At 67.0% G+C, this 56,412-nt stretch carries 54 protein-coding genes, 6 tRNA genes, 2 pseudogenes and 1 riboswitch (2 of these 63 running past the window's edge); of the genes and pseudogenes, 34 read left to right on the plus strand and 28 right to left on the minus strand.

Going from position 1 to position 56,412, the window contains the following annotated elements:
* Positions 1-284 carry the 5' portion of a peptide-methionine (R)-S-oxide reductase MsrB gene (gene msrB, locus RM25_RS04610; RefSeq protein WP_013161142.1) on the minus strand. It extends 169 nt beyond the left edge of the window, so the window shows 284 of its 453 coding nt (coding positions 1-284); its start codon is at positions 282-284; its stop codon lies beyond the left edge, outside the window.
* 147 nt (positions 285-431) lie between these two features.
* Between msrB and RM25_RS04615 the strand changes: the two genes are divergently transcribed.
* Entirely contained in the window at positions 432-1,307 is an 876-nt protein-coding gene (locus RM25_RS04615) for a PPK2 family polyphosphate kinase (RefSeq protein ID WP_044636119.1), read from the plus strand.
* Here RM25_RS04615 and RM25_RS04620 read toward each other — a convergent pair.
* From RM25_RS04620 to RM25_RS04630, 3 genes are all read right to left on the minus strand, one after another.
* Positions 1,304-2,305 carry an IS481-like element ISPfr17 family transposase gene (locus tag RM25_RS04620; RefSeq protein ID WP_044636699.1) on the minus strand — a complete coding sequence of 334 codons (1,002 nt, stop codon included), beginning with the start codon at positions 2,303-2,305 and terminating at the stop codon, positions 1,304-1,306. The two genes, RM25_RS04615 and RM25_RS04620, sit on opposite strands and share 4 nt — an antisense overlap.
* A 226-nt stretch (positions 2,306-2,531) precedes the next feature.
* On the minus strand, positions 2,532-3,374 hold the full coding sequence (locus RM25_RS04625; protein ID WP_044636120.1) for a sirohydrochlorin chelatase: 843 nt from the start codon (positions 3,372-3,374) through the stop codon (positions 2,532-2,534).
* A gap of 660 nt (positions 3,375-4,034) precedes the next feature.
* Positions 4,035-4,106 (minus strand) — tRNA-Val (locus tag RM25_RS04630).
* Positions 4,107-4,509: 403 nt separating this feature from the next.
* Here RM25_RS04630 and RM25_RS04635 point away from each other — a divergent pair.
* The 19 genes from RM25_RS04635 to RM25_RS04725 all read left to right on the plus strand — a co-directional run bounded on the left by RM25_RS04635 (position 4,510) and on the right by RM25_RS04725 (position 20,668).
* Positions 4,510-4,582: transfer RNA gene (locus tag RM25_RS04635), tRNA-Gly, on the plus strand.
* 61 nt (positions 4,583-4,643) lie between these two features.
* A tRNA-Cys gene (locus tag RM25_RS04640) sits at positions 4,644-4,714 on the plus strand.
* Position 4,715: 1 nt separating this feature from the next.
* Positions 4,716-4,787 (plus strand) — tRNA-Val (locus RM25_RS04645).
* A 314-nt stretch (positions 4,788-5,101) separates the two neighbouring features.
* A complete protein-coding gene (gene thrS, locus RM25_RS04650; RefSeq protein WP_044636121.1) occupies positions 5,102-7,144 on the plus strand; it encodes a threonine--tRNA ligase in 2,043 nt (680 codons plus the stop codon).
* Complete coding sequence (locus RM25_RS04655; protein WP_013161137.1) at positions 7,137-7,742, plus strand: HIT family protein; 606 nt, start codon at positions 7,137-7,139, stop codon at positions 7,740-7,742. Before thrS ends, RM25_RS04655 begins: the two co-directional genes overlap by 8 nt.
* Positions 7,735-8,364, plus strand: coding sequence for a phosphatidylinositol phosphate synthase (gene pgsA, locus RM25_RS04660; RefSeq protein WP_044636122.1), 630 nt, complete (start codon positions 7,735-7,737; stop codon positions 8,362-8,364). Before RM25_RS04655 ends, pgsA begins: the two co-directional genes overlap by 8 nt.
* Entirely contained in the window at positions 8,361-9,239 is an 879-nt protein-coding gene (locus RM25_RS04665; protein WP_060759080.1) for an LpxL/LpxP family acyltransferase, read from the plus strand. The genes pgsA and RM25_RS04665 overlap by 4 nt, the downstream gene beginning before the upstream one ends.
* Entirely contained in the window at positions 9,236-10,381 is a 1,146-nt protein-coding gene (locus tag RM25_RS04670) for a glycosyltransferase family 4 protein (RefSeq protein WP_044636124.1), read from the plus strand. The genes RM25_RS04665 and RM25_RS04670 overlap by 4 nt, the downstream gene beginning before the upstream one ends.
* Positions 10,382-10,477: 96 nt before the next feature.
* Positions 10,478-11,098 carry a cardiolipin synthase ClsA gene (clsA, locus tag RM25_RS04675; protein WP_044636125.1) on the plus strand — a complete coding sequence of 207 codons (621 nt, stop codon included), beginning with the start codon at positions 10,478-10,480 and terminating at the stop codon, positions 11,096-11,098.
* A gap of 50 nt (positions 11,099-11,148) precedes the next feature.
* A complete protein-coding gene (locus RM25_RS13200) occupies positions 11,149-11,946 on the plus strand; it encodes a DUF881 domain-containing protein (RefSeq protein WP_048734873.1) in 798 nt (265 codons plus the stop codon).
* A gap of 27 nt (positions 11,947-11,973) precedes the next feature.
* Entirely contained in the window at positions 11,974-12,306 is a 333-nt protein-coding gene (locus tag RM25_RS04685) for a small basic family protein (RefSeq protein WP_013161131.1), read from the plus strand.
* A complete protein-coding gene (locus tag RM25_RS04690) occupies positions 12,299-13,033 on the plus strand; it encodes a DUF881 domain-containing protein (RefSeq protein WP_013161130.1) in 735 nt (244 codons plus the stop codon). The genes RM25_RS04685 and RM25_RS04690 overlap by 8 nt, the downstream gene beginning before the upstream one ends.
* 111 nt (positions 13,034-13,144) lie before the next feature.
* Complete coding sequence (gene gcvH, locus RM25_RS04695) at positions 13,145-13,528, plus strand: glycine cleavage system protein GcvH (RefSeq protein WP_013161129.1); 384 nt, start codon at positions 13,145-13,147, stop codon at positions 13,526-13,528.
* Between the two features lie 165 nt (positions 13,529-13,693).
* A complete protein-coding gene (locus tag RM25_RS04700; RefSeq protein ID WP_013161128.1) occupies positions 13,694-14,182 on the plus strand; it encodes a double zinc ribbon and FHA domain-containing protein in 489 nt (162 codons plus the stop codon).
* Complete coding sequence (ftsR, locus tag RM25_RS04705) at positions 14,182-14,916, plus strand: transcriptional regulator FtsR (RefSeq protein ID WP_013161127.1); 735 nt, start codon at positions 14,182-14,184, stop codon at positions 14,914-14,916. The genes RM25_RS04700 and ftsR overlap by 1 nt, the downstream gene beginning before the upstream one ends.
* Position 14,917: 1 nt before the next feature.
* Complete coding sequence (locus RM25_RS04710) at positions 14,918-15,379, plus strand: bifunctional nuclease family protein (protein WP_013161126.1); 462 nt, start codon at positions 14,918-14,920, stop codon at positions 15,377-15,379.
* Between the two features lie 180 nt (positions 15,380-15,559).
* Positions 15,560-16,135: a MerR family transcriptional regulator gene (locus tag RM25_RS04715; protein WP_013161125.1), complete on the plus strand. Its 576-nt coding sequence runs from the start codon at positions 15,560-15,562 to the stop codon at positions 16,133-16,135.
* A 151-nt stretch (positions 16,136-16,286) separates the two neighbouring features.
* The gene (gene gcvP / locus RM25_RS04720) at positions 16,287-19,202 is read left to right on the plus strand and encodes an aminomethyl-transferring glycine dehydrogenase (RefSeq protein WP_013161124.1); all 2,916 of its coding nucleotides are present in this window, start codon (positions 16,287-16,289) and stop codon (positions 19,200-19,202) included.
* Between the two features lie 26 nt (positions 19,203-19,228).
* A complete protein-coding gene (locus RM25_RS04725; protein WP_157763631.1) occupies positions 19,229-20,668 on the plus strand; it encodes a YihY/virulence factor BrkB family protein in 1,440 nt (479 codons plus the stop codon).
* Here the strand turns inward: RM25_RS04725 and RM25_RS04730 are convergent.
* From RM25_RS04730 to cbiB, 9 genes are all read right to left on the minus strand, one after another.
* Positions 20,641-22,848 (minus strand): YhgE/Pip family protein, encoded by a 2,208-nt coding sequence (locus RM25_RS04730; protein WP_013161121.1) that lies wholly within the window; start codon positions 22,846-22,848, stop codon positions 20,641-20,643. The genes RM25_RS04725 and RM25_RS04730 overlap by 28 nt on opposite strands.
* Before the next feature lie 4 nt (positions 22,849-22,852).
* Positions 22,853-23,665, minus strand: coding sequence for an ATP-binding cassette domain-containing protein (locus tag RM25_RS04735; RefSeq protein ID WP_013161120.1), 813 nt, complete (start codon positions 23,663-23,665; stop codon positions 22,853-22,855).
* Positions 23,662-24,276, minus strand: coding sequence for a TetR/AcrR family transcriptional regulator (locus RM25_RS04740; RefSeq protein WP_013161119.1), 615 nt, complete (start codon positions 24,274-24,276; stop codon positions 23,662-23,664). The genes RM25_RS04735 and RM25_RS04740 overlap by 4 nt, the downstream gene beginning before the upstream one ends.
* A gap of 93 nt (positions 24,277-24,369) precedes the next feature.
* Positions 24,370-25,149, minus strand: a complete 780-nt coding sequence (locus tag RM25_RS04745; protein WP_036941189.1) for an adenosylcobinamide-GDP ribazoletransferase — start codon at positions 25,147-25,149, stop codon at positions 24,370-24,372.
* 1 nt (position 25,150) lies between these two features.
* Positions 25,151-25,822 (minus strand): bifunctional adenosylcobinamide kinase/adenosylcobinamide-phosphate guanylyltransferase, encoded by a 672-nt coding sequence (gene cobU, locus RM25_RS04750; RefSeq protein WP_013161117.1) that lies wholly within the window; start codon positions 25,820-25,822, stop codon positions 25,151-25,153.
* Complete coding sequence (locus RM25_RS04755; protein ID WP_044636128.1) at positions 25,819-28,404, minus strand: bifunctional hydrogenobyrinic acid a,c-diamide synthase/histidinol phosphate aminotransferase CobBC; 2,586 nt, start codon at positions 28,402-28,404, stop codon at positions 25,819-25,821. The genes cobU and RM25_RS04755 overlap by 4 nt, the downstream gene beginning before the upstream one ends.
* A complete protein-coding gene (gene cobO, locus RM25_RS04760; RefSeq protein ID WP_013161115.1) occupies positions 28,398-29,000 on the minus strand; it encodes a cob(I)yrinic acid a,c-diamide adenosyltransferase in 603 nt (200 codons plus the stop codon). Before cobO ends, RM25_RS04755 begins: the two co-directional genes overlap by 7 nt.
* Positions 28,997-30,460: a cobyric acid synthase gene (locus RM25_RS04765; protein WP_430270608.1), complete on the minus strand. Its 1,464-nt coding sequence runs from the start codon at positions 30,458-30,460 to the stop codon at positions 28,997-28,999. The genes cobO and RM25_RS04765 overlap by 4 nt, the downstream gene beginning before the upstream one ends.
* Positions 30,439-31,512, minus strand: coding sequence for an adenosylcobinamide-phosphate synthase CbiB (cbiB, locus tag RM25_RS04770; RefSeq protein WP_052809112.1), 1,074 nt, complete (start codon positions 31,510-31,512; stop codon positions 30,439-30,441). Before cbiB ends, RM25_RS04765 begins: the two co-directional genes overlap by 22 nt.
* Here cbiB and RM25_RS04775 point away from each other — a divergent pair.
* On the plus strand, positions 31,474-32,052 hold the full coding sequence (locus RM25_RS04775; protein WP_044636702.1) for a histidine phosphatase family protein: 579 nt from the start codon (positions 31,474-31,476) through the stop codon (positions 32,050-32,052). The genes cbiB and RM25_RS04775 overlap by 39 nt on opposite strands.
* Positions 32,053-32,168: 116 nt before the next feature.
* A riboswitch (cobalamin riboswitch) is annotated at positions 32,169-32,225 on the minus strand.
* A gap of 85 nt (positions 32,226-32,310) precedes the next feature.
* On the opposite strand, the gene RM25_RS04780 is transcribed toward RM25_RS04775, so the two are convergent.
* Entirely contained in the window at positions 32,311-33,558 is a 1,248-nt protein-coding gene (locus RM25_RS04780) for an alpha,alpha-trehalose-phosphate synthase (UDP-forming) (protein WP_044636129.1), read from the minus strand.
* A 61-nt stretch (positions 33,559-33,619) separates the two neighbouring features.
* On the opposite strand from RM25_RS04780, the gene RM25_RS04785 reads away from it, so the two are divergent.
* On the plus strand, positions 33,620-34,945 hold the full coding sequence (locus RM25_RS04785) for an ISL3-like element ISPfr2 family transposase (protein ID WP_026138135.1): 1,326 nt from the start codon (positions 33,620-33,622) through the stop codon (positions 34,943-34,945).
* 6 nt (positions 34,946-34,951) lie between these two features.
* Here RM25_RS04785 and RM25_RS04790 read toward each other — a convergent pair.
* Positions 34,952-35,239 (minus strand): annotated as a pseudogene (locus tag RM25_RS04790) (trehalose-6-phosphate synthase); the annotation flags it as partial.
* A 161-nt stretch (positions 35,240-35,400) separates the two neighbouring features.
* On the opposite strand from RM25_RS04790, the gene otsB reads away from it, so the two are divergent.
* Complete coding sequence (gene otsB / locus RM25_RS04795) at positions 35,401-36,258, plus strand: trehalose-phosphatase (RefSeq protein ID WP_044636131.1); 858 nt, start codon at positions 35,401-35,403, stop codon at positions 36,256-36,258.
* 75 nt (positions 36,259-36,333) lie between these two features.
* Positions 36,334-36,407 (plus strand) — tRNA-Ile (locus RM25_RS04800).
* 164 nt (positions 36,408-36,571) lie between these two features.
* Here the strand turns inward: RM25_RS04800 and RM25_RS13205 are convergent.
* Positions 36,572-36,757 (minus strand): TM2 domain-containing protein, encoded by a 186-nt coding sequence (locus RM25_RS13205; RefSeq protein WP_044636132.1) that lies wholly within the window; start codon positions 36,755-36,757, stop codon positions 36,572-36,574.
* Between RM25_RS13205 and RM25_RS13210 the strand changes: the two genes are divergently transcribed.
* The gene (locus RM25_RS13210; RefSeq protein ID WP_158487049.1) at positions 36,719-36,916 is read left to right on the plus strand and encodes a hypothetical protein; all 198 of its coding nucleotides are present in this window, start codon (positions 36,719-36,721) and stop codon (positions 36,914-36,916) included. The genes RM25_RS13205 and RM25_RS13210 overlap by 39 nt on opposite strands.
* Positions 36,917-37,310: 394 nt before the next feature.
* Here RM25_RS13210 and RM25_RS04810 read toward each other — a convergent pair whose 3' ends face one another.
* The 6 genes and pseudogenes from RM25_RS04810 to RM25_RS04835 all read right to left on the minus strand — a co-directional run bounded on the left by RM25_RS04810 (position 37,311) and on the right by RM25_RS04835 (position 42,604).
* Positions 37,311-38,267 carry an ADP-ribosylglycohydrolase family protein gene (locus RM25_RS04810; RefSeq protein ID WP_013161107.1) on the minus strand — a complete coding sequence of 319 codons (957 nt, stop codon included), beginning with the start codon at positions 38,265-38,267 and terminating at the stop codon, positions 37,311-37,313.
* A gap of 104 nt (positions 38,268-38,371) precedes the next feature.
* Positions 38,372-39,244 (minus strand): hypothetical protein, encoded by an 873-nt coding sequence (locus RM25_RS13215; RefSeq protein ID WP_257009056.1) that lies wholly within the window; start codon positions 39,242-39,244, stop codon positions 38,372-38,374.
* Between the two features lie 55 nt (positions 39,245-39,299).
* Positions 39,300-40,630 (minus strand): annotated as a pseudogene (locus tag RM25_RS04820) (ISL3-like element ISPfr3 family transposase).
* A 57-nt stretch (positions 40,631-40,687) separates the two neighbouring features.
* A complete protein-coding gene (locus tag RM25_RS04825; RefSeq protein WP_044636134.1) occupies positions 40,688-41,269 on the minus strand; it encodes a hypothetical protein in 582 nt (193 codons plus the stop codon).
* A gap of 269 nt (positions 41,270-41,538) precedes the next feature.
* Positions 41,539-41,835, minus strand: a complete 297-nt coding sequence (locus RM25_RS04830) for a VOC family protein (protein WP_044636703.1) — start codon at positions 41,833-41,835, stop codon at positions 41,539-41,541.
* Between the two features lie 73 nt (positions 41,836-41,908).
* Positions 41,909-42,604, minus strand: coding sequence for a TenA family protein (locus RM25_RS04835; protein ID WP_051733997.1), 696 nt, complete (start codon positions 42,602-42,604; stop codon positions 41,909-41,911).
* Positions 42,605-42,773: 169 nt separating this feature from the next.
* Here RM25_RS04835 and dnaG point away from each other — a divergent pair, with 169 nt between their 5' ends.
* The 4 genes from dnaG to RM25_RS04855 all read left to right on the plus strand — a co-directional run bounded on the left by dnaG (position 42,774) and on the right by RM25_RS04855 (position 46,374).
* The gene (gene dnaG / locus RM25_RS04840) at positions 42,774-44,642 is read left to right on the plus strand and encodes a DNA primase (RefSeq protein WP_044636135.1); all 1,869 of its coding nucleotides are present in this window, start codon (positions 42,774-42,776) and stop codon (positions 44,640-44,642) included.
* A 108-nt stretch (positions 44,643-44,750) separates the two neighbouring features.
* Positions 44,751-45,569 (plus strand): sigma factor-like helix-turn-helix DNA-binding protein, encoded by an 819-nt coding sequence (locus RM25_RS11830; protein ID WP_013161102.1) that lies wholly within the window; start codon positions 44,751-44,753, stop codon positions 45,567-45,569.
* A 97-nt stretch (positions 45,570-45,666) separates the two neighbouring features.
* Entirely contained in the window at positions 45,667-46,215 is a 549-nt protein-coding gene (locus tag RM25_RS11835; protein ID WP_013161101.1) for a hypothetical protein, read from the plus strand.
* 83 nt (positions 46,216-46,298) lie between these two features.
* A tRNA-Asn gene (locus RM25_RS04855) sits at positions 46,299-46,374 on the plus strand.
* Between the two features lie 171 nt (positions 46,375-46,545).
* Here the strand turns inward: RM25_RS04855 and RM25_RS04860 are convergent.
* The gene (locus RM25_RS04860; RefSeq protein ID WP_013161100.1) at positions 46,546-47,760 is read right to left on the minus strand and encodes a pyrophosphate--fructose-6-phosphate 1-phosphotransferase; all 1,215 of its coding nucleotides are present in this window, start codon (positions 47,758-47,760) and stop codon (positions 46,546-46,548) included.
* Positions 47,761-47,983: 223 nt separating this feature from the next.
* Between RM25_RS04860 and RM25_RS11840 the strand changes: the two genes are divergently transcribed.
* Positions 47,984-48,406 carry a hypothetical protein gene (locus tag RM25_RS11840; protein ID WP_013161099.1) on the plus strand — a complete coding sequence of 141 codons (423 nt, stop codon included), beginning with the start codon at positions 47,984-47,986 and terminating at the stop codon, positions 48,404-48,406.
* Between the two features lie 68 nt (positions 48,407-48,474).
* Positions 48,475-49,092 carry an L-threonylcarbamoyladenylate synthase gene (locus RM25_RS04870; protein ID WP_013161098.1) on the plus strand — a complete coding sequence of 206 codons (618 nt, stop codon included), beginning with the start codon at positions 48,475-48,477 and terminating at the stop codon, positions 49,090-49,092.
* Between the two features lie 49 nt (positions 49,093-49,141).
* Here the strand turns inward: RM25_RS04870 and RM25_RS04875 are convergent, their stop codons facing one another.
* Entirely contained in the window at positions 49,142-49,759 is a 618-nt protein-coding gene (locus RM25_RS04875; RefSeq protein ID WP_036941163.1) for a rhomboid family intramembrane serine protease, read from the minus strand.
* Between the two features lie 447 nt (positions 49,760-50,206).
* On the opposite strand from RM25_RS04875, the gene RM25_RS04880 reads away from it, so the two are divergent.
* A complete protein-coding gene (locus tag RM25_RS04880; protein ID WP_013161096.1) occupies positions 50,207-51,007 on the plus strand; it encodes a PIG-L deacetylase family protein in 801 nt (266 codons plus the stop codon).
* Between the two features lie 138 nt (positions 51,008-51,145).
* Here the strand turns inward: RM25_RS04880 and RM25_RS04885 are convergent, their stop codons facing one another.
* The 4 genes from RM25_RS04885 to RM25_RS04900 form a co-directional block, all read right to left on the minus strand.
* Positions 51,146-52,183: a proteasome assembly chaperone family protein gene (locus tag RM25_RS04885; protein WP_013161095.1), complete on the minus strand. Its 1,038-nt coding sequence runs from the start codon at positions 52,181-52,183 to the stop codon at positions 51,146-51,148.
* 165 nt (positions 52,184-52,348) lie between these two features.
* Complete coding sequence (locus tag RM25_RS04890; RefSeq protein ID WP_013161094.1) at positions 52,349-53,140, minus strand: ABC transporter ATP-binding protein; 792 nt, start codon at positions 53,138-53,140, stop codon at positions 52,349-52,351.
* 1 nt (position 53,141) lies between these two features.
* Positions 53,142-54,095: an ABC transporter permease gene (locus RM25_RS04895; protein WP_036941159.1), complete on the minus strand. Its 954-nt coding sequence runs from the start codon at positions 54,093-54,095 to the stop codon at positions 53,142-53,144.
* 6 nt (positions 54,096-54,101) lie between these two features.
* Positions 54,102-55,082: an ABC transporter substrate-binding protein gene (locus RM25_RS04900; protein WP_013161092.1), complete on the minus strand. Its 981-nt coding sequence runs from the start codon at positions 55,080-55,082 to the stop codon at positions 54,102-54,104.
* A 188-nt stretch (positions 55,083-55,270) separates the two neighbouring features.
* Between RM25_RS04900 and RM25_RS04905 the strand changes: the two genes are divergently transcribed.
* Positions 55,271-55,894, plus strand: coding sequence for a histidine phosphatase family protein (locus RM25_RS04905; RefSeq protein WP_013161091.1), 624 nt, complete (start codon positions 55,271-55,273; stop codon positions 55,892-55,894).
* A 21-nt stretch (positions 55,895-55,915) separates the two neighbouring features.
* A protein-coding gene (locus RM25_RS04910; protein WP_013161090.1) for a glutamine--tRNA ligase/YqeY domain fusion protein crosses the window boundary here: on the plus strand, positions 55,916-56,412 show its beginning. 1,216 nt of this gene lie beyond the right edge of the window; the window shows 497 of its 1,713 coding nt (coding positions 1-497); its start codon is at positions 55,916-55,918; its stop codon lies beyond the right edge, outside the window.

Here is a 56,412-nt window from a genome sequence, read left to right on the forward strand (position 1 = left end):
TAGCGCACCCGGTCGGCGGCCAGCGGCGAAAAGAATGCGGGCCAGCCACAGTGGGCGTCGAATTTCGTGTCACTGCGGAACAGTTCGGCGCCGCACGCACGGCAGCGATATATGCCCGCGGTAGTGGTATCGGTGTATTCACCGACGTGGGGTGGTTCCGTGCCGGCGCGGCGCAGCACGTGGAATTCCTGGGGGGTCAGCTTCTCCCGCCACTGTGCATCGGTCCATTCCCCGGGGTCCGAGATGGGATCCGGGCCTGATGTCGCGTCACGGTGTGCGTCCATGGATGCCTCCTGTTTCCGGGTACACGCTAGCTCGGCACCCGGGATCACCCGGGGCGACGGATTTGAATCCGCCGCAGGCGCAATCGTTGGTGGTGAAAACTGTTCGGACGGCGTCGCCGTGGTCGCCCGGTGAACGATACTTCCCCCATGAGCGCAGTAAATGACACAGTCCTCGATGACCATCCCGGCTCGGTGCGTGCCCTCCTGAGGTGTCCGCGGGGTGCGGTCGACGTGACGAGCTTCGATGCAGCGGCCACGCCCGGCTATCCCGGCAAGGGAAGGGCGGATTCGCTGGAGCAGCTCGACGCATTGCGTCCGACCCTCGACGATCTCGAGGAACGCTTCTATGCGAACAGCATCCACACCAGGGGGCCATCGGTGCTCCTGGTGCTGCAGGGGATGGATGGTGCCGGCAAGGGTGGCACGGTGCGCCATGTGATCGGCATGGTCGACCCACAGGGGGTGCACCTGCACGCCTTCAAGACGCCCACCAAGGAGGAGCTCGCCCACGACTTCCTGTGGCGCGTGCGCAAGGAGGTGCCGGGTGCGGGCCAGATCGGCATCTTCGACCGCTCGCACTACGAGGATGTGCTCATCGGACGCGTGAACAAGTTGGCCGCCCCCGACGAGATCGAGAAGCGCTATGGGCGGATCAATGAGTTCGAGGCCGAGCTGGCCTCCCATGGCACCCGGGTGATCAAGTGCTTCCTCAACGTTTCCAAGGATGCCCAGAAGAAGCGCTTCCTGGCACGGGTCAATGACCCGGAGAAGTACTACAAGTTCAACCCGGCCGACCTTGAGAACCGTTCCCACTGGGACGAGTACATGCAGGCCTATGACCTTGCGCTGAGCCGGTGCAACGAGGACTATGCGCCCTGGTACGTCATTCCGTGCGACCACAAGTGGTACCGCAACTGGGCGATCACCCGCCTGTTGATCGAGGAGATCGAGGCGATGGGCCTCACGTGGCCGCCCGCCGACTTCGATGTGGAGCAGGCCCGCCGTCAGGTGGAGGCGCTCTAGGTGTACTTCCCCGTGACGTTGTGAACGCGGGCTGAGGGAGTCTGGCCGCCGATCCCGGTGTGGGGTCTGTGGTGATTGTAGTGATGGAGCCAGGTCTCGTAGGCTGCGGCGCGCTCGGCTTCGCTGGCGTAGGGCTTCGCGTAGGCCCACTCGACGGCGAGGGTTCGGTTGAACCGCTCGACCTTGCCGTTGGTCTGCGGCCGGTATGGCCGGGTCCACTTGTGCTTCACCTCGTCGCCGAGCGCGTCAGCGAAGGCGCCTGACCGGTAGCAGGAACCGTTGTCGGTCATCACCGCGGTGACTGTGACGCCCAGGCCTGCGAAGAACGCGTTCGCGCGGGTCCAGAACCCCGCTGCGGTCTCTTTGCGCTCGTCGTCAAGGATCTCTGAGTACGCGATCCGGGAGTGGTCGTCCACGGCGTGGTGCAGATACCGGTAGCCGCGAGAGCCGGCTGCCCCGGCACGGGCTGCCTTGTCGCGGGCCACTCCCGCGTGACGGTCCTGCATGGATCCGCGACCGTGGGCACGCCACCCGCCGCCGTCGGGGATCCGGCCTTGTTTCTTGATATCTACGTGCACGAGCTCGCCCGGCGCGGCGACCTCGTACCGTGTCGGCTTCGGGCGGCGAACCGGCAGCCCGGTGGCCTGGTCGATGTTGATCAGCTTCGGCATCTTGTATCGGGCGAGCACCCGACCGACCGTGGAACGGTGCAACCGCAGGTGATACGCGATCCGGTGCGGACCCCACCGGCGAGTGAACCGCAACGCGACGATCCGATGCTCCGTCTTACGCGGAAGCCGGTTCGGTGACGAGGTGGGCCTCGAACTACGGTCGATCAACGGCAGCCCTGCCCGGTACCTGTCGGCCCACCGCTTCACCGTCGCGGGCGAGCACTGGAACCGTTCCGCCGCCCGCCGCAACGACCAGCCCTGTTCCACGACGAGAACAGCAAGACGACGACGCCCTTCCGGTGTCAAGGGTGCGTTAGCGTGAGTCACGAAGACCTCCGTGGTCAGGAGAGTGAGTGTGGTAACCCACATCCTGCCCGGAGGTCTTCGCTACCTCACCCGTTCACAACCTCCCGGGGAAGTACATCTAGGGGCCGTCGCGCCCTTGGCATGCCGCAACCGGAAGGCATGCGATCGGATGTCATGGGAAAGGGGCCGGGAGAATTCTCCCGGCCCCTTTCCGTCCAGACTGTGTGCCCTGAGGAGGATGCGGTGACTAGATGGCGACGAGCTTGGGTGTGGCCACCTCGGCGGGGGCGCCATGGTCCGATTCCTCGGACTGCCCGGTCGTCGAGTCGTCCTCATCGCTGAGTGCGGGATCATCCAGCATGGCCATTGCGGCGAAGGCATAACGGGCCATCACCAGGTCGATGATGTGGTCATCGGCCCCCAGGGGTGCGCTGACGGCGACGGCCCCTGCCTCGAGCGCCTCCTCGGCGACGGCCAGGTAGTTGTCATCGGCCGTCAGGAAGAAGGAGCCCACGGCGATCGCGCGACGCCCCTGATCCCGCAGGCTCATCATGGCTGCCGCCACGGAATTGCCCGAGCCATCGGCGCAGGCCGTGGTGATCGGCAGCTTGTGGTGCGAGGCCCATTGGCGCGCCCTGCGTGCCAGCAGCGCGGCGCCGCGCACGTCGCCGGTGTCGGGAGTGGCGAAGACCAGGGCATTGAGCTCCACGGCGTGCGATGCCGACAGGGCATTGCGCAGGCGAAGGTCGAGGATATTCAGCAACTCGGTGGAGGGGCCCACCGGATGTGCCAACGACGCAGCAATGTCCGGGTGCGCCTTGTGGACCGCCTCGAGCATCTTCTGCGCGGCCGGCGCGGGATCCACGGCCCGGGTCAGTGCCATCGGCACGAAGACGACTTCCTTACGGCCCCTCGAGGCGAGCGTGGAAACCACCTGCGGCCCGCTGGGGGGACAGTGGTCAAGGAATGCGAGATGAACCGAAAGCTCCGGTCGCTGCAGTTGCATCTGCTTGCGCAGATCGTGGAAGACCTCCACGACGCGGGGGTTTGTTGCGCCCTCGGCCAGCAGGATCAACACCGGTGCAGTCATGTGCGTGCCCTTCTCTAGCGACTTACAGGGCGGCGCCATTGCCGTAAAACAAGACCACCATCTGCCTGTTGGGGGGCTCCGCGCAAGTCGGGTGTCCAGTATGTGACACCAAAAATCACGACGGAAGGTCCTGGGAGGCGCCTCCCACGGGCTTCAGTATGCAGTCGGGACGCGAAAATGTCTCGTGAGATGGCGTGGGCGTTACACAAACGTTACAAATCGATGATGTGCCCAGTCCTGCCAGATGGACACCCCCAGGGAAGGGCAGGTGACAAGGGGATCGACCGGTTCGGGTAGCCGGGTTCCGGTGGCCGGGCGTCGGTGGCCGGGCGCGAGCAGCCGGGCATCGCTCGCACCGTGACCGGGTGCGTGGCGGCGGTTCGGAGTGGTCTCACGCGGTGCCCTCCGCAGGCAGGGCTGGAAGGGCGCGCGGAGCACGCAGGGCCGGCGGGAGGTGGTCACGTCGGGTCGGTGGGGGCATGCCCACAAGAAGGGACGCCCCGCTGGCAAGGATGGGATCCGGGCGCTGCGAGGTGCGCGAACGCACGGGTGGGCGCGCAGAGGCCCACGTGGAGGGCTGAGCGTGTGCAGAACGGGATGCGCCGAGCGCGCGTACAGGAATGAGGGGGGAGACGACACCCCGGACAGGAGCCGATCGGGTGGGCGATACTGGGTTCGAACCAGTGACCTCTTCGGTGTGAACGAAGCGCGCTACCACTGCGCCAATCGCCCGCGGCGTCGACAAGGCTAGCGCACCGGTGCCCGCTGCCACAATTTGGCGTCTTTGGCCCCCGTGTCGGGCGTCCGCAGCCCCGGCGTCGGGCATCGGGAGCGCCCGGGAACAGTGCCCGGAGGCAGGGATCGCGCGGGCGTGCGGGCGCGGGCCGCGGCCGGGAACCCATGGGGTGGCGCCCGGTATCGACCCATGGCCCGATGTGGGCGTTGCAGGTCGGTGATCGGGTGGGTCATGTCATCGCGGATTCGATCATTCACGGCCCCGTGCGCAACTGTCGGCGTGGGGCCGGCAGGACGGATTTGAGCGGGCCGTACGGCGGGTGGGAGCCCTGATTTGTCCCACTCGCCCCGGTCCACTATGGTTGTCAACGCGCTTCATCGGGTTCGCCCCGGAAAGCATGCGGACGTGGCTCAGTTGGTAGAGCATCACCTTGCCAAGGTGAGGGTCGCGGGTTCGAATCCCGTCGTCCGCTCGGAGAGGCTGGAGCCCCATCCAATGGCCATGAACCTTCGTGGTGAGGCAGCTCTTCACATGGTGGAGTGGCCGAGAGGCGAGGCAGCGGACTGCAAATCCGTATACACGGGTTCAAATCCCGTCTCCACCTCGGGCGGCTGGCGCAGCGGTAGCGCGCTTCCCTGACACGGAAGAGGTCACTGGTTCAAACCCAGTGTCGCCCACAAGGCGGAAAGGGCCGGTCGGCAGGTGAAAATCCTGCTGGCCGGCCCTTTCCATGTCCCCGGCCTTTTCCATGTCCGCCCCTGCCCGAGCCCCGACGTGCCGGTGCAGTGGGGCGGTCCCGGGAAGGTACCCGGTACGGATCCTCCTGGTGCGCCGAGGCGCTGTCCGGGCCGAATAGCCACGCCGCGCCCTGCGTCGCGGAAAGGCTTGCGTGGTACGCGGGCAGATGGGCACCAGCTGCCCGCATCGTGCACAATGGGGCAGTCAGACATTCACGCGCGGCCAGGTTTGCCGCCCGAAAGGAAGCAACATCGTGTCTTCAACGATCACCATTGTCCACAACGCTGAGCCGGAGACGAAGGTGATCGAGGACACCACCACCGGCCTGGACCTGTTCGGCGACGACAAGAGCATCGTCGCCATGCACCTGAATGGCGAGACGGTCGATCTCGCCACCCAGCTTTCGGCCGGCGATGTCGTCGAGCCGGTGTCCATGACCAGTGACGAGGGCCTGTCGATCGTGCGCCATTCGGCTGCACATGTCACCGCCCAGGCGCTCCAGGACATCTTCCCCCAGGCGCGACTGGGCATCGGGCCGCCGATCACCGATGGCTTCTACTACGACTTCCAGACCGAGCCGCTCAGCGCCGATGACCTCAAGCAGGTCGAGAAGAAGATGCAGGCGATCATCAAGCAGCGCCAGCGTTTCGTGCGCCGGGTCGTCAGCGAGGAGGAGGCCCTGCGCGAGGAGGCCAACGAGCCCTACAAGCTCGAGCTGATCGCCGACAAGGGCCATCCCAGTGATGACGACAATTCCTCGGTCGAGGTGGGCGGCAATGAGCTGACCATGTACGACAATGTGACGCGCAATGGGACCGTCGCGTGGCGTGACCTGTGCCGTGGGCCCCACGTGCCCAACACCGGCTACATCAAGGCCGTGGCGCTCACCAAGACCAGTGCGGCCTATTGGCGCGGCGACCAGCACAATGCCCAGCTGCAGCGCGTCTACGGCACCGCCTGGGCCACCCGCGATGACCTCAAGGCCTACCAGACCCGGATGGCCGAGGCCGCCAAGCGTGATCACCGGAAGCTGGGGCAGGAGCTGGACCTGTTCAGCTTCCCGGAGGAGATCGGTCCCGGCCTGGTCGTCTTCCACCCCAAGGGTGGCATCCTGCGCCACGAGATCGAGAGCTACATCACCAAGCGACACATCGATGCCGGCTTCGACCTGGTGGACACCCCGATCATCTCCAAGGGAGACCTGTTCCACACCTCGGGCCACCTCCCGTACTACGCCGACACGATGTTCCCGCCCATGACGGTGGACGAGGAGGTCGACGCCGAGGGCAATGTGCGCCACCAGGGTCAGGAGTACTACCTGAAGGCCATGAACTGCCCCATGCACAACCTGATCTTCCGGAGCCGGGGCCGTTCCTACCGCGAGCTTCCCCTGCGCTTCTACGAGCTCGGACGCGACTTCCGCTACGAGAAGTCCGGCGTGGTTCAGGGCCTGACGCGCATGCGCGGCTTCACCCAGGACGACTCGCACACCTATTGCACCCCTGAGCAGGCCGGTGACGAGATCAAGATGCTGCTCGGTTTCTTCCTGAGCATCCTGCGTGACTTCGGCCTCAAGGAGTTCTACCTGGAGCTGTCGACCCGTGACGCCTCCTCGTCGAAGTTCATCGGCTCGGACGAGGACTGGGAGGCAGCCACCGAGATCCTGCGCGTGGCGGCCGAGTCGACGGGCCTGGAACTCGTGGCCGACCCCGGTGGTGCGGCCTTTTACGGCCCGAAGGTCTCGGTGCAGGCCAAGGATGCGTTGGGACGTACCTGGCAGATGTCGACCGTGCAGTACGACTTCAACCAGCCGGCCCGGTTCGGCCTGGAATACACCGCGGCCGATGGCAGCCATCAGCAGCCGGTGATGATCCACTGCGCCAAGCTGGGCAGTGTCGAACGCTTCATCGGCGTGCTCACCGAGCACTATGCCGGGGCGTTCCCCGCGTGGTTGTCGCCCGTTCAGGTCGTCGGCATCCCCGTGGCAGGCGAGTTCAACGGATATCTCGACACCATCGCGACCCGGCTCAGGGAGAAGGGTGTGCGCGTCGAGGTGGACGAGTCCGACGACCGGATGCAGAAGAAGATCCGCAACGCCACCCGCCAGAAGGCCCCCTTCATGCTCATCGCCGGCGAGAAGGACCGTGAGGCGCAGGCGGTCAGCTTCCGGTTCCGCGACGGCAGCCAGCTCAACGGCGTGCCGATTGACGATGCCATCGACCGGATCGTCGAGCACATCACCAGCCGCGACAACGCCGACCCCACCTCACCTGACGGGGTGTCGGCCGGTGAGTGACACCAAGGAGTCGTCACAAGACCCGTCCATTGAGTTCGTCGAGCATCTGGCGGGGGTACCCGATTCGTTGCAGCGGCTGTGGACGCCGTACCGGATGGCGTACATCGAGGGGGAGAACAAGCCGGCTGATTCGCTGGCCGGCGACGAGTGCCCCTTCTGCCGTGCACCATTGCGTGACGACGAGACCTCGCTCATCGTGCGTCGCGGACAGACCGCCTATGCCGTGTTGAACCTGTACCCGTACAACCCGGGCCACCTGCTCGTCTGCCCGTACCGGCACATCAGCGGCTACGTCGAGACCACCGATGCCGAATGTGACGAGATCGCCACGCTCACCAAGCAGGCCATCGCGGTGGTGAAGAAGGTCTCATCGCCGGCCGGCTTCAACATCGGCATGAACCAGGGCACGGTGGCCGGGGCGGGAATTGCCGCCCACCTGCACCAGCACGTCGTCCCCCGCTGGCAGGGGGACGCGAACTTCCTGCCGATCATTGCCCGCACCAAGGCAGTGCCCCAGCTGTTGTCGCAGACGCGCACCCTGTTCGCGGACGCCTGGGTGGACCTCTACGGGCCCACGGGGGAGGAACGGCATGCTTGAGCACCTGCGCGCCCACTGGACAAAGGTGATGTCGCCACCGGCGAAGCTGCTGCTGCGGCTCCATGTCACTCCTGACATGATCACCTGGACGGGCACCATCGGGGTCGTGATCGTCTCCGTGCTGTTCTTCCCCCAGGGGTGGCTGTGGCAGGGCGCGATCCTGCTCGGCTTCCTGGTGGTGTCGGACAGCCTCGACGGGATCATGGCCCGCACCAGCGGCCGGTCCAGCGATTGGGGTGCCTTCCTCGACAGCTGCCTTGACCGGATCGCCGATGGCGCGGTCTTCGGGGGCATCGCCCTGTACTACGTCGGCAAGGACGCGAACACCGTGTGGGCGACCCTGGCGATCGCGGCGCTCATCTTCGGACAGGTGACCAGCTACACCAAGGCGCGGGGTGAGTCCCTGGGCTACACCGTCAATGGCGGCCTGGCGGGTCGCGCCGATCGGCTGCTGGTCGGGTTGATCGGCGTGCTGTTCACCGGCCTGGGCGTGACGATGGCCCTTCCGATCTGCCTGGTCATCCTCGCCGTGGCCGGAGCCATCACGGTGGGCCAGCGCATGGTGCTGGTGCACAAGGCCACCACTGCACGCGCCAGGGCCACAGCGGACGAGGCGCAGTGAGCCGTCACCACCGGCATTCGAATCTGTTGCCGATGATGCGGATCGGCTCCCACCTCCCGGCGTGGTTCTGGCGTCCGGTGGGACGGCTGGTCGTGGCCTTCCTGACCACCTTCCCGCCCCGGCACATGCGTCAATGGCAGCTCAACTACGCCGTGATGACCGGTCACCGTCCAAGCTGGAACACGACGCGACGCGCCTTCGGGCGGTGGGTCGAGAACATGATGTGCTCGCTCCAGCTCGATCACTGGAGCGAGAAGAAGATCCGCTCCCGGGTGATCCTGGAGAACCCCGAGGGTTGGGCTGGCGTGCACCGGGCATTCCAGGAGGGTGGCCTGGTCGCGGCCCTACCCCACATGGGCTCATGGGACCTTGTCGGCGCCTTCGCCTGCCTGGACGGACTGCCGGTCAGCTCGGTCGCCGAGGCGCTGCCCGATGGACAGTTCGAGTACTTCCGATCATTGCGGGAGCGACTGGGCTTCCGCATCTTCTCCGTGCGCTATCGGGGCGTCTACAACAAGTTGGCCGACGACCTGAACGAGGGTCGGGTGATCTGCCTGGTCGCCGACCGCGACTTCAGCCGCCGGGGACTGCCGGTGCACTGGGACACCCCCGACGGCCCACGCGACCAGACGATGCCCCCCGGCCCTGCATTGTTGGCCCAACAGGGACACCGTCCGCTCGTCGGCGTGGTCACGTGGTTCGGTCCGCGCCATCGGCTGCATGTCCTGGTCACCGACCTCATCCACGTCGGATCCGGGGAACAGGAGCTGGTGAGGGCCTCCCAGCAACTTGCTGACTTCTTCTCTCGCCAGATCTCGGACCATCCGCTTGACTGGCTTATGCTGCAACGATTCTTCAGGGGAGTGACCGCATGAGAGTCGGACTGGTATGTCCTTATTCGTTCGCCCGGCCCGGTGGCGTGCAGAACCACGTGCTGGGGCTCGGTGGCTGGCTCAAGGAGCAGGGCCACGATGTGTCGATCATCGCCCCCGGGCAGGCCAGACGCAGCCTGTTGGCCGAGACGGGGCTGGTGCCCAGCGAGTTCGTCAGCGCCGGGAGGGCGGTGCCGGTAACCTTCAATGGCTCCGTCGCCCGCATCAACTTCGGCGTGGGCCCGGCGCTGAAGGTGAAGAAGTGGCTCGATCAGGGCAACTTTGATGTCGTGCACCTGCACGAGCCGATCGCCCCCACCATCTGCCTGCTGGCCCTCTACCTGACCGACCGCCCCGTGACGGCCACCTTCCACACCGCCACCCCGGAGCTCACGGCGATCCGCTTCGCGAACCGGGTGCTGCCGCGCATGGTGAGCCGCATTGATGCGGCGATCGCCGTGTCCAGCGAGGCCGCCGACGTGGCCCACCACTACTCGGGGGTCAATCCGGTGGTGATCGGCAATGGAATCCACCTCGCCGACTATCCCCTGGTGCGCGCGACTTCCCGGTGGCGTGGCGGCGAGCATCCCCTCATCACCTTCCTGGGACGCTACGACGAACCCCGCAAGGGATTCGAGGTGCTCACTGCGGCACTGCCGCTGGTCCGCGCCACCTATCCGGACCTCGAGGTCGTGGTGATCGGCAGCGGCACGGCGCGTTCCGTCGAGGGCGTGCGCTTCTTGGGGGGGTTGGACGACGAGGAACGCAATGCCTGGCTCGGCCGCTCCGACATCTACATCGCCCCCCAGACCGGCCGTGAGAGTTTCGGCATCGTGCTGCTGGAGGCGATGGCCTGTGGTGCCCCGGTGGTGGCTGCCAACCTGAGGGCCTTCCTGGACGTGCTGACCGACGATGAGGGCCTGGTGGGCCACACCTTCCGGGTCGGCAATTCCGCCAGTGCCTCGCGGGCCATGCTGCGGAGCCTGTCCGAGCCACGTGACCTGCGCCTTGAGCGTGGACGCGCCCTGGCCGCCAACTACGACTGGTCAGTGATCGGACCGCAGGTGGTTGCCATGTACACGGTGGCCGGCCAGAACTATGCAACCTCACGGGGGATCAAGAATCGCGAGCTGAAGGGACACTGAGGCGGCGGGACCGTCCGGACGATGCCCTAGGCTTGGCGCGTGTCGGATTCACATGTCGCCAAGGGCGGAGCGCCCGCTGCAGAGCCCGGCCGCACAGTGCCGGATACGGTCTACGACACCGATGCGGTCTTCACGATCCCCAATGTGCTGAGCTTCCTGAGGTTGATCGGCGTCCCCTTCTTCTTGGTGCTGATCCTGACCCACCACGATGTCTCGGCGGTCGTCCTGCTGGCCGCCGCCAGCGCGACGGACTGGCTCGACGGCCAGCTGGCCCGCCGCCTGCGTCAGGTGAGTCGGTTGGGCCAGATGCTCGATCCCGCCGCCGACCGCCTCTATATCGCCGCCACACTGGTCGGATTGGCCGTGCGCGGCATCATCCCGGTGTGGCTGCTGGTGATCCTGCTGGCACGTGACGTCATGATGGTCTTCCTCGTCCCCCTGCTGCGCACACGTGGCTACACTTCCCTGCCGGTGAACTTCGTCGGCAAGGCGGCAACCTTCTGCCTGCTCTACGCGCTTCCACTCGTGCTTCTGGGGGCCGGACCCTGGTTCTTCTCGCCGGTGGCGCGGGTCATCGGCTGGGCCTTCGCCCTGTGGGGGGCCTTCCTCTACTGGTGGGCCGGCATCCTCTACGTGGAGCAGACCCGCCTGCTGTTGGTGAGTCGACCCTCCCTCACCACCGCGCATGCCCGCAGCTCGTCGGGCGAACGGCCGTGAGGAGTTCCCACCGCCCCACCGGCCACCGTCCGGGGCGCGTCGATGCGTCCATGGACCTCATCGATCAGATCACCTCCACGGCCCTCAACCCCGAGTATGCGCGCGACGCGCAGCGTCGGGCCGCAGCCGGCGGTACGGGGCGGACGACCAGTGCAAGGGTCTCGCGGGGCGCCGGCCACGTGGTGACGATCCTCATCTGCGCGTTCGTCGGTGTCGTGCTGGCCGCCGCCGGCATCACCACCGCCAACGCGGCCCACGAGGCCTCCCACGAGAGGCAGGCGCTGATCGACGCCATCGGCGCAGCCGAATCGCGCAATGCGGACCAGCGGGGCCAGCTCACGCAGATCCGCGATGACGTCGCGGGGCTGCAGCGTCGGGCCCTGGCCGACCAGCCCGAGATGCTGGACCGACTGAATGCGTTGCAGCTCGCCGTGGGCGACACCAATGTGCGCGGCCCGGGCATGACCATCTCCCTGACCGACGGACCGGCAGACGACGAGGATGCGCAGGTGGTGGACGAGGACCTGCGGATCATCGTGAACGGCTTGTGGCAGTCGGGGGCGGAGGCGGTGAGCATCAACGGGCACCGGATCACCGCCCGGACCGCCATCCACGACGCCGGCTCGGCCATCACCGTGGACTACCGTTCGGTGAGCTCGCCCTACACGATCGAGGCGATCGGTGATTCCCACGCCATGACCGGTGCCTTCGCGTCGACGCCGGCCAGTTCCTGGCTGGCCTATCTGAGGGACAACCACCAGATCCGCTACACCACGAACATCTCCTCGACCCTCCAGCTGGAGGGTGATCCCGAGGGATCTGCCGACCAACTCCAGCGTCGTCCCTGACCATCCACCCCTGACGGAAGGACCTGAATGCTCGCGATCATCGGCCTGGTGATCGGCATCATCGTGGGACTGTTCATCACCCCCAATGTGCCGGTCGGCCTCCAGCCCTATCTGCCCATCATGATCGTTGCCGCCCTTGACGCCCTGTTCGGGGGAGTCCTGGCCTGGCTCAAGGGAACGTTCAGTGACCGTGTCTTCGTCGTGTCTTTCGTCTCCAATGTGGCCGTGGCCGCCCTGCTGGTGTGGGTCGGTGACCTGATCGGCGTCGGCTCCCAGCTGTCCACCGCCGTGATCGTGGTGCTGGGCATCCGCATCTTCACCAATGTGGCCGGAATCCGCCGCGAGGTGCTCCATGCCTAGTCATGCGGTGCGGGAGACGCGGGCGAACAAGTTGCGCCGGTTCCTGCGGCCCACCGTTGCCCAGGGCGTGCTCGGTATCGCGTTCTGCCTCGTGGCCGCCGTCGGCGTGGTGCAGATCCGCTCCACTGCCACCGTCGATCCCTATTCGTCCATGCGACGTGCGGACCTCGTGCAGATGCTGGCCGGCCTCAACGCCGAGTCGGGACGACTCGACGAGCAAATCAACCAGCTCAAGGGCACCCGCGATGACCTGCGCAGCGGCGTGGACTCCTCGAATGTGGCCGCCGACCAGGCGTCCCAACGGCTCAGCCAGTTGGAGCTACTGGCCGGCACGGTGCCCGCCCAGGGACCCGGAATCCGGATCACCATCAGTGCCCCGGCGGGGAAGGTCACCGCGAACGCGATGCTCGACAACATCGAGGAGTTGCGTGATGCGGGGGCAGAGGCCATCGAGATCAATGACAGCCTGCGGGTGGTCGCCTCCACCTGGTTCGCCGATGGTGACAATGTCCTCATCGCGAACGGCCAGCAGCTGAGCCTGCCCCTGACGGTCGACGTCATCGGGGAACCCCATGAACTGGCCGAGGCCTCGCGGTTCCGTGGCGGGCTGGTGAGCCAGATGGAGTCGCAGAAGGTGGGGGGCTCGGTGAAGATCGACACCCCCGCACAGGTCGAGATCGACTCCACGGCGACCGTCACGACGCCCCGTTGGGCCAAGCCCGCCTGAGCCCGGTCCGGTAGGGGTGAAAGCCGCCCGGCGGTGGCACAGCGTGCCGACCGAATGAGAGACTGAGGAAAACTGGGGGAAAGCACCCAGCCGAGTGGAAAGGTAGCCGTCATGGAATTCCCGTCCCAGCTGCAGTACAGCAGCGAGCACGAGTGGGTCCGCCAGGGGGATGGCGCAACGGTGCGCGTCGGCATCACCGAGTTCGCCACCGAGTCGATGGGTGACGTCGTGTATGCCTCACTGCCCACGGTGGGTAGTCCCGTCACGGCGGGTGATTCATGTGGGGAATTGGAGTCGACGAAGTCGGTTTCCGATATCTATTCCCCGGTCACGGGCCTGGTCAGCGCGGTCAACGATGCCGTGGCCAGTGCCCCCGAGGTGATCAATGCCTCCCCCTATGACGAGGGCTGGCTCTTCGAGGTCGAGCTGGGTGAGGACTCCGGCCTCGACAAGCTGATGGACGCAGACGCCTACGCGGCCGTCGCTGGAGAGTGACGAGCCCTTCCGGGGTGGTCACTAAAGTGGATGTACTGCCCGGGTCCCACTTCCGGTGGGGCCCGGTCGGCGCACGGGGCGGCCGGCCAATGGATGTCGGTCAAACACGACGGCGGTCGGTCCCGGTAGGGTCCGTGAAATGAGCCTGAGGAAAGAGTTCGCATCATGATGATTTGCGGTAAGTGCGGGCATGAGAACCCCGACGGGAGCAATTTCTGCTCACAGTGCGGTTCGCGACTCGGTAGCCCCTCGGATGCCACCTCGGTGATTCCCATCGTCGAGGAGGACGTTCCACACGCGGAGATCTCCGCCGAGGACACGGCTGCGGTCAGCGCATTGCCCGAGGGAAATGCCCTCCTCATCGTGACGCGTGGCCCCGATGTGGGTGCCCGCTATCTTCTGGACCAGCCGCAGACAACGGCAGGACGCAGCCCGGACTGCGACATCTTTCTGGACGACATCACCGTGTCGCGTCACCATGCCAAGTTCACGATGCAGGACGGGCAGATGACGATCACCGACCTGGGGAGCCTCAATGGCACCTATGTGAATCGCACCCTGGTCGATGGTTCCGCAGTCCTGAGGCCGGGGGAAGAAGTTCAGATCGGCAAGTTCCGGATGGTCTTCTTCGTAAGTGAGCACGGACTGCACTGATGGCCCAGGCGCCGCTGCGCAGCATCGGTCAGGTGCTCAACATCCTCAAGGCGGAGTTTCCGGATGTCACGATCTCGAAGATCCGCTTTCTTGAGGGTGAGGGGCTCGTCTCACCGGAGCGCGCCCCCTCCGGCTACCGGAAATACTCAGAGTCCGACATCGAGCGGCTGCGCTACATCCTCAGGGTGCAGCGTGACCAATATCTCCCGCTGAAGGTCATCCGCGAGAACCTTGAGCTGATGGATGCCGGCAAGGAGCCCCCGAAGGCGAACGACCCGCGTCCGGCAGCCAGCGCCGGCGAGTCGGCTCCCGACCCGCAACCCGCGGCAACCCATACGGTGCAGGCCGCTCCCGGCGACCAGATGGTCGGCCAGCGCGGCTCACATCCCATCAAGCTGACGCGTCGCGAACTCATCAAGGCCTCCGGCGTGCCCGAGGCCATGCTGATCGAGCTGGAACGTCAACGGATGGTCGTCACACGTCGCAATTCGATCTACTACGGGCGTGAGGCCCTGGTGTTGTGCGTCGTTGCCCGCAAGTTGCAGGCCTACGGCATGGACACACGGCACCTGCGGGCCATCAAGCAGGTTGCCGAGCGCGAGGCCGGCATGATCGAGCAGGGGGCGCAGCCCTTTCTGCGCAATGATCCCGAGGCCGGGCACACGATCAACGAGCTCGCGCAGCTCGTCCTGGCCGCCCATACCGCCCTCATGCACGTCGTCCTGGAGCGTTGACATGGCAGAAGTTGAAGTCGTCGGAATCCGAGTGCTCGAGGACAACGACCAACCGGTCATGGTGCTGCGGGTGGTTGGTTCCACCCGCTACCTGCCGGTGTGGGTTGACACGGTGTCGGCTGCGGCACTGATGTCGGTGGTGGGCGGTGAACTGGAGGGGCCCGCCCTGACCTTTGACCTGTTCTCGAAGCTGCTCTCACGGTTGGGCGACCCGGCGCTGTCCGGGCGCATCACGGGCTGGGATGACGGCGTGTACAGCGCCGAGCTGGTCGTGGACGGCGAACCGATCGCGGCCCGGGTGTCCGACATCGCGGCCCTGGCATTCGTCAGGGGGTTCACGATCACCTGCCCCGATGAGCTGGTGGCTCAACTGGGCGTTGAGGCTTTCGAGGAGGACAAGGACGTCGTCGAGGAATTCAAGAGCTTCCTGGACCACGTCGATCCGGACGATTTTGAGAAGTGAAATCCCTAGTCACACCGCAATTGGTGGTGGTGACTGGCCCACCGGCCGCGGCCGGGGACACGCACGGTCCACAGTGCGCCTCGACGCCACGCGGCCGATGTCGTTGCATCCGATGGGGCTGGGAGCTTACCGTCTGAGATGCACCGCGAAGGTGTCCCAGGTCTGACGAAAGAGGCGATCGTGACCAACCCAGTCCCCGAGGGTACGTCGGCGCGGGACAGTGCCCAATCGGCTCTTTTCGAGGGTGATTTCGGGCGGATCCCCGAGGACGCAGGCTTTCGCGGTCCGGTTGCATGCTCGGTCACCGGCATCAGCTATCGCCAACTCGACTACTGGGCACGCACGGGCCTGGTCGTGCCCGGCATCCGTGCGGCCGGCGGATCGGGAACCCAACGCCTGTATTCATTCCACGACATCCTCCTGCTGAAGGTCGTCAAGAGCCTGCTTGATGCGGGCATCTCGCTGCAACAGATCCGTCAGGCGATCAACCACCTGCGCGAACGCGGGGACAACGACATGTCGGGCATCACGCTGATGAGCGACGGGGTCTCGGTCTACGAGTGCACGTCGGAGGACGAGGTCTACGACCTGCTGCGCGGGGGACAGGGCATGTTCGCCATCGCCTTGGACGGCGTGGTGCGGGATATCGAGGGGACCCTCATCGAATTGCCCAGCGAGCACGTCAACGATGAGGCGCCCCTGGCCCGGGGCGATGACGAGTTGTCGCTGGCGCGGCGCCGTCGTCGCACCAGCTGAGCCAGCAGATCCCGACGAGCCGGTCCCAACCAAGTGGCGCAACGCCGGCCCGGTTCGGGATGGCGCGGCCCTGTCAACGATGGTGCCGTGATCGCCCACGGCGTGTTCCCGCGGCCCTGTCCCGTATGGTCCATCGCCTAGACTTCATGCCATGCAATGGGGCGCACAAACACAGACCGATGCCGCAGGCGACGACCTGACGGCCCGTTTCGAATCCCGACACATCGGGCCGACGCGCAATGATGCGCTCTCGATGCTGGAGTCGTTGGGGTTGCACAGCCTTGACCAGCTCAGCGATCGGGCCATGCCGGCGCAGATCCGCATGACCGACTCCCTGCAACTGCCACCGGCTCGCAGCGAGCAGGCCACGACCGCGCGCCTGTCAGAGTTGGCGGCGCTGAACAATCCTCGGCGGGCCATGATCGGCATGGGCTACTACGGCACGGTGACCCCCTCGGTGATCCGTCGCCATGTGGTCGAGAATGCCGGTTGGTACACGGCCTACACGCCCTATCAGCCCGAGATCAGCCAGGGCCGCCTCGAGGCACTGCTGAACTTCCAGACGATGGTTGCCGACCTCACCGGGCTTCCCCTGGCCGGGGCGTCGTTGCTGGATGAGGCAACGGCCGTGGCAGAGGCCGCCGCGCTCGCCCATCGCGCGCAGCGGGGCAAGGGGGACACCCTGGTGGTCGATGCCGGATTGCTGCCCCAGAGCCTGGCAGTCGTGCAGACCCGGATGGGGGCCCTCGACATCAAGATCGTCGAGACCGACGACCTGGCCACCAGCCCGGCGCTCGATGAGGCCTTCGCGGTCATCGTGCAGACCCCCACCACCGATGGGCGCATGCAATCCACCGGGGAACTGACCGAATTGGCCGATGCCGCCCATGCCAAGGGCGTCATGGTGATCGCTGCCGCAGACCTGCTGGCACTCACCATGGCAGTGCCCCCGGGACAGTGGGGCGCCGATGTGGTGGTCGGCACCACGCAACGGTTCGGGGTTCCGCTGTACTACGGCGGTCCACATGCCGGCTACATCTCCGTACGCAAGGGCCTCGAGCGGCAGCTGCCGGGACGCCTGGTCGGGGTCTCACGGGATGCCGATGGCGTGGTGGCCTACCGCCTGGCACTGCAGACCCGTGAGCAGCACATTCGTCGTGAGCGGGCCACCAGCAACATCTGCACCGCCCAGGTACTCCTGGCGGTGGTGGCCGCCATGTACGCGGTGTACCACGGACCCTCCGGGTTGCGCAGGATCGCCCACGACATCCACCAGCGCACCCGCCTGTTGGCCGGGGCACTGTCGGCAGGTGGCGTGAAGGCACGCCATGAGTCCTTCTTCGACACCCTGACCGTCGCCGCGCCGGGCAAGGCCGCCGATGTGGTCGCCAGGGCCCGCGAGCTCGGCGTGCACCTGCGCCTGGTCGACGCCAACACGGTCGGCATCAGCGTGGGGGAGGATGCCACCGATGAGGACCTCAACCATGTGGTGGCGGCCTTCGGCATCAACCCGGACACGCAGGCGGATCCCTGGGGTGGGTTCGGGGCGACGTTGCGCACCGATTCCTACCTGGGCCACCGTGTGTTCAACAGCTATCACTCCGAGACGCAGCTGATGCGCTACCTGCGCACCCTGGAGGACCGCGACTTTGCGCTGGACCGGGGCATGATCCCGCTTGGTTCGTGCACGATGAAGTTGAATCCGGCCACGGCCATGGAGCCCATCAGCTATCCCGGCTTCGCAAACCTGCATCCGTTCGCACCGGCCGAGGACGCACGCGGCTACCGCATCCTGATCGACGAGCTGTCCGATTGGTTGGTGCAGGTGAGCGGTTATGCGGCCTGCAGCCTCCAGCCGAACTCCGGGGCCTCCGGCGAGTTCACCGGATTGCTGGCCATCCGCGCCTATCACGAGTCACGCGCCGACCACGACCGCAAGGTCTGCCTGATCCCCTCATCGGCGCATGGCACCAATGCCGCCTCGGCGGCGATGGCCGGGCTGAAGGTCGTGACCGTCCACTCGGCCCACGATGGCCAGGTGGACCTGGCGGACCTGGCGACGAAGATCGCCGAGAACCCCGGCAGGATCGCCGCGATCATGGTCACCTACCCGAGCACCCACGGTGTCTTCGAGGACACCATCACGCGCCTGTGCGAGATGGTGCATGAGGCTGGCGGGCAGGTCTACATTGACGGGGCCAACATGAATGCGCTGGTGGGTCTGGCCCGGCCCGGCCGCTTCGGCGGTGACGTGACCCACCTCAACCTGCACAAGACCTTCGCGATCCCGCACGGTGGTGGCGGTCCGGGCGTCGGTCCGATCGTGGTGGCCGACCACTTGGTCGAGTTCCTGCCGAACCACCCGGTCGTCCCGATGCCCGACGCGCGCATCGGTGCCGGCGGAACGGTGTCAGCCGCCCCCTGGGGTTCGGCGGGCGTGCTCGCCATCAGCTATGCCTACATCGCGATGATGGGGCCCGACGGGCTCACCAAGGCCACCCAGATGGCGTTGCTCAATGCCAACTACATCGCCGACCGACTGTCGGACTACTATCCGGTGCTCTACACCGGCGCCAACGACCTGGTCGCCCACGAGTGCATCCTCGATCTGCGGGAATTGTCCGCCTCGACGGGCGTCAGCGTCGACGATGTGGCCAAGAGGCTGATCGACTACGGGTTCCATGCGCCCACGATGAGCTTCCCCGTGCCGGGGACCCTCATGGTCGAGCCCACCGAGAGCGAGGACCTGGGCGAGTTGGACCGCTTCTGCGATGCCATGATCGCCATTCGCGCCGAGATGGACAAGGTCGCCTCGGGTGCCTGGCCGGTGGACGACAATCCCTTGGTGAACGCTCCGCATCCCGTGAGCAGGATCGGCGCCGACGAGTGGTCACATCCCTATCCGCGCAGCGTCGCGGCCTTCCCGGCGGGACATCACACGGGACCCATCGAGGGGGAGGGTTCGGACAAGTACTGGCCGGCGGTGGCGCGCATCGACAACGCCTTCGGTGACCGGCACCTGTTGTGCGTTGCCCCCACCGACGAGCTGCTGGCCCAGCAACAGTAGGAGGGACGTGGGCTACCGTGGTCAGGGTGCGCACAGTGACCACGGTGGCCGACGATGGGCCCGCAACCCGTGACCGCGGCGGCAATCTGGCGACCGCGGTCAGCAGACGTGTCACGAAGGTCCTGCAGTGGGCTGCCCACACGCCGTGGGCGGCCCACCTGTGGAGGGCCAATGATCGCTACAACAATCGCCTGGGGAACCAGTTCGCGGGGGGCATCACCTATTTCAGTGTCCTCGCCTCCGTCCCGGTGCTCATGTTCGCCTTCAGTGGCCTGGGCCTCACCCTGACGGTCATCCGTCCCGCCCTGCTCGATGATGTCAAGGGCATCGTGGTGGCCAACCTGTATCCCGGCCCGATGCGCGACACCGTGCTGCAATACCTGGAGCAGTACCTCTACCACTGGCAGACGGTCGGACTGATCGCCATCGTCGTGGCGTTGTGGGCGGGCGCCGGGTGGATGGGCAATGTGAAGAGCGCCATCCGGGCCATGTGGCGTCCCGAGTTCGACATGACCGAGGACAAGCACTTCTTCTTCGTCGAGGTCGCCGTCAATGCGCTCCTGCTGTTGGGCCTCATCGTGCTGGTGGGAGTGCTGCTCGCGGCCAACACCGTGTTCACCGGATGGGGCAGCGAGCTGTTGGGCCTGGCCCACCTCGGCGAATTGAGGATCTCGGCCGGACTGTTGCGGCTCATCTCGTTGTCGGCGTCCCTGCTGGGTGGCTGGGCGCTGTTCATCTGCATGTTCCGGGTGCTGCCGCAGACCCATTCGTCGTGGCGGTCGGTGTTGCGCGGCTCGGCGGTTGCCGCCGTGCTGTTCTGGGTGATGCAGGCCGTTGCCACCCAACTCGCCGGGGTCTTCGCCCGCAACCGCAGCGCCGCGCTGTGGGGAGCGACCCTGATCGTCGGATTGCTGTTCCTGAACCTGTTCGCGCGGTTGTTGCTGTATGTCGCGGCGTGGATCGCCACCGCCAACCAACCTGCCGTGGCCCGTCGGTGGAGTGACTTTGACCAGTTGCTTCGCGAACGCGACGACACGATCGCGGTGCCCGACCACTGGGCCGCCGCCGACCAGGACCATGCCGAACGCAGCGCGGAGGAAACCGACGAGGCCACCGCGTCGCGACGGGCAGCCGCCCGAGCCGTTGACGTGGTCGTCGGAAGCGTCATGTCGGGGCTGGGCGGGCCTCCGACCGATGTGGCCGGGGCTGCACCGCTGCTCAGTCCCGGCGGGGCGCGTACGGCCATGCCCCCGGCCCCGGCGACGGAGCCGACGGTCGCCAAGGATTCCGTGCTCGTGTCAGCCGGCCGCTCCCTGCGACGTCCCGAATCAACGCGGGCCAGTTGGGGCGCCTGGCTGCTCGGGGTCGTGACGGGGCTCGGGGCAGGGGCCGGTCTGGTGCGCCGCGGACTGCGCCGCACCGGACGTGATGGGCGCGGTCAGCGCGGACGTACCGAGAAGGCGTAATCGGCCGTGCTGGTGGATGTCACCATCGGCGGATGGAGGTCCGTGATGCGGAAGCGCCGCCTGCGGGAGACCATCAGCACGATGCATCCAAGGCACACCACCGTGATCGCCACCAGGATGGCGAGCGCTCCCCAGTAGGTGCTGTTGAGCCCACCCGAGATCACCACCCGGAAGGCATCGACGGAGTATTTCATCGGTGAGATGACGGCGAGCTTCTGGTAGATCGGCGGCAGCAACAGCGCGGGGAAGGTGCCACCGCAGGCCGGTAGTTGAAGGATCAGCAGAATGAGGTACACGGCCGTCTGCGGGGAGCCGAACACCAGCCTGAGCAGATAGGCCGGCGCCATGAAGGCCAAGGCCGTGACGACCAGCAGGAGCAGGAACTTCCATGGATGGACCGGGTTGAGTCCCAGGGTGACCCAGACGGTGAGCCCCATCAACAGGGATGCCGCCAGGGCGACGGTTGCCACCGGACCGAAGCCCAGCATGGTGATCCGCAGCGGACTCGCGCGGCCGGTCAGGGCCCGCCCGGATATGGTGCGGACCACCAGGAAGATCGAGACGCCGGCGATCCACAGGGCAATAGAGAAGAACATGGGGGCAAGCCCACGTCCGTAGGCTCCGGCCGGGTTGTCGACGGTCTGGGTAACCGTGGCCGGCGACGCCATCACCTCTGCCATGGTGTTGCGCTGGTCCTCCGACAGGGTCGGGAGCTGGTCGGTGCCCTTCTGCAGTCCGGAGGCCAATGTCGCAGCGCCATTCGACAATTGCGGCATGGCCGTGTCAAGGCGCCCCAGGCCGTCGCTGAGCTGGTTGAGGCCCGAGACGGCGCCGGCTCCGGCCGACAGCAGGGTGTGCCCGGACGAGGTCGCCTGTCCCATGGCCGAGTTGAGTTGCTTGACGCCCTTGTCGGAGGTGTCGAGGGCGCCATTCAGCTGGTCGAGTCCGTGGTCAACCTGGGTGGCGGTGTCGCCGGCGCGGTCCAGGGCGTTGGTCAATGTCGTACCGGCCATCGCGAGGTTGTCCTTGTTGAGGTTCAGGTTCAGCCCCGCAGTCAGCTGCCCGGCCACCGCCAGGTTGCTGGTCACTGAGGTGTTCGCCGTGTCGGCCCCGCCCAATTGTGCCAGCAGGGACACATAGTCGGGATCGGTTGCGAGTTCGGGATGGTTGGCCAGCAACGAGGCGGCGGACTGCTTGGCCCCGGCCAGATCGGACTGCACGCTGATCACCGAGTTCCCGTTCGGGTTCTGCAATGACCCCGTGATCGACACGAGATGGGTGGCATCCTGCTGTAGTTGGGGCAGTTGCTTGTCGACGAAGTCGTTGACCGCCCCTGACGCATCCTTGGCCCCCGCCACGTCATTGCCGAGCTGCTTGCCGGAGGCGATGATGGTGGCCGCACCCGCCCGTGCCTGCCCGGCGGCCTGGCTGAGCGTCAGGGCGGACGCCGAGCTGTCATCCAGTGCGCCGTTCAGCGAATCCAGGGCAGGTTTCAGCCCCGAGGTGTCAGAGACTGCGGCGGCCACCTGATCCTTCATCTGGTGGACCCCGTCGGCCGCCTGTGACAGGCCACTGTCGAGGGTCGCCGCCCCCTGTGCGGCGGTGTTGAGGCTCGACTTGATGGTGTTCAGGTTGACGAACAGCGACTGGAAATAGGTCTGCGACACGCTCTGGTCGAGCGTCTTGGCCAGGGTGTCGTCCATCTTCGAGGTGAGCAGGCCGATGATGTAGCCGTTCGCGTCATCGCGTTCCAGCGAGAGGGTTGCGCGCGCGGGCTTGTAGTCGCCGGCACCCACCAGCCTGGTGGAGAAGTCCTGCGGCACGGTGAGCACCGCGTAGTAATCGCCCTTGTGCAGGCCACGCTCGGCCTTCGCCCCATCGGTGCCCAGGAACTGCCAGCCGAAGGTGGGATTGTCACGCAGCGCCTGCTCGAAGTCCCGCCCGCCGCTGACCGTCTTATCGGCGAAGCTGGCCGGCTGGTCGTGGTTCACCACAGCGATCTTCACGCGATCGAGGTGGTTGTACAGGTCCCAGTTGGCGTGCAAGTAAACCCCGCCGTACAGCAGCGGGATGATCAGGATGAAGAACAGCGCCAGGCGCGAGCGTCCCTTGAAGCGACGGAACTCGAACTGGATGAGCTGCCCGAAGGGCACGAAAAGATCTGATTTCTTCCACGACATGGCGTCACTTGTCCGGGTTGGGTGTCTGGGTGGGGGAGGGGGCGGCGACCTGATCGTCGCCCATGGCCGCTCCGGCAGGCCGCCCGCGGGCGGTGAGGGGAGCCAGGGCGGCCTGCGCCAGGCTGATCGGGACGGGCTCGGAGCCGAGTGGTTCCACGACCTGGGGACGGTCGCTGCGCAGGCTCAGGCTGATGGCAGTGGCTGGGATCAGGTCATCATCGACGACTGAGGCGACGATCACGGAGTCATCCAGGGTGGTCAGGCGCTCGAGGAGGGCGAACAGGAGCGACTGCTGGGAATGGGGCACGGTCATATCGGCATCGTCGATCACCACCACCCGGGAGGGCCGGATCATGGCCAGCGCCACTGAGGAGATTGCCTTCTCGATGGGCGTGAGCGATTCCAGCTCCACATGCTTCTCGATGCGGAAGCCAACGGTTTCCTCCATCGCGGCCACCCGGTCGGCTGCCAAGCGACGCGGGAATCCGTCCAGGAAGCAGCGCTCGGTGATCGACTCGGCCAAGGTGAGCCTGTCCTCGGGGCGTACATAGTCGCCCAATTGGGCGACGCTGGTCATCTGCATCGCCTCAAGCGGGTCATGGATCGCGTCGACGCCGTCGATGGTCAACAGCCCCGACAGGGGACGGAACCGGCCCGTCAGGGCCAGCAGCAGCGCGGACTTGCCCGAGCCGAGCGGCCCATGGACCATGCACAGCTGTCGGGCGTGGACATCAAGGTCGATGGGCCCGAAGATCCGACCCTGGCGTCCGCTGGACTCCAGTTCGCGGGCATGCAGCACCACGCGCTCGTCACTCATGCGGAAAGTCCCCCCAGGACTGAGGCGAGAACCGACCGGATGGCGGCCGGGGTGACCATGTGCGGTGCCGCCGCATGCTCCAGCGCCAGGAGGCTGATCAACTCGAACACGGTCCAGATTGCCTCACGGGTGCGCTGGGGGCCCAGTCTTCGGGCCAGTGGGTGGCCGTCCAGCAGCCGCATGGCCTGTTCCGTGCGCTCCCGGAGCAACGTCGCATAGCTTTCTGCCACCTGCGGGTCGTGGACGGCCAGTTGCCGGAACTCGCCCAGGGCCACCTGCCAGGGGCCGGATTCGATGACGATCTGCGCGAAGCTGTCCGCAATGCGGTCGATGGCCGAGGCATCCCGGGCACCGTTGGCGAACATGGCGTCGAGCTCGGCGATCACCGGCGGGCTGAGGCGGTTGATGTTCTCGATGCAGATGGTGGAGAACAGCTCCGGCTTGGATTCGAAGTTGGAGTAGACCGCGCCCTTGGTGAAGCCGGCTGATTCGGCGATCTGGGTCATGCTGGCTCGGGCATAGCCGTGCGTGCGGAATGCCCGGCTTGCGGCGTCGATCACCTTGCGGCGTACCTGTTGGCGTGTCGGACGATGCGCCACGTGGAGGGGCACAGCGAGACCTCCCTGAGAGGAAAACGTTCGATACCGGCGGTATCGAGATGTCCACGGTACAACGCCCGGCGGGGATCCCGTGAGCGCGGCGGCTCAGGCGAACAATGCCAGGGTCAACAAATAGGCCAGGCCGCTCATCTCGACCAGGGACCCGAAGGTGTCGCCGGTCAGTCCTCCGAGCCGCGCCAGGATATGGCGGCGCCACGCCACGCCGAAGACCCAGCTGGCCAGGCAGGCACACACCGCCACGAGGGCGGCCCGCCAGCCGAAGAGCAGCCATCCACTGCCCGCGGCGATCACCGCGGCGATCACTGAGGCGACCACGATCGTCGCAGGGTGCGTCTTTCCGGCGAAGAGCGCTCCGAACCCCTTCTTGTGGGCGCTCGGAATCCATCGTCCGGTGGCGGACAGGGCGCTGACGCGCGCCACCATGGGCATTGTCACCAGCAGCCAGACGCCACGCCAGCCATCAAGGTGTCCTGAACCGCCTGCCGCGATCTCCAACGCCAGCACGAGGATGATGGCGGTGACGCCCATGGGCCCGATGTCTGATTGGCGCATGATGGTCAGGGCCTCGTGGGCCGGCTTGCGGGAGCCCAGGCCGTCGGCGGTGTCGGCGAGTCCGTCGAGGTGCAGGAAGCCGGTGCACAGGGCCAGGATTGCCAGGCCTGCTGCGATTGCCAGTGGCTGGCCGCCCCCCGCGACGGTGACGATGGCGCAGCCGAGTCCGGCGATCAGGCCCAGTCCGAGGCCGACCCACGGCATCGAGGCGATCGCCCGCACGGCGAGTCGCTCATCCACCTCGGCCACCACGGGTGCGGGCAGCACCGTGAACAGTCCCCAGGCAGCCAGCAGTCCATTGCGGGTGGCCACGTCAGATCGCGTCCTTCGGTTGGGGGTCCGTGCCGGCGCCATGAGGGCCTCCCGGTCGCGGTGGCAGGCTCAGCGCCCGTCCGGCGACGCACAGCAGTACCTCGTCGCAGGCGTCCGCGACGCTGGCGTTGAGGATTCCCAGCCAGTCACGGAAGGTGCGCCCTGCCTGCGTGGCGGGCACCACGCCGGAACCGACCTCGTTGGTGACCAGCACCACGCGGCGCGGGGAGCCGGCGACCGCAGTGGCCAACTCATCGATGCGGTGCTGCAGCTCGGGGCGGGCCTGCTCCGGGTGCTGCCAGGCGTCGGTGACGTCCAGCTCGCGGGTGAGCCACACGCCCAGGCAATCGACCAGGGCGGGGGAGCCGTCGTCGGACAGCACCTGCGCCACGTCAAGGGTCTCCACGGTGTTCCAGCTCTTCGGGCGGCGCGCGACGTGGGCGGCGATGCGGGCCATCCACTCGGGGTCGTCAGGGTTGCGTTGCGAGGTGGCGATGTAGTCGACGTGGTCGAACGACCCCAGCAGCGCCTCGGCATAGCTGGACTTCCCGCTCCGGGCGCCCCCGGTGACGAGGGTTCGTGCCGGACGTTGCCGGGCACCGAGGCCTGACAGCTGATCGAGCAGCCTTCGGGACTCGGGACTGTCAGGAACGTCCACGACGATGCGGGTCATCTGATGTCTCCTTGTGGTGGTCGCATGGGGTGCTGCGCTGTGTCCAGTGCGTCGATGGTGCGGGCCAGGGCAGCGACGAACGCGTCGCTGATGTCCGGGTGGCGAACCGCGAGCCGCAACCAGCCCGCGCCCAGGCCGGGGAAGCTCTCGCCGCTGCGCACGGTGAAGCCGAGCGTCCGCAATCCCGCACGAAGCCCACCGGGCGGGTGGGCGCGCAGGTCGACTAGGACGAAGGGGGCCCTGGCCTCCCCGACGGTCTGGATGCCGATCCCGGCCAGGCGGGCCACCAGGTGTCGGCGGTCCTGCGCCGCCTGTCGGGCATCTGAGGTGGCCTGCTCCACGGCGCGTGGCGTGGAGCATTCGCGGGCGGTGACCAGGGCGGGGGTGGAGATGGGCCAACAGGGCTGTTCGTGCGCCAGGACGCGAATGAGCGCGGGATCCCCGACCACATATCCGATCCGCAGCCCCGGGACGCTCCAAGTCTTCGTGAACGAGCGGGTGACCAACAGGCCATCCATGCGTGCCCCGATGAGGCTCTCGGGCTCGCCCGGCACGGCGTCCATGAATGCCTCGTCAACCACCACCACGCGTCCGGGCCGGCACAACGCGCGCAGGCTCGCCGCCGAATGCAGCACGCCGGTGGGATTGGTCGGATTGCCGATGACCACCATGTCGGCCCTGGGGTCCAGCAGTTCGTGATCGAACTGGAAGCCATCCGAGGCATGGAGCACCAGGCGGCCGACCGGGCGCCCGGCGTTGCGCAGGGCCACCTCTGGTTCGGTGAACTGGGGATGCACCACGACCGCCCAGCGCGGGGAGAACCCGTGGGCGATCAGGCTGAACGCCTCCGAGGACCCGGCCGTGAGCAGTACCTGGTCGGGGTTGACGCCATGGCGCAGTGCCACCGCACGGGTCGCTTCGCGCTGATCGGGGTAGTGGGCCCACTGGTCGCTGGAGGCGACGATGCGCTCCACGAGCCAGGCCGGAGGTCGCACATCGCGCACGTTCACCGCCAAGTCGACCAGGCCGGGCAGCACATCGCGATCCCCGTGATGGGTGAGGTCGGGCGCTGCGGACAACGCATCTCCCGGCGTCGTGGCGGCAGGCCGGGGGGAGTGATGGCCGGTGTGCCCATATTCGCTCGCCGCCCGGGCGAAGCGTTGCGCCAGTACCGGACTCCCTGCCCAGTGCAGGTGCTGGTAGGAGGCGTGGACGCTGGGCGCGGAACCGGGGGTCGGGGCGACCAGCACCCCCTCGGGTCGGTTGCCCCCCGTCGGGGTCTCCACGTCCCACGCCAACCGTTGGTCGCCCAGCCGTTGTGGTCCGGGGTCGCGGTCGTAGGGGGGCGTGTCCAGGGTGGTGCGGTGGAACTCATGGGCCCGATAGCGCTCCCCGGCGCGCATCAGGAAGCTGTCGTTGGCGGCGCGGGCGTGGTGGTAGCCGATGGTCAGGCGCGGCGTCATGGACGAGTCGGCGTCGACCACCCCGGCCATCGCCAGTCCATCCAGGCTGCGGCACAGGTAGAGCAGCCCCGCACACTCGGCCACCGTCGGCAGGCCCTCGGACACGCGTGAGGCGATTTCAGCGCCCAGGGAGGTGTTGCCGGCGAGCGCCTCGGCGTGCTCCTCGGGGAAACCACCCCCCAGGTACAGGCCGGACACATCGGCCGGAAGGCCCCGGGCGGTGAGCGGATCGAAGGCCGTCACCCGGCAGCCGGCCGCCTCCAGCAGTTCTGCGGTTTCGGTGTACCGGAAGGTGAATGCGGGACCCGAGGCCATGGCGATGACCGGACGCCCCGGTACCGGTTCGACCTCTGCGGCGGGATCCCAGGGATCGACGGCCAGGTCAGGGGCCCCACCGGCGATCGTGGCGATGGCGTCGAGGTCGAGGTGTGCGGCGACGAGCTCACCGGCCTGCTGCACGATGCCGATCGCGTCACCCTGCTCGTCGGCCGTGACCAGTCCCAGGTGGCGTGAGCCCACGGCCACCCGCGTGCTTTTCGGCAGAGCCCCCAGCACCGGCAGGCCGACACGTGCGCAGCCCCGGGTGATCTCGTCGACCACGCGGGCACCCATCACCCGATTGAGGATGACGCCGGCCACATGGATGCGGGGATCGTAGCTGGCCAGGCCATGGCACAGGGCTGCGGCGGTACGGGCACTGTGTGAGCCGTCGACCACGAGCAGCACGGGGGCATCGAGCAGCCTGGCGATATGGGCCGATGAGCCAAAACCGGCGGGGTCATCGGTGCCGTCGGGCCACGCGCCGAGCTTGCCGTCGAACATGCCCATCACGCCTTCGACGACCGAGATGTCCGCGGGTTCGGGATGCAGCGCGCCATGGGCGAACAACGGCGCAATGCGCTCGGGCCCGCACAAATAGGGATCCAGGTTGCGGCCGGGGCGACCGCAGGCCAGTGCGTGATAGCCCGGATCGATGTAGTCGGGGCCCACCTTGAATCCGGCCACGCTGCGCCCCGAGGCCCGCAGGGCCGCCATCAGGCCGATGGCCACGGTGGTCTTTCCCTGGCTGGACGCGGGGGCCGCGATGAGCACCCGCGGAAGAGCCGTCGCCGTCACCATTCGATACCCGCCTGTCCTCGTTCTCCCTTGCCAAAGGGATGTTTGACGTTGTCCATGGACGTGACGATGTCGGCGATCCCGATGATTCCGGCGGGGCAGTTGCGTCCGGTGATCACCACATGTTGCGTGCCGGGACGATGTGCCAGGTCGTCAGCGACCTCGTCGACATCCAGCCATCCCTTGTTGAGCACATGGGCGAATTCGTCGAGGATGTAGAGCCGGTGGGTCTGTGCGGCGAGCAGGGTGCGCACGTGGGCCCAGCCCGCGGCCGCCATGGCTGCCTGGTCGGTGCCCTCGGTCGCCCTCAGCCACGACCAGCCGGATCCGAGTGATTGCCATTCCACCGGTCCGCCGACTCCGGTCGTCCGATGGGCCTGGTCGAGCTGTGCATAGGCCTGCTGCTCGCCGGTGTGCCAACGTCCCGACTTGATGAACTGGAAGACCCCGATCGACCAGCCCTGCGCCCAGGCCCGCAGTCCCATGCCGAATGCGGCGGTGGACTTGCCCTTGCCGTTCCCGGTGTTCACGATCAGTCGGGGGCGGTGGCGCAGTTCGGCGGTGGTCGGCTCGGTGCGCTGCGGCGCGGATCCGCTCATCGGGCCAGTCCCGTCATGGCGAGCATCGCGTCGACGTCGACATATTCGGCCATGGCCGTCGACAGCGTCCGGATCATCGTGGCGCGCAGCTGCTGGTATCCCGGCCGGGCGTCGTCCGGCTCCCAGGTAGACCCGGTGTTGCGGGCGACCATGTGCAGGAAACGCCGCCGGAAGCCGTCATTCTCCAGACTGCCGTGCAGCATCGTGCCGAACGAATTCCCGCTGCGGACGCCGTCCAAGAAGGCCTCGCCGCCGTCCACCTCGAAACGGCCGTGGTGGATCTCATAGCCATCCACGGCGAGTTCATCGAAGTGATACTGCGCGGTGCGAACGACCTTCTCGGCGTCGAAGCGGAAGCGGGCGGGCAGCACTCCCAGTCCGGGCACTGATCCCGCGCTCGACTCAATATCGTCGTCGATGGTGTTGGCCATCATCTCGAAGCCGCCACAGATTCCCAGGATCGGCTTGTCCTCGCGGCGACGCTGGACGATCGCCTGCGCGATGCCGCGTTTGCGCAGCCAGTCCAGGTCATCGACGGTCGCGCGGCTGCCGGGCAGCACCACCAGGTCGGCACGCGCGCAGGTGGCGGGATCGGCGGTCACCTGCACTTCGACGCCGGGCTCGGTCGCCAGGGCGTCAATGTCGGTTGAGTTCGAGATCCGGGGCAGCCGCACGGCGGCGACCACCAGCCGGTCCCCGGCGCCGCTCTGGGCGGGCCACCGGTCCACCTGCAGGGCGTCCTCGCCATCGAACCAGACGTCCTCCAACCAGGGCATCACGCCCAGGTTCGCCAGTCCGGTGCGCGTGGTGATCTCCTGCAGTCCGGGCTCCAGGAGTGCCCCGTCGCCACGGAACTTGTTGATGATGTAGCCCTTCAGGAGCGCGCGGTCCTCGGCCTCCAGCAGCGCCCACGTGCCGTAGAGGCTGGCCAGGACCCCGCCACGATCGATGTCCCCGATGATCACCGTGGGCAGCCCGAAGTGACGGGCCAGGCCCATGTTGACGTAGTCGCCCGCCCGCAGGTTGATCTCCGCCGGCGAGCCGGCGCCCTCGCAGACGATGAGCTCGTGGCGCGAGGCCAGGTCGGAGTAGGCGTCGTAGGCCGCCTCGGCGAGGTGCTTGCGCCCGGTGGCGTACTCCCCGGCGTCGAGCTCCCCGTCGGGACGGCCCATCAGCACGATGAAGCTGCGCCGATCCGTGCCCGGCTTGAGGAGCACGGGATTCATGGCGGCCTCGGGGGTGACGCCGGCGGCGGTCGCCTGCAGGTACTGTGCGCGTCCGATCTCGGCGCCGTCGGGGCAGACCATCGAATTGTTCGACATGTTCTGGGACTTGAACGGCGCGACATCGATGCCGCGCTGGCGAAGTGCGCCGCACAGGCCCGTGACGAGTGCTGACTTCCCGGCGTCGGAGCTGGTGCCGGTGAGCAGGATTCCGGTCATCGGGATGCCTTTCGTGATGGCGAATGTGTCGGGGCCTTGCGTGCTGACGAATGTGCGCGGATGAGCTGCCCGATTCCCAGGCAGGCCCCGGCCGCCAGGGCCGTGGCTGCGGCGGTGACCACGCGGACCAGTCGGGCACCGTCGCGCACCTGCCCGGCACGGGGCCGGTGGCCGTTGCCCAGCAGCCCACGGTGCTCGACCCTTCCCCCGGGGTAGACATTGCGTCCCCCCAATTGGACGCCGAGTGCGCCGGCCCAGGCGGATTCGCACCATCCGCCATTGGGGCTTGGATGGTTGCGGGCGTCACGGGCGACGATGCGAGCGGTGGTGACGACCCTCCCGCCCACGGAGGGTGCGCAGATCGCACCCAGGATGCCGGTGAGGCGTGCCGGGATCCAGTCAAGCCCGTCGTCCAGGCGGGCTGCGCACTTGCCGAAGTGCTCGAAGTGCTCGTTGTGGTGTCCGACCATCGCGTCCAGGGTGTTCGACGCGCGATGGATCAGCATGCCGGGAATGCCCGCGACCGATCCCCACCACAGGGATGCCACGCCCGAGTCGGCCGTGTTCTCTGCCAGGGACTCGATGGTTCCGCGGGCCAACTCCTGTTCCGGCATGGTGTCGGGGATGCGTCCGCACAGGTGGGGCAACCGGTCCCGGGCGGCGGACAGGTCGTCGCCTTCCAGCTCGTCGGCCATCTGCTCGCCCTCGGTGGCCAGCGACTGTGAGCCGATCACCAACCATCCTGCGGCCGCCGTTGCTGTCGCATGGGCCAGCGGATGGCGGCGGGTCGCGGCCTCCACGGCAACGCCGAGGGTGGCGACCGGCAGGAGGGCCACCACGAGATAGGCCGCGCCCTGACCGACAGAGTCGCGCCACATCTTCTTCTCCAGCCAGCCCGCCCATGTGCCAAACCAGGCCACGGGATGCCAGGGATTCGCCGGATCGGGGATGAGCCGATCCGCCGTCACAGCACTGATCAGGCCGACGGCACGGCTGCCCCAGCCGTGGTCGTCCGCGGCTAGGCTCACCGCATGCTTGATCGCGGCATCGATTTCGCCCTGGTGCGCCATGGGGAGTCCACCGGGAACATTGGTGGACGCGTGCTGGGGCACGAACTGGGTCCCGAGCTCACCACCCTGGGCCGGACGCAGGCCCGCGGCGCGGCCCATGGCCTGACCCGGTGGCATGCCGACATGTTGTGGAGCAGCGACATGGTTCGCGCCCGAAGCACCGCCCAGGAAATTGCCCAGACCACCCGCCTGCCGCTGAACTGCACGGCCCTGCTGCGTGAGCAGGACCACGGCGCGATGGATGGGCTGCCAGTGGGCGATCTTGTGGCGCAGCCGACGCCCGCCGGTCGCGAGATCACCGAGGTCCGGTGGGGTGGCGGGGAGAGCATCGCCGATGTCTATGCGCGCCTGCGGCTCTTCGTCATGATGGTGGCGGCGCGTGGTGCCCGGCGCGTGGTCGTCGTCGGACACGGCGACATGGCCTGTGCCTTCACGTCGATGCTCGCCGGGCTGGGACATCGGGACGTCGCTTGGGACCGCCTTGCCCATGGGCAGGTGCGTTACCTGGGTTGGGACGGCAGGGCGCTGCTGCCCTCGTGAGCCTGTGGGCTCGGACAAGAACCTCAAATCCACGGGCCGTCCTTCGCGGTGCACGCGCAGGCAGCTCGTGGGGCTGACCTTGCGCCGGGGCAATGTGGGGACACGTCCACAGTCGACCGGACTCGGGGCCGGGCCCCATCACCGTTGCGGGACAGTGCCGGATTCCCACCGGCTTCGCTGCGGACGCGCGCTGGCCGAGGCCAGCACATTGACCCTAGTACACCGGGTCAATGCCGAGGCGGGCGGTTGTTCTGCGGCTCACACGGGCCGTTCCGTGCCCAGATCGGTCAGGAAGCTGTTGGCCCACGCGTCGATGTCATGGCGGAAGACTTGCTTGCGCATGGAGCGCATGCGGCGCACATGGTTCGCATGGGTGTCGCCGGCGGCGCGCAACAGCTGGTTCTTCATGCCGTTGAGGTCGTAGGGATTGACCATGTAGGCCTGTTTCAGCTCCAGTGAGGCGCCCGCGAATTCGCTGAGCACCAGGGCACCGGCGTCCGAGTCGTGGGAGGCCACGTACTCCTTCGCCACCAGGTTCATGCCATCGCGCAGCGGGGTCACCACCATCACATCGGCGGCCCGGTACATCGCGGCCAGGGCCATCTTGGGGTAGCTGGCGTGGCGGTACTCGATGGGGGAGCGCCCGATGCGCCCGACGGACGAGTTGATGCGTCCGACCATCTCATCGATGATGCTGCGCAACACCTGGTAGCGCGCCACGCCCTCGCGGGTCGGGGTGGCGATCTGCAGGTAGACATTGCGCATCGGGTCGAGTTGCCCGGAGGTGAACAATTCGCCGAAGGCCCGCACGCGATGACGCAGGCCCTTGGTGTAGTCGAGCCGGTCGACGCCCAGGAAGATCTTGTCGGGATTGCCCAGGTCCTCGCGGAGCTGCTCGGCCTCGGCCCTCGCCTGTGGCGTGCGCGACAGGTCGAGGATCTCCTGCGCGTCAATGGAGATGGGATAGGCACGCGCTAGGATCACTCGGCCGTCGGGGGAGAAGATGCGGTCGCCCTGGGTGCGCATGCCGGCCAGGCGACGGACCAGGTGCGCGAAATTGCGGGCCGACCCGGGGTCCTGGAAACCGATCTGGTCGGAGCCGAGCAGTCCACTGATCACCTGGTAGCGCCATGGCAGTTGCATGAACAGCTCCGAGGGCGGAAAGGGAATGTGCAGGAAGAACCTGATCTTCAGGTCGGGACGCATTTGACGCAGGAGCGCGGGCACATTCTGCAATTGGTAGTCCTGGACCCACACAGTGGCGCCGGGTGCGGCGACCTCCGCCGCAGCGGTGGCGAACCGTTGGTTCACCTCCATATAGCTGTCCCACCATTCACGGTGGTATTCAGGGTGCTCGACGCAGTCGTGGTAGAGCGGCCAGAAGGTGGCGTTCGACATGCCCTCGTAGTACTCATTGAATTCCTGGGCCGACAGGTCCACGGGCATGATGCCATAGCGGGTCTTCTCAGATGAGGGTGTAGGTCGGCCGGGCGCGTCGGTCCGCAGATAGACGTCGAGGTCTCCCGACGATGGAGGTTCCTACGCCATCCATCCGAAAGACCTCGACGTGTCCGACGCTACCCCGCCGGCCGGCTTCGGCCGCCCTGACCTGACCGCCTTCGCTCGACTCGACGGCCTCGGTCTGAGCGTGACCGGACAACGACTTGAACCGGATCGTGCGGTCCTCGCGTGCCGCGTGGTGGAACCAGATCAGTGGTGCCGACGGTGCGGCAGCGAAGGCGCTGCTCGTGACACCGTGATCCGGCGGTTGGCCCACGAGCCGCTGGGCTGGCGACCGACCGTGCTGGAAGTTGTAGTGCGCCGCTACCGCTGTGCCGACTGCGGACACGTGTGGCGCCAAGACACCAGCGCCGCGGCGGAGCCACGCGCGAAGCTCTCGCGCACCGGGCTGCGGTGGGCGCTGGAAGGGATCGTGGTCGCACACCTCACCGTCGCCCGTGTCGCCGAGGGACTCGGGGTCGCGTGGGACACCGCCAACAACGCGGTCCTGGCTGAAGGCAAGCGGCTGCTGATCAACGACCCCACGCGGTTTGAGGGCGTGAAGGTCATTGGCGTCGATGAGCACGTCTGGCGCCACACCAGGCGTGGCGACAAGTACGTCACCGTGATCATCGACCTCACCCCGGTCCGCGATGGCGCCGGCCCAGCAAGGCTGCTGGACATGGTCGAGGGCCGGTCGAAGGCGGCGTTCAAGACCTGGCTCGCCGACCGCGACGACGCCTTCCGTGACGCGGTCGAGGTGGTCGCGATGGACGGCTTCACCGGGTTCAAGACCGCCGCTGCAGAGGAGATCCCGGACGCGGTCACGGTGATGGATCCCTTCCACGTCGTGCGCCTGGCCGGTGACGCCCTCGACAGGTGCCGGCGCCGGGTCCAACTCGCGATCCACGGGCACCGTGGGTTCAGGGACGACCCGCTCTACAAGTCGCGGCGCACGCTGCACACCGGCGCGGACCTGCTCACCGACAAGCAGAGCGACAGGCTACGCGCGCTGTTCGTTGATGACGCTCACGTCGAGGTCGAGGCGACCTGGGGTGTCTACCAGCGCATGATCGCCGCCTATCGCCACGAGGACCGGCAACGTGGCCGCGAGCTCATGGAGAAGCTGATCACCGACCTCAGCGCCGGCGTCCCCAAGGTGCTCACCGAGCTCACCACCCTGGGCCGGACCCTGAAGAAGCGAGCCGCTGACGTGCTCGCCTACTTCGAACGACCCGGCACCAGCAACGGGCCGACCGAGGCGCTCAACGGACGGCTCGAACACCTGCGCGGCTCCGCACTCGGGTTCCGCAACCTGACCAACTACATCGCCCGAAGCCTGCTCGAGACCGGCGGCTTCAGACCCCAACTCCTACACCCCCGATTGGGATGAGCCGCCATAGCCATCGAAGGTGAAGGGCTCGATATGTTCGTCGGCCGAGCCGACCCAGCCGACCCAGGTGCCACCATGGTCCTTCATCACGGGGATGAGGGCCGTCACCAGGCCGCCGGGAGACAGGGCCCAGCCCGAGGAGTCGTCGTCATTCTGTACGCGATCTACCGGAAGCCTGTTGGCCACCACGACAAACTGTGATGTGCCGGCGGCAGGGGCATCGCGCGGTACGGGATCTTCGGTACGTCCATCGTCGGCGGGCGCACTGGGGATGGATTGTTGATCCTCACTCACGACACAGACCTCCTCGGCTGTTCTCTTGGTCTGAGGCTACCAATCCGTGCGCCCACGAATTCTGCGACGGCGGGCTGCGCAGGGCTCCCGGGGATTTCTCCCGGAGCGTCCGGCGGCTCGCGTGACACCGGTTGGGGCAGTGTTCTGGCACAGTGGATGGCATGACGAGCGGATCAGATCTGGTCAGTTTTCCCACCGACGAGGGCAGGGCGACGACCGAGGCGATAATCGATGATCCCAGTAACGCATTGATCTGCCTGGACTTTGACGGCACCCTGGCACCGATCGTCGCTGACCCACAGGATGCCAGGCCTGATCCTGAGGCGATGGCGGCGCTGGAACGACTGCTCACCCGGGTGGGTCGGGTGGCGATCGTGACCGGTCGGCCGGTCGATGTGGCGCTCCAACTGGGCGGCTTCGCGATGCTTCCGGACACCAGTCGACTTCGTGTATTCGGCCAGTACGGAGCGGAGACCTGGAACGGCGCGACCGGGCACATCCACGTGCCCGCGCAACCGCCGGCCATCGGCGAGGCGAAACTGCAGATCGAACGCATGTTGGCCGACCTGTCGGCGCAGAATCCGGCACTGCGGGGAACCGCGATCGAGGACAAGGGGCTGGCGATTGGCGTGCACACACGCCGCGCAGCCGATCCCGCCGAGGCGCTGGTGGAACTGACCCCCCGGCTGGACACCCTTGCCGACCGGCTGGGCCTGATCACCGAACCGGGTCGCAATGTGGTGGAGCTGCGCGCCGGTCACAGCGACAAGGGTGATGTGGTGGCCAAGCTGTTGGACGATCCCTCGATCGGCGCGGCTGCCTTCTGCGGCGACGACCTGGGTGACATCTCCGCGTTCGCCGTGCTCATCAAGTGGCGGCGTCGCACCGGACGGCGTGCGGCCTGCGTGGTGTCCGCCTCGGATGAGGTGCCCAGCCTGCGCGAACGCGCCGATGTGCTGTGTGAAGGACCCTCCGGCATTGCGGCCTGGCTCACCTCCCTCACCAGCACCGGCAGTTGAGCCGGGCGTTCCGATGCGGCGGGGCTGATACAGATCTGGCGACGGGCCGATTCGCGTCGATAGAGTAGCCCAGCCGGGGCGTTAGCTCAGCAGGTCAGAGCAGGGGACTCATAATCCCTGGGTCGTGGGTTCGAGCCCCACACGCCCCACTGCAAAACACGTAGTCAGAGCGTGATTCGAGCGACTCGTCAAGTGCCTCGGTAGCACATCGGTAGCGTACGCGGTGGCAAGTGAGTTCGAGCACTCGCACATGCAGAAGAGCCGCCGACCGAAATGGTCAGCGGCTCTTCTGCATGTGGGCGCCCACCAGCGCCTACTCCCAGTTCAGGATCGGCCGATTGTTGATGTCACGGAACGATCCGGTGGCGATCATGATGATGTCGACGATCCACCCGATGCCAAGGCATCCTGCCGTGAGCAACCAGACGATTCCGGTGCCGGCCTTGCCCGTATAGAACCGATGAACACCGAGCCATCCCAGGAATATGCACAGCAGCAGGGCCGCCGTGCGGTTCTTGTCACTGACGGGCGGCTGTCCGAAGGCCTGTTGGTAGCCGCGCTGGCCCTGCGCCGGCGTCTGGGAGCCTCCTGCTGCGGAGGGTCACTGGGCACCTGCCGGAGAGCCCACGGCGACGAGATGGGCGGGAACTGCGGCTAGCACTGTCGTCCGTAGACGTTGGCATTGATCCATCCGGGACCAATATCGGGACCCTGGGCGAGATCCAGAACGACATCCGCCGTTGGCCGACCGTCGGTCACCAGCGCCCGGCGCGCCGCACCGGCGTGTGCAGGCTCGCCACCGTGTGACATCGGGACTGTCCGTTCAGCAGGTGGGCCAGCTCGTCGGCGCGGTTCTCCTCGCCGATCACCTGCGTGGGCCGTCCCGGGCGGCAGGACCACATGCGGTTCGTCGGGCAGGCAGGCGCGCACCCCGATTCGGGTGCTGAAGAAATCGCGGTTTCCCCGGGGCGTGACCAGGTCCGGCCACAGGCGCGGCTGACCGGCTCCGCTCCACCGGCTTGCTGCCCGCTGGCAGCTGTCCCGGCCCGCCGTCAGGCTGCAGTGAGCATCGCCATCGCCAATTCGCGCAGGCCGCCGGCACGAAGTCCGGGCCAACCGTGCACCTGGTCAACCCAGTTCCCGGGGATTCTGGACGCTCCGTAGGCGGCCCCGAGCAGTCCACCAGCGATGGCGGCCACGGTGTCGGTGTCATTGCCGATGGAGACCGCCTCCTGCAGGGCTGCGGCGATGTGTTGCGTCCCGTCGAGGTGTGCGGTGGCGTGGATCGATGCCCAGGCCGCCTGGAAGGCGGTCACTGTGTAGCCATTCGGGGTGAAGCTGGACGGCGGTCCGTCCTCCGCGGATGCGATCTGGCGTTGCCACCACGATCGCCGCTCGGGGGCGAGCTGTGGGAGTCCGCTGCGAACGTCCAGATTGCCGGTGAGGACCGCGTTGCGCACGGCCAACGACCACAGCACGGACGACTCGATGCAGCGCGGTTCGCCGTGCGTCAGCGCGCAAACCCGCGCGGCCGCGCTGGCGGTCTCCTCGGCGGAGCCCACGGCGGCCAGTCCCACGACGGATGTCCTCATGAGTCCGCCGTTGCCGGCCTGGCCCCGCCGCCCGACATCGCGAGCGATGGCCGTCATCGCCTCGCCGAGGCCGACGCCGTCATGGCGGGACGCCATCTCGAGGACGGTTGCGGTCTGATTGCCGATGTCCGAGGCTGCGTTGTGCTTCCAATCGATGAACGCTGCGGCGACGGCATCCAGTGCATCCGACCGCGTGAGGCGAGTGCCGGACGCCGCGACGCGCGCAACGCAGACTGCCATCTGGGTGTCGTCGGACCATTCACCGGGTTCATAGGGCCCCAGGCCACCACCCACCATCCGCGCATCACCCGCGCGAATCGGGGCGGCGAACTCGTAGGGCACGCCCAGGGCGTCGCCCACTGCCTGGCCCACCAGAACACCGGCTGCGCGGTCCATGACCTGCGGTGAGAACTCCATGCGTCAGGCCTTCCCGCCGAGGCCAACAAGCTCCGGGCCACGCGCGGCCGGGGGTGACGGCCGGAGCCCGTCAGGCCGGGGGACACAGCTGCTTCGCGAACGATTCATGGTCCCCACAGTTCCGGCCCTCCCAGTTGAACCTCGGCGCGGGCGGCGGCCGGGTCAATGCTGATGCGCAGGACATCACCCGGTTTGGCGTCCAACGAGCGCAACATGGGGAGCCACCCCCAGCTGAAGAAGTGTGATGCGCCGAATTTCGCCCTACCGAGCGATTCCGACGCCCGCACGATGTCCAGCGCACTGCCGGCGACGAGACGATGGACCTCGGGCGCAAACGACAGGACGCCCGTTGCGAGGCATGATGTGGTCACGTCCATGGTCTGGATGGCGCCGCCGGGGATGAGTGAGGAACTCTTCCTGTGCGGCTCCGCCTCCGAGCGGGCCCGGGCGGCCCGGCGAATTCGCTCCACTGCCTGCATATCGGGTTCACTGCCGCGAAGCCCCCAGACGTTCTGGGCGAACTTCTGCATCCACTCCGCGTAGGTGGTCCATACGGTCGATGTGCCCGGGGCGATTCCGGCTTCTCGGCACGCCTCGCGCAGCGATTGGCGGTCCATCACCTGATAGGGGGAGCTCTTCAGGATGTCGATCATCGTCGCCGTGACCCCACCAAGGACCTCGTGGTAGTCGAGGGGCTCGAGCGCTCTGACCTGGTCCCCATCGACCTCGAATCCCGAATGGTTCCCGAAGAAGGCCCGCATCGCCTCCACTGGCGGAAGGAGCTCGAGGCGGCGGAACTTCCACAGGCGCTGCGCACCCTCGTGAATGGAGGTGATCGTTTGGGGCGAATTGACTGACAGGATCGATCGGGCGGTGTTCACAAGCCGATTGGCATGGGGGCCCTGGTCATCCTTGTGGACCCACAGCCAATCGCCGAACCACCGCACCGTGGGTTCGGCTCGCAGGATGCGCTGCACTGCTGCGGGATCGGGCGACTCGGACGGGGTCATGAGGGCGTGGCAGATTGTCGGCTCATCCGAATCCAGGGTGTAGTCGGGTCTGAACCCGCCGGTCTCGAGCAGGGATCTGGCGATGTAGTTGGTCAGGTTGCGGAACCCCCGCGCCGAGCCGCGCAGGTGCTCGAGCCTGCCGTTGATCGCCTCGGTGGGCCCGTTGGAGGTGCTGGGCCGGTCGAAGTAGGCCAGGACGTCGGCGGCGCGCTTCTTCAGCGTCCTGCCGAGCTTGGTGATCTCGACCAGGGCCTTGGGGACGCCGGTGCTGATCGAGTCGATGAGCCGGGCCATCAGCTCGCGGCCGTGGCGCCGGTTCTCGTGGCGGTAGGCGGCGATCATGCGCTGGTAGACGCTCCAGGTGACCTCGACCTCGACGTGGGCGTCGTCGGCGAACAGGGTGTCCAGTCGGTCCTTCTGCTTGTCGTTGAGCAGGTCGGCGCCGGTGGACAGGGTCCGGCGGGCGGCATAGAGCGGGTCGCCCTTGCGGCCGCGGTGCCCACAGATGGCCTGCTGAACTCGCCGTCGGCACTCATCGAGCGCCTCGCCAGCGAGGCGCGTGACGTGGAAGGGATCTAGCACGGTCACCACGTCGGGCAGTTCCTCGACGGCGGCGGTCTTGAACCCGGTGAAGCCGTCCATCGCGACCACCTCCACGCCGTCGCGCCACTCCTGCGGGCGGTCGGCCAGCCAGGTCTTGAACGCCTGCTTGGAGCGTCCTTCGACCATGTCCAGCAGCCGTGCCGGGCCGGTGCCATCTCGCACTGGGGTGAGGTCGATGATCACGGTGACGTACCTGTCGCCGCGACGGGTGTGCCTCCACACGTGCTCATCGACCCCGACGACCTTCACCCCCTCGAAGCGGTGCTCCTCGTCGATCAGCACCCGCTTGCCCTCGGCCAGAACGGCGTCGTTGGCGGTGTCCCAGGCCACCCCGAGCCCCTCGGCGACCCGAGCCACGGTCAGGTGCTGGACCACGATCCCTTCCAGCGCCCACCGCAGAGCGCGCCGAGACAACTTGGCCCGGGGCTCGGCCGCGGCGGTGGTGTCCTGGCGCCACACATACCCGCAGCCGCTGCAGCGGTAACGGCGCACGACGACCTCCAGCGTCGTGGGCCGCCAGCCCAGTGGTTCGTGGGTAAGCCGTCGGACCACGGTGTCACGTGGTCTCCCTTCGCAGCCGCAGCGCCGGCACCACTGGTCGGGCTCGACCACCTGGCAGGCCAATACGGCACGATCCGGCTCGAGTCGCTGCCCGGTGACAACGAGGCCGAGTTCGTCGAGGCGGCAGAAGGCAGTCAGGTCGGGGCTGGCGAACGCATCAGCGCGCCCGCCGACGGTAGCGTCGTGCACGTCGAGGTCTTTCGGGCTGAGTGTGTAGGAGCTCTCATCCTCGGGAGACCTCGACCTCTATCCGGCCACCGACGCGCCGGCCCGCCGCGCGACGTGCGCTACACCCTCATCTGGGAAGAGCCAGATTGTCGTGATCGTGGTCATCCCGAAGGAACTGGTCTGTCGGTTGGCCATGGGCAGCGATTTCGTGACCTGCATCTGCGTTCCCCTGACGAGCCATCCGTCCACGACGACCAGGTCGTCACCGATGAGCTCCCCGGCCGAAGTGCCCGTGAGCTTGAGGAGATTGAGGAATCCCTCGCCGGTCAGGGTCGGGCGGGACAGCCCCAGGGGCGCCAGATATCTGCCAACAGGTTCTGCCGCCGGTGAATACTGCGCAATCGTCAGGGCAATCATCCAGAGTTGCGCGCGCAGCATTCCCTGAAGGGCGGGCGTGATCCGGGCCATGACTTGTCGGATTCGCTCGCGTGAAACCCCCAGGAGATCGCCTGCTTGGTTGAGCGTTGCCACGGCGCCTCGTGTTCCGGCGCGTGAAGCGATTGCGGCCAGCCACAGGTCGGTGGGGTCCTTGCCGAACGATGAGCGGTAGGCCGCGGCAAGGAGCTCTTCGAACTCATCTTCGAGCGTGTGCGCATCCATGTGGGCGATTCCTTGTGTGGGATTTTCTCAGCTGCGGGGGACAGCCTCGGCTCCGGAAACACCGTGATGTCGGAGCTGGTGTCGACCCTAATGGCCGGCACCCACACAATTCGGAACTCGGTAACTCGGGATGACTTCCAGCGGGCGAGCCCGGACAGGGGAACCCGTCGAAGACCCCATCCCACGGCGCCTTGGAGCTGCGCCGGGGGCTAACCCTCCCCGGATACCTGGACGTATTCCACGATGTTCCCATCGGGATGGCGCGCAACCTATCGGGGACCATTGGGTCCCTCGGCAGGACCTTCCAGCAACTGGCCGCCGGCCTTGGTCACCGCAGCGACCACCTCGGCCACATCGCGCACCGCGATCGTCGCCGCATGGGAGCGCACCCGGGCGTCTGCCCCCTCGATCAGGAGAAAATCGCCGACCCGGGCCAGCCGGGTGGCGCCGAACGTGAAGGTGTGCGGCGATGATTGCCCGGTCAATTGCTCATACAGGGGTAACGAGCCTGCCAGGTCGTCAACGTAGATCCGCGCCAGGACCCTGATCACATTCCCCTCAGACATGGCCCCATTGTGGGCCCGCGCACAGCGCCCGACCATCACGGCGGGAAAGCGGTGGTGTCCTCCGCGGACGGACTCAGCCCTCCCGCACCCCGAGTTCCAGCGGGGCGGCGAAGAACCGCAGCTCGTGCCAGCTTGCCTCATTGAACGCCTGCCACATCCGGTGCCGTCCGGGCTCGGTGCTCCGGGCTGCGGCGGCCCCGGCGAAACCGATCGCCTGACGGGTCTGTTCGGCAAATTCCTCGTCCGAGTAGGTATCAAGCCAGGAACCGTAGCGATGCCCGGGGCGGTTGAGTCGTGCCAACCGTGCTCCCACGTCGGCGTAGATCCAATAGCAGGGCAGCACCGCGGCCACGATCTGCCCGTAGTCACGGCCGGCGGCCACGTCGGCAAGCTGGTCCAGGTAGGCCTGCGTGACCGGGCTGGGCGCCAGGTGGGCCATGGCATCGGCCGGAATCCAGGACTTGTGCAGCTCAAGCTCCATCGCCACCGAGCTCTGGGCGCCATGGGTCCAGAACTCCTGTTCTGCCGGGGTTGGCGACACCTCACCGGCAGCGGCCAGGATCCGGGCATAGTCGTGCAGGTAGAGGGCGTCCTGACGCAGGTACCACAGGAAGGCCTCACGGGGCAGGCTGCCGTCGCCCAGTCCACGGATGAATTCCAGCTCGTCGATCTGGCGACGGATGTCACCAATGCGGCCCCACCAACCGTCGGTGATCTGCCGGCCAACGGCCGCCGGGCCGGAGGTGGGGGGATCGGTCTGCATGCGCATCAAGGCGACATCCCTTCGTTGGTACGGCCTGGACCAGGTTCGACGGGCGCGATCTCGACCCGCTGGGGCGCCCCGTGACATGGGTGTGGCCGTCAGCGTAGCGTCGGCCCCACCGCGGGGGCGGTAGCGACTCTCGTGATCGCTTCTGTTGCTGCATAGACTGCATGCCATGGCCGGACGTATCAATGACGAGGACATCGCCCTCGTTCGTGAGCGTGCCCGCATCGACAACATCGTCGGTGCCTATGTCACCCTTCGCAATGCCGGGGGCGGCTCGCTGAAGGGCCTGTGCCCCTTCCATGACGAGAAGACGCCCAGCTTCCAGGTGACGCCGGCCCGCGGCCTGTTCTACTGCTTCGGCTGCGGGGTGGGCGGCGATGTGATCACCTTCATGCAGAAGATCGACAACCTCACCTTCACCGAGGCGGTCCAGACCCTGGCCGACAAGGTGGGGGTGCAACTGCGGATCGTCGACGACGGCAAGCCGTCACTCCCGGCCGGGCTGCGGGTCCGCATCATGGAGGCCAACAAGCTGGCCGCCGAGTTCTACTCGAAGGCGCTGGCCGCTCCGGAAGCGCTCGAGGCGCGGCGCATGCTCGACGGGCGTGGCTTCGACCGTCCGGCGGCCGAACACTTCGGCGTGGGCTATGCGCCCCGTGACGGACGCGCCCTGCACCGCCACCTCAACCACGCCGGATTCCGTGACGACGAGCTCGTATCAGCCGGCCTCATCCGCGAACATGGGGGTTGGGACTACTTCCAGGGCCGGGTGATGTGGCCGATCAAGGACTCCGGGGCGTCAGTGCTCGGATTCGGTGCCCGCCACCTGTATGACGATGACCGGCTGCCCGCCAAGTACATCAACACGCCCGAGACGCCGGTCTACAGGAAGTCGCACGTGCTCTATGGCCTTGACCTGGCCCGGCAGAACATCGGCAAGAAGCTCCAGGCCGTGGTGATGGAGGGCTATACCGACGTGATGTCCGCCCACCTCGCCGGCGTGGACACGGCGGTGGCGGTCTGTGGCACCGCCTTCGGGCCGGACCATGCCCGGCTGCTGCAACGGCTGATGGGCAACAACGATTCGACCCAGGGCGAGATCGTCTTCACCTTCGACGGAGACAAGGCCGGTCAGGCGGCCGCACTGAAGGTGTACAAGCTGGACCGCTCCTTCACCACCCAGACCTATGTGGCCGTCGAACCGAACGGCCTGGATCCCTGTGACCTGAGAATGGCCAAGGGCGATGCCGCAGTACGCGAACTTGTCGGACGTCGCGAGCCCCTCTACCGCTATGTGATGGCCCACACGGTCGCCGGATACGACCTGGATCGGGCCGACGGCAGGGTCGCTGCGGTGCGAGCGGCGGCCGGGATGCTGGCCTCCATCCGCGATGCCAACCTGGTGGGGGAATATGTGCGGGACCTGTCCCGACTGGTCGGCATGGACGTGGACGAGGTGCGGCGCATCCTCAAGCAGGCCCGCAATCAGGGTGCCGGCGGACGCCGCGAGCCCCCGGTGCCGGTGGTCAGCGAGGATGCCGATCCGGTGGAACCGGGCGACTCCCCGGGGTGGCCCGATCGCAATGACCGGAACCTGGATGTCGAGCGGGGCACGTTGAAGCTGATGCTCCAGCATCCGACGTTGTTCGATACCGCCTGGAACGGCGTGTCGACCTCCGATTTCACCCACCCGGCGTTCCGGGCGTTGTTCGGCGCGATCCTGTCGACCCCCTATGTCCCGACCGGATGGACCGACAGCCTTCAGCAGGCCACCGGCGACGAGCTGGTCCGCCAGCTGGAGATTGCACTCCTGGTGGAGCCCATCCTGCGCAGTCCGGATGAGGGATATGCCTCGGCCTACACCTCGCGCCTGAAGCTGCTCACCACGGCTCGGGCGATCGACGATCTCAAGTCGCGGCTGCAGCGGACCAATCCGCTCCAGGACAAGGACGCCTACGACGCCATGTTCATGAAGCTGCTCGACCTCGAGACCAGCCGCAAGAAGCTGTCCCAGGCCAGTCTCGGCCTCACCGAATAGGGCCCCGGCCCCACGCCCGACCCCAACGGCCGTCCACAGGCCCGGGAACGCCCTGCCGGATCATCCACAGGCATGGTGGCGCCGACGACCCGCCGGCAGACTGCCGCCATGGACGCCACACAGATTGCCAGCATCTCCCCTCGCCTGGACGCAGCCGATGAGCGGGAGCTCGCCCGCCTGATCGAGGCCGGCGTCTTTGCCGGCCATGCCCTCGAGCAGGACCAGTCGCCCTGCGGTGCCAGTGCTGAGGAGCTGAGGCAGGTGGTGGCGCACGGTGAGTTGGCGTGGCAGAAGTTCTTCGAGGGCAATATCTCCCTGGTGCGTTGTGTGGTCGCCCGTTGGGTGCCGGTCACCCACCCTGATTCGGAGGATCTGGTGCACGAGGGATGCATGGGCCTGGTGGAGGCGATCATGCGCTTTGACCATGCACTTGGATGGCGGTTCAGCACACTCGCCTGGTACCTGGTGTCCCAGCAGGTTGCCATCGCCGCAGTGGGTAATCGCAGCTGTGGATCAGGCACCGTTGCCCATGCCCGGCGCGTGGCGCGGATCGAACGTGCCCGATCACGCGCGTCGGCCAGCCGTGGGGCGCCGGTGTCAGACCGCGAAGTGGCCGATCTCGTGGGTCGCTCGGTGGAGGCCGTGCGCCGCGACCTGGGCCAGGCCCGGCGCGTCGAGGCCGATCAGGACATCCTGGAGCAGACCATCCCCGACGAACGACCCGTCCACGATGTCAGCTTCCTGTCGGAACTGGCCGATCAGGAACGCCGTGTCCTGGAGCTCAATTTCGGGATCCGCAACGGGCGCGCGCAGACGCTCGTGCAGATCGCGGAGCACATGGGAATGAGCGTCTCGGCGGTGTCCCGCCTCAAGCAGCGGGCCCTGCGTCGGGGCCGGGCATTGGTCCACGCCGAACTCGCCGCCTGACCGACCGCGCCGATCATGCGGGCTTGCCGGACCCCGGAGGCCCGTCGGACAGGAACGCTGTCACAGGGCGGAATCCGCAATGGGCCACAATTGGGTCATGGCATCTTCTCGTGACACCCATGCCGGCCCCGGCCGGGAACAGCTCAAGGCGCTGTCGACTGTCCTGGGTCATCGACCCTCCGTGCTGGCGACGGCTTCGGGACCCACCGGGACCTGCCTGGCCACGCCGGAGGCCTTCTGCGTGCTGACGACCGAGGTGCCCACATCCGACGCCGGGCAGTCCGGCCGGGGAACGTGGCAGGTCATCGGTTGGGAGAACATCCAGAATGGCGATTGGGACAACGCCACCAAGACCCTGTCGTGGCTCCTGCTCGACGGCACGGTCGGACAGATCGCCGTGACGACCACGGATCGTCTCCCGGGAGTCTTCCGCGAACGGGTGCGGGCGTCCATCCTGGTGGAGGACACCAGTGAGGTCTCGGAGGGAAAGGGCTCGGTGCTCATCGCGGGACGTCGCAATCCGGTGGCCGACGGTCCCATCACCTGGACTGCACAGCCCCTCAAGCGCACGAACATGGCGGACCCCGAAGTCCGGGAACACATCGTGCGCCGCACCGCTGAGCTGCGCGACGAGTACGAGCTGTGAGCGACCGCCCCAGGCGCCCGGATTTTTCTTGACAGGTCATTGCTGGTATCGTTTTACGAGCGTTGGGCAGCTTGCCCAGCCGATCCCTGGTAGCTCAATTGGCAGAGCATCTGACTGTTAATCAGAGGGTTACTGGTTCGAGTCCAGTCCGGGGAGCCAACCATGTGAGGGCACCCGCCGGTATCCGGCAGGTGCCTTTTCCATGTCCCGACATCACGCCGGCTGTGGCCGCACGGGCCGTGCCCCGGGAGCCCGCGAGGCGCCCCGGGTACGCGACCGGGACGCGCCACCGAACCCTGTTCAGCCCGGTGGCGCGTCGCCGGGTCCCGATTACGCGGCGGCGATGGGTGCCGGCTGACCGATTCGGGCCAGCAGCTGGGTGTACCAATCAAGGGTGATGTCGAAGGGCTTGTGGCCCGCGATCCGCTTGAAGTCGATCACGCTCAGCTTGTCGCCTGCCTCCTCGTCCTGACCGACCACGCCGGGGGTGCCGGCCAGCGCCGCATCAACCGCCATCGTGGCGGTGGCGGCGATGAGCTCCAGGTCCTGGGCATTCGACTTGGCGGAGCGGCTGAAGTAACCGGACTTCTGCACCATGGTCTTGCCCGCACCGATGCGCTCGGCGAACTGCTTGGCGAACCACGCCCCGGGATTGATCTTGTCGAGCTGCACGTGGCCGAAGGCGTCAGTGGGCACCTCCTGGCCCGTGGCCTGCATCTGGGCGACGATATCGGGAACGCCGGCTCCCTCCGAGATGAAGATATTGACGCTTCCCACCTCGTCCATCACGGTGCGCAGGCGCTCGGCCTCGGCGTCCAGGTCGATCGTGGCCTCCGGCACGTACAGGGCGTGGATATCCCAGCCACGTCGGTCGAGACCGGCCTCCGGGAGCCACTGCTGCGCGTCGAGCCAGGCCACGTAACGCCGCGAGGTCTCGGCCGCCAGATAGCCGCAGTTGCGGCCCATGATCTCGTGGATGATGAGTTCGCGCGGAGCAGCATTGTGCTCGGCGATCACATTCGCCGCGAAGCGGGCCCCCTCGTCGGCGGCCGTCCAGGCACCCAGCGACTGGCGGATGGGCACGATGTCGTTGTCGATCGTCTTGGGCAGCCCCACAACCGTCAGCGGGTAGTCATGCTGTGCCAGGTAGGCGGCCAGGTCGGCGGCCGTGGTGTTGGTGTCGTCGCCCCCGATCGTGTGCAGCACGTCGACCCCGTCGGCAATCAGCTGATCGGCGGCAACCTTGAGGGGATCATCGCCGGAAGCAACCAGGCCCCGCGCAACCAGGTCCTTCACATTGGTGAGCTTGACCCGGGAGTTCCCGATCGGTGACCCGCCGAAGCTGAAGAGCCGGTCGTAGTGTGCGCGCACGGCAGGGGAGAACTCGAGGGAATCGCCCTTGAGCAGGCCCTCATAGCCATAGCGATAGCCGATGAGGGTCGTTTCGGGTGATACCTCGGTATAGCGCTTGATGAGCTCAGCGATGGCCGAGGAAAGACAGGGGGCGAAGCCACCAGCGGTCAGCAGAGCGACCTTTTTCACCATTGAGATGGGCCTTTCTTGTGAATGAGTGTCGGCCTGCCGGGCAGCGGCCGACCACCCTCAGCCTAAGGCAATCGGCGGGCGCGCGCCGTGCGGGCACCGCCCGGTCCCATGGCCGTACCGGGCACCCGGTTGGGCACCTGTGTCGGCGGCACCGCGGGCACGAAGCTTGTCGCCGCGCCCGGCGCTGTGTGACAGTAGGGGCCAACCCCCCCAGGAGAACTCCATGAACCATCCACGACGTGAAGTGCGCCCTCGGCCTGACGACGAGCGCGGCGCGAGCGTGAGCGTCCTCATCGCCGCGTGCATTCCCGCTTTCATCCTCATCTGCGGCCTTGCCGTCGACGGGGCCCACCAGGTCAGCGCGCAAAGGGCCGCGACGGTCACTGCGGCGCAGGCTGCACGCGTGGGCAGCGACTCCGCGGCAACCGGCCGCCTCAATGGCCTCGACGCCCGCCAGGAGGCGATGCGCGCCGCCCGGGAGCATGTGGGCACCCAACCCGGCATGGCCTGCACAGTGGGGATCGACGCGAATGATCGGGTACACGTCGAGGTGAGCACCCGGGCGGACACCGCCTTCCTGTCGATCGTCGGGATCAACCACCTGAACGCCCGCGGCGCGGCGACGGCAGAGCTGCGCCCGGTCTGAACAGGGGCATTTCACGCCACTTGCCCGGCACGCACGCCTCAGCAGTGTGGATTGCCTAGTCTTGGGCCATGGCTCGTTATTACCCGGTTCACCCGGAGAATCCGCAGGCCCGCTCGATCCACCAGGTGGCCGACCTGCTCCGCGAGGGCGCGGTGATCGCCTATCCGACCGATTCCGGCTTTGCCCTGGGCACCTTGTTCGGCAACAAGGAGGGCATCGACACGATGCGGCGCATCCGTGATCTGGATGAACGCCACCACCTGTCCGTCGTGGTCAGCGAGTTCGCCCAGCTGGGCCGCTACGTCGACATGGACAATCGCGAATTCCGCGCGATCAAGGCCTCGACGCCGGGCCCCTTCACCTTCATCCTGCGTGCCACCCGTGAGGTGCCCCGCAGCATGCAGCACCCCAACAAGACGGTGGGCGTGCGGGTGCCCGACCATGTCACCGCCCTGGCCCTGCTCGACGAGCTCGATGAACCGCTGGTCTCCAGCACGCTGATCCTGCCGGGTCAGGAAGAGCCGATGAGCGAGGGCTGGCAGATCAAGGAAGCACTGGACAATGACATCGCCGCCGTGCTCGATTCCGGCGACGTTGGCCATGTTCCCACGACCGTGGTCGACCTGACCGGCGAAGAGCCGGTGGTGGTCCGCCGCGGCGGTGGCAAGACCGAGCTGTTCGACTGACCTGCGGACCTGCCTTCCTGCTGCCGACGCGGGCAGCGGGAGGGCGCCGTCAGCCGGTGAGTGCCAGGGATGCGCCCAACGCCGCGACGATGGGCACCAGCAACAACCACAGTGTCGGCGTGGTCGTGCGGCCACGCCGTCGCGCGTGGGCGATGAGGAATCCCGCACCCAGCCCGATCAGGAAGCCACCCAGGTGACCCTGCCAGGCGATTCCCGGCACGATGAAGTCAAAGACGAGATTGATGCCGAGCAGCACCCAGATTCCGGTGTTGCGAATGCCGGCAAGCTTGTAGAGGCCGACGAGCAGGCCGAACAGGCCGAAGACCGCAGCTGACGCGCCCACGACGGCGCTGTGGGTGCCCGACAGTGCTGCGAACAGAATGAACAGTGCGCTGCCGCCCAGTGCGCTCAACAGATAGCTGAGCACATAGTCGCGGCGTCCGATGGCCGGTTCGATGGCCCGGCCCAACAGCCACAACATGAGCATATTTCCCGCAATGTGCATGAATCCCGACACCGAATGCGCAAACGCCGAGGTGATCAGCCGCCACGGTTGGCTCTGCCACGACCAGGTGGTCAGGATGACGTCGCGGTTGAATCCGGGCACCACCAGCTGGCACAGCCACACCACCACGCAGATGGCGATGATGGTGTAGGTGACCGGCATGGAACTGTGCGTTCGTGCCCAGCCGCCCTGGGCCGGTTGGTTGAACCAGTGCTGGGAGCGTGCGTGGGCTCGTGGCGGGGTCGGATACGACGACTGGCGCGGCGGGGGCTGCCGCGGGGGCGGTGTTGCGGAGCCGGAAGGTGGGTTCCATCCGCCGTAGCGGGGCGGGGGACCGAAGGAGCCCGCACCGGGCACCTGCCCGCTGCCGGGTGACTGGCTGCGCGGAGGCTCGAAATCGGGGCGCTCGGGAGGTGCGTCCCCGGAACCAGAATCGTCATTCATCCATCGAGCCTATGTTGCCGGCCACCATGCCCACGCACTGACCATGCCCCGTCCCCGACGCAAGGGGGATCCGGCCCCGGGGCGGGGAGTTGTGCCGGCGATGAAATCGAGGATTGGCAGGGCGCCAAGACGCGATCATTTTCAATTACATGGCAGGATGGGGACATGGCTACTTGGGTTTTTCTCCACGCACACCCCGACGATGAGAGCACCCAGACATCCGGAACGATGGCGATGGCCCATGAGCGCGGAGACCGCGTAGTGCTCGTGGTGGCCACCGACGGCGAGCAGGGCACCACGCCCCCGGACCTCAAGCCGGGGGAGAGCGTCAGTGATCGACGCCACGCCGAACTCACCGCGGCTGCCGCGGTGATCGGGATCGATCGGGTCGTCTGGCTCGGCTATGCCGATTCCGGAATGACCGGTTGGGCCCAGAACAAGGCTCCCGAGGCCTTCTGCAATGCGGACCTCGACGTTGCCTCGCAGCGCGTTGCCGACATCCTGCGCGAGGAGAAGGCCGATGCCTTCGTGCACTACGACCCGCACGGCAGCTACGGGCATCCAGACCACATCATGGTGCACCGGGTGGGAGCTGCGGCGGCCGCGAAGGTCACCGGGCCCATGCGCGTGCTGGAGGAGACGATTGACCGTGACGCCCGCGGCGACGATCCGGACAAGATCGAGGCCCTGGGCCTGGCCGACAACGATTTCGCGACCGGGGCCGCGCTGGGGGATGACGGCAAGCCCATCGGTTCACCGCGCTCCGAGATCCGGTGGGCGGTGGACCTTCCCCAGCGCATCATCGACATCAAGCACGAGGCGCTGGCCTGCCACGCCTCACAGAGCGACGCGGAGTTCTTCCTGTCGCTGCCCCGACCCGCCTTCGACTTCGTGTTCAAGACCGAGTGGTATCGCGAACCGGGCAATCCCGGTCCGTACACCCACGCGTGGCCGTTGGATGGGTGAGTTCGTGGGGGGATGATCCGCAGACCAACGGAGGAGGGGCAGCAACCACGTGGTTGCTGCCCCTCCTCCGTTGAAGCGGGTCCGATGGTGGCGGGCCCGGCGCAGGGGGCCAACGCCCCTCACGCCGATCCGCGTGCCTCAGTCGTTCGGAATGTCGGGATCCGCGGGCGGCTGGGGTCCGTCATGGCCGTCCCGGGGGCCGTTGTCCCCGGGACGGTCCGAGTGGTGCTCGTCCTCGTCGTGGTCGACGGGGCCGACCTGGGGTCCCTTGTCACTGTCCGGGGTGCCGGGGTCGAGGCTTGCCAAGTAGTCCTCCATCTCCTGGCCGATCTCATCGGCATCGGGGATGTCCTCTTCGTTCATGGGCAGGGAGTGGTCCTGCATATAGCGGTCGTACTGCTCTTCCATCTGGCCGATCATCTGCTGGAGCTCCTCGGACTGCTCCACCTGGGCGTCGATCTGGGCGCGTGCCAGGTGGGATGCCTGTTCCAGGGATGCCACGGGGATGTTCAGGCCGGCCAACTCGTTGAGCCCGTTGACCATCGCAATGGCGCCGTCGGGGTATTCGGTGTCGGCCAGGTACTGCGGAACCCTGGCCACGAGCCCGATCACGTCACGACCCTTCTCGCCGAGGCGCTGGGTCATCATCGCCAGGAACGAGGAACTCATGCGGAAGGAGCCGCTGCCACGATTGCCCGGGATCAACTCGGGCCGGGTGGCGACCTTCAGCAGGTTGATCGGACGCGTGTGCGGCACGGGCATGGGCACGCCCTGCGCGGTGACGACCAACTGCACGTCCATCTGGTCCATCAGCCACTCGATCGTCGCGCTGACACGCTCCCATTGCAGGGCCGGCTCGGGACCGGTGAGCAGCAGGAACGGATTGCCCGACTTGTCAACGACCTCATGGAGGGTCATGGACGGCGGCACGTAGTTGTCGTAATGGTCCTGGTCAAAGTCGATGGGAGGACGATGGCCGCGGTAATCCATGATCTGGTCGACATCGAAGGTGCCGATCTTGCGGTGGGTCAGTGTGTTGAGCAGGTGCTCGTCGACCTGGGCCTGACTCGCCCCCACATCACCAAAGCTGCCCAATGTGACCACCATGACGCGGTCGTGAATTGTGCGCTGGTCGATCGTGGGCTCGTAGGAAAAGAGCGTTGTCGGATCGATCATGTCGTCTGCCTCCTGCACGTGTGGTTCTGCCACGTACGCCCATCAGAACACACAAGGGAGCACAGACATTCCCGTGATCATCTGGCGCGTCGTAATGACCGGACAATCTAGCGGTGCTACGGACGGGGTGGGCGCCGAGCGTGACCGGCGTGTCGTGGACGCCGATCAGGTCAGCAGGCTGCGGTCGGACAGCTGGGCGCCCTTGATGTGTTCGAACTGGGCAAGCAGGTCGGCGACCGTGGCATCCTTCTTCGCCTGTCCCGACAGCTCAAGGATGATCTGGCCCTCATGCATCATGATCAACCGGTTTCCCAGTCGCAGCGCCTGCTCCATGTTGTGGGTCACCATGAGCGTCGTCAGGGCATGGGCTTCCACCAACTCGCCGGTGAGCTTGGTGATCAGTTCCGCGCGCTGGGGGTCCAGGGCGGCCGTGTGCTCGTCGAGGAGCAGGACCCGCGGGTTGCTGGAAGTGGCCATCACCAGGCTCAACGCCTGGCGCTGTCCGCCCGACAGCAGCCCGACCTTGGCCGTGAGGCGGTCCTCCAACCCCTGCTGGAGGACGGTCAGTTCCTTGCGGAAACGTGCGCGGCGGGCTCGGGAGACGCCCCTCACGAGGCCACGGAAATGGCCGCGGGACAGGGCGATCGACAGGTTCTCCTCGATGGTCATGTGGGCGGCCGTGCCGGCCATGGGGTCCTGGAAGACCCTGCCGACATAGCGCGCCACCCGATAGTCGGGCATCTTGGTGACGTCCTTGCCGTCGATCGTCACCGACCCGGAATCGGGGCGATAGCGACCCGCAATGATGTTCAGCAGCGTCGACTTTCCGGCTCCGTTGGAGCCGATCACCGTGACGAAATCACCCTTGTCAAGGGTCAGGTCGATCCCGCGCAGCGCGACCTTCTCGTTCACGGTGTTCGGGAAGAACGCCTTGCTCACCGAGCTGACTTCCAGCATCTCAGGCTCCTGGCCCGACCAGGCCCGAGGCCTGGTCGCGATCTTCGAGTGGACCGATGATATCCGGCTCCGCCGGCAGTCCCCGGGCTCGCCGGCGTGCCCGCATCCGCGAGACGACGCCCCATCGGGGCAGCAGCAACGCCAGAACGACGATCACCGCGCTGACGAGCTTCATGTCGTTCGGATCGAGTCCGACCATGAGGGCCACCTGGATGATCACCCGGTAGAGCAGTGAACCCAGCACCACGGCGATGGTCGCCACGACCACCAGTGAGGAGTTGAGGATCGCCGTGCCGATGATCACCGATGCCAGGCCGGCGACGATGAGCCCGATGCCCATGCCGATGTCGGCGAAGCCCTGGTACTGGGCGATGAGCGAGCCGGCCAGGCCGACCAGGCCGTTGGACAGGGACAGCCCGACGATCTTCATGGCGTCGGTATTGATCCCGTTGGCCCGCGCCATGGATTCGTTGTCGCCGGTGGCCCGCAGTCCGAAGCCCATGTCGGTGGACAGGAACCAGTCGAGCACCAGGATGAACACCACGATCATCGCCGCGAAGATCGCGATGGACGCCCATGTGGCGAGCATGCCGTTCGACCGCAACGGGGTCATGAGCGTCTTGGAACGCAGCAGGGGCACGTTCGCCTTGCCCATGATGCGCAGGTTGATGGAATACAGCGCGATTTGGGTGAGGATGCCCGCCAACAGCGGATGGATCCGCCCCTTCGTCGACAGGAGCCCCGTGATCGCGCCGGCCGCCAGGCCGCCGCAGAACCCGAGCAGTGTCGCCACCACCGGATTCCCGCCCGCAGCCAGGTGGGTGGCAGTGAGGGCGGCCCCGGTGGTGAAGCTCCCGTCGACCGTCAGGTCGGGGAAGTCGAGGATCCGGAAGGTGAGGTAGACCCCCAGGGCCATGAGCCCGTAGATCAGGCCAAGGTCAATCGCGCCGAGCATCAGGGACTAGCCGACCTTCTCGGCCTTGCTGGCCAGGTCGTCGGGGATCGTGACCCCCATCAGGGAGGCGGCCTTCTCATTGACGTAGAGCTTGAGGTTCTTCTGGGTCTCCACGGGCATGGTGGCCGGCTTCGCGTCGCCGTTGAGGATCTTCACGGCCATCTCGCCGGTCTGGCGACCCAGCTCGGTGTAGTCGATGCCGTAGGTGATCACGGCGCCATTCCTCACCGAATCGCCCTCGGCGGAGATCAGCGGGATCTTGCGGTCCTCGCACACCTGGATGACGGTGGACAGGCCGGACACGACGTTGTTGTCGGTGGGGATGTAGATCGAATCGACATTGAGCGCCTGTGCGGCCTGCTGCAGCTCGCCGGTGGTGGTGATCGTCTTCTCCTGCACCGACAGTCCGTCCTTGGCAGCCGCCTCCTTGGCGAGGTTCACCTGGACCTGGGAGTTCACCTCTCCCGACGAGTAGAGGATGCCCACACTGGTCGCATCGGGCTTGATCTGCTTGATGAGGCCGATCTGGTCGGCCACCGGGTTCATGTCGCTGGTGCCGGTGACGTTGCCGCCCGGGGCATCATTCGACGCCACCAGGTCGGCCGACTTGGGGTCGGTGACGGCGGTGAACACGATCGGCACATTGGTGATGGCCTGGGCGGCGGCCTGCGCGGCCGGGGTCGCAATGGCGAGCACCAGGTCGAGGTTCTCCGAGGCAAGCTTCGTGGCGATGCTGGCGGCGGTGCCCTGATCGCCCTGGGCGTTCTGCTCATCGAAGCTCGCGTTGAACCCGGCGTCGGTGATCGCCTTCTTGAAGCCCTCGCGGGCCGCGTCCAACGAGCTGTGGGTGACGATCTGCGTGATGCCGATCTTCACCTTCTTGCCGGTGCCGCTCGAACCGCTGCCTGAGCTCTTGCTTGAACAGGCGGCCAGGGGAACGCTGAGTCCCATGATGCCCAGGGTTCCGAGCAGAGTACGTCGCTTCATGATGATCGCTTTCGGGTTCACGTGGGTTGATGAACGATGTCTAAAACTAGTGGTCGAGCGCTCGCGAGGTCGCGGGTCTCGCGCGTCAAGACCAGAAATCGACCCGTGATCGGGGGTGGCGCCGGCCCCGCAGTACTCCGTCGGGACGTGAACCACCGCTAAGCTGGCGCCCTGTTGAAAGGAGCCCCATGACGACACCCCGATTCGTGCTCATGCGCCATGGCGAAACCGACTGGAACACCAAGAATCAGTATCAGGGCTCCTCTGATATCCCCCTCAATGCCGTGGGACGTGCGCAGGCGGGCGCGGCGGCCGGGTGGATCGCGCATCTGAACCCCGTCGCCATCTGGGCGTCGCCGTTGGAGCGGGCACTCGACACGGCGCGCGCGGTGGCCTCGTTCACCGGTCAGCAGGTCAACGTCGACCCACGACTGGCCGAGCTCGACTACGGGGACTTCGAGGGCTGGACCTGGGAACAGATTGAGAAGGTGGAGCCGGGACTGGCCGCCTGGCGCGACGGGGAGTCCGATGGCCGCTGGTCGGCGTCGGGGGAGACCGGGGCCGAAGTGATGGCGCGCATGGGTGAGACGCTCACCCACCTGGACCGTGTCACCGAACCCGGCCCGATCCTGGTCTGCAGCCATGGCACGGCCATCCGTCTGGGCGTGGCGGCGCTGGTCGGCTGGGACTACCCGGAGATCTGGAAACTCGCCTCGATGGGCAACTGTTGCTACACCGAGGTCATCCGTGAGTTTGACGCCTGGCGGGTCGAGCGCTTCAACGTGCCACCGCAGTGGAACTTCTCCGGATAGCGCCGTGCTAACTTGACCGGCATGGCCAAGCCCGCAGACAACATTGCAGCCTCCGATTTCATTGCCGACGCGATCACCAAGGACAACGAGGTCGGGACCTACGCGCAGCGTGTCCAGACCCGTTTCCCGCCAGAGCCCAATGGCTACCTGCACATCGGCCATGCCAAGGCGATCACGGTGGACTTCGGCACCGCCGAGGAGTTCGGTGGACTGTGCAATGTGCGCCTGGACGACACGAACCCGGTGGCCGAGAACCCGGAGTACGTGGAATCGATCCTGGCCGATATCGCATGGCTGGGTTACCAGCCGCACACGGTGGTGCACGCCTCGGACTATTTCGAACAGCTCTACCAGTGGGCCGAGTACCTGGTGGAGCAGGGCCTTGCCTACGTCGACGACCAGGACACCGAGACGATCTCCGCCCAACGCGGCGGCTTCGGCAAGCCGGGCATCGAGAGCCCCTGCCGTGACCGCACGGTCGAGGAGAACCTTGACCTACTGCATCGCATGCGCGCCGG

It is taken from the genome of Propionibacterium freudenreichii subsp. freudenreichii, assembly GCF_000940845.1.
GTDB lineage: Bacteria > Actinomycetota > Actinomycetes > Propionibacteriales > Propionibacteriaceae > Propionibacterium > Propionibacterium freudenreichii.

What these genes read in the sequence shown, in the direction of transcription:
- RM25_RS04615 (WP_044636119.1), top strand. Translation starts at nt 432, where the DNA reads ATGAGCGCAGTAAATGACACAGTCCTCGATGACCATCCCGGCTCGGTG.
- RM25_RS04625 (WP_044636120.1), bottom strand. Translation starts at nt 3,374, where the DNA reads ATGACTGCACCGGTGTTGATCCTGCTGGCCGAGGGCGCAACAAACCCC.
- pgsA (WP_044636122.1), top strand. Translation starts at nt 7,735, where the DNA reads ATGCTTGAGCACCTGCGCGCCCACTGGACAAAGGTGATGTCGCCACCG.
- RM25_RS04670 (WP_044636124.1), top strand. Translation starts at nt 9,236, where the DNA reads ATGAGAGTCGGACTGGTATGTCCTTATTCGTTCGCCCGGCCCGGTGGC.
- RM25_RS13200 (WP_048734873.1), top strand. Translation starts at nt 11,149, where the DNA reads ATGGACCTCATCGATCAGATCACCTCCACGGCCCTCAACCCCGAGTAT.
- RM25_RS04685 (WP_013161131.1), top strand. Translation starts at nt 11,974, where the DNA reads ATGCTCGCGATCATCGGCCTGGTGATCGGCATCATCGTGGGACTGTTC.
- RM25_RS04690 (WP_013161130.1), top strand. Translation starts at nt 12,299, where the DNA reads ATGCCTAGTCATGCGGTGCGGGAGACGCGGGCGAACAAGTTGCGCCGG.
- gcvH (WP_013161129.1), top strand. Translation starts at nt 13,145, where the DNA reads ATGGAATTCCCGTCCCAGCTGCAGTACAGCAGCGAGCACGAGTGGGTC.
- RM25_RS04700 (WP_013161128.1), top strand. Translation starts at nt 13,694, where the DNA reads ATGATGATTTGCGGTAAGTGCGGGCATGAGAACCCCGACGGGAGCAAT.
- ftsR (WP_013161127.1), top strand. Translation starts at nt 14,182, where the DNA reads ATGGCCCAGGCGCCGCTGCGCAGCATCGGTCAGGTGCTCAACATCCTC.
- RM25_RS04710 (WP_013161126.1), top strand. Translation starts at nt 14,918, where the DNA reads ATGGCAGAAGTTGAAGTCGTCGGAATCCGAGTGCTCGAGGACAACGAC.
- gcvP (WP_013161124.1), top strand. Translation starts at nt 16,287, where the DNA reads ATGCAATGGGGCGCACAAACACAGACCGATGCCGCAGGCGACGACCTG.
- RM25_RS04730 (WP_013161121.1), bottom strand. Translation starts at nt 22,848, where the DNA reads ATGTCGTGGAAGAAATCAGATCTTTTCGTGCCCTTCGGGCAGCTCATC.
- RM25_RS04735 (WP_013161120.1), bottom strand. Translation starts at nt 23,665, where the DNA reads ATGAGTGACGAGCGCGTGGTGCTGCATGCCCGCGAACTGGAGTCCAGC.
- cobU (WP_013161117.1), bottom strand. Translation starts at nt 25,822, where the DNA reads ATGACCCGCATCGTCGTGGACGTTCCTGACAGTCCCGAGTCCCGAAGG.
- RM25_RS04755 (WP_044636128.1), bottom strand. Translation starts at nt 28,404, where the DNA reads ATGGTGACGGCGACGGCTCTTCCGCGGGTGCTCATCGCGGCCCCCGCG.
- cobO (WP_013161115.1), bottom strand. Translation starts at nt 29,000, where the DNA reads ATGAGCGGATCCGCGCCGCAGCGCACCGAGCCGACCACCGCCGAACTG.
- RM25_RS04775 (WP_044636702.1), top strand. Translation starts at nt 31,474, where the DNA reads ATGCTTGATCGCGGCATCGATTTCGCCCTGGTGCGCCATGGGGAGTCC.
- cbiB (WP_052809112.1), bottom strand. Translation starts at nt 31,512, where the DNA reads ATGGCGCACCAGGGCGAAATCGATGCCGCGATCAAGCATGCGGTGAGC.
- otsB (WP_044636131.1), top strand. Translation starts at nt 35,401, where the DNA reads ATGACGAGCGGATCAGATCTGGTCAGTTTTCCCACCGACGAGGGCAGG.
- RM25_RS13210 (WP_158487049.1), top strand. Translation starts at nt 36,719, where the DNA reads ATGAACACCGAGCCATCCCAGGAATATGCACAGCAGCAGGGCCGCCGT.
- RM25_RS04810 (WP_013161107.1), bottom strand. Translation starts at nt 38,267, where the DNA reads ATGGAGTTCTCACCGCAGGTCATGGACCGCGCAGCCGGTGTTCTGGTG.
- RM25_RS04825 (WP_044636134.1), bottom strand. Translation starts at nt 41,269, where the DNA reads ATGGATGCGCACACGCTCGAAGATGAGTTCGAAGAGCTCCTTGCCGCG.
- RM25_RS04830 (WP_044636703.1), bottom strand. Translation starts at nt 41,835, where the DNA reads ATGTCTGAGGGGAATGTGATCAGGGTCCTGGCGCGGATCTACGTTGAC.
- RM25_RS04835 (WP_051733997.1), bottom strand. Translation starts at nt 42,604, where the DNA reads ATGCGCATGCAGACCGATCCCCCCACCTCCGGCCCGGCGGCCGTTGGC.
- dnaG (WP_044636135.1), top strand. Translation starts at nt 42,774, where the DNA reads ATGGCCGGACGTATCAATGACGAGGACATCGCCCTCGTTCGTGAGCGT.
- RM25_RS11830 (WP_013161102.1), top strand. Translation starts at nt 44,751, where the DNA reads ATGGACGCCACACAGATTGCCAGCATCTCCCCTCGCCTGGACGCAGCC.
- RM25_RS11835 (WP_013161101.1), top strand. Translation starts at nt 45,667, where the DNA reads ATGGCATCTTCTCGTGACACCCATGCCGGCCCCGGCCGGGAACAGCTC.
- RM25_RS04860 (WP_013161100.1), bottom strand. Translation starts at nt 47,760, where the DNA reads ATGGTGAAAAAGGTCGCTCTGCTGACCGCTGGTGGCTTCGCCCCCTGT.
- RM25_RS11840 (WP_013161099.1), top strand. Translation starts at nt 47,984, where the DNA reads ATGAACCATCCACGACGTGAAGTGCGCCCTCGGCCTGACGACGAGCGC.
- RM25_RS04870 (WP_013161098.1), top strand. Translation starts at nt 48,475, where the DNA reads ATGGCTCGTTATTACCCGGTTCACCCGGAGAATCCGCAGGCCCGCTCG.
- RM25_RS04875 (WP_036941163.1), bottom strand. Translation starts at nt 49,759, where the DNA reads ATGCCGGTCACCTACACCATCATCGCCATCTGCGTGGTGGTGTGGCTG.
- RM25_RS04880 (WP_013161096.1), top strand. Translation starts at nt 50,207, where the DNA reads ATGGCTACTTGGGTTTTTCTCCACGCACACCCCGACGATGAGAGCACC.
- RM25_RS04885 (WP_013161095.1), bottom strand. Translation starts at nt 52,183, where the DNA reads ATGATCGATCCGACAACGCTCTTTTCCTACGAGCCCACGATCGACCAG.
- RM25_RS04890 (WP_013161094.1), bottom strand. Translation starts at nt 53,140, where the DNA reads ATGCTGGAAGTCAGCTCGGTGAGCAAGGCGTTCTTCCCGAACACCGTG.
- RM25_RS04895 (WP_036941159.1), bottom strand. Translation starts at nt 54,095, where the DNA reads ATGCTCGGCGCGATTGACCTTGGCCTGATCTACGGGCTCATGGCCCTG.
- RM25_RS04900 (WP_013161092.1), bottom strand. Translation starts at nt 55,082, where the DNA reads ATGAAGCGACGTACTCTGCTCGGAACCCTGGGCATCATGGGACTCAGC.
- RM25_RS04905 (WP_013161091.1), top strand. Translation starts at nt 55,271, where the DNA reads ATGACGACACCCCGATTCGTGCTCATGCGCCATGGCGAAACCGACTGG.